The organism is Kitasatospora sp. NPDC056138, assembly GCF_042264695.1.
Lineage (GTDB): Bacteria > Actinomycetota > Actinomycetes > Streptomycetales > Streptomycetaceae > Kitasatospora.
Genome location: NZ_JBHJVK010000026.1, coordinates 1 through 57,361, shown reverse-complemented (window position 1 = coordinate 57,361; position 57,361 = coordinate 1). Strand labels below are relative to the sequence as shown.

The following is a 57,361-nucleotide window of genomic DNA, read 5'->3' as shown; positions in this document are numbered from 1 at the left end:
CCTCCAGACCGCGGCCCTGACCACCATCAGCGACCTGTTCGGCACCATCGCTCCCACCGTCGACCACCTCACCGCATAGGGCCGCAGGGCCGCATCGACGGCTCCGGTCGGATCGGCGCGCAACCTCGGGCAGCCGGCCTTGTGTGCCGGCGGATCATCGTCACACCGAGCCGCCCGATACCGGATCGCCCTCGTACCGGGCCGTACCCGGACGGTCCGCCGGTGCGTCCGTGTGGGGCGCCTGCCGGCCGAAGGACGGGGACGGATGCCCGGCGTCCCGCGCCCGGGGGATCCGCAGCAGCAACCCCGTCCGCACCAGCCGGCCCCGTACACCCGGGCCGGCCGGCTCGCCGGGCGCCGGTACCGCTGCCGATCCCCCGGCGCCGTCCCCACCGTGGAACGGGCGGAAGCCCGGCGCTCAACCGGCCCGGCCGACCGTGCACCGGTTCCCGTCGGGGGGCATCGCCGACACGCACACGAGTGCGAACCACGCTTCCCCGCAACCGAGTTCATCGATCAGGCACCAACCGGTCGAAGGCGGGCTAGCCTTGACCACGGAAAGCTCCGCAGCGACCTGCGGGTCCGTTTCGGTGGAGTGGCACAGCCCGATCGGGCCCCACGAAGCCGGGCCACGGCCCTGATCAGGAGAAGTCCTCACGCTGCCGTCCGATCGGAGGATCCAGCACTTGAATGCCTGGCACACGAGCGAGGTCCTGCTCCACCCGGCGGATCACGAACTGATCGGCAGAGCAGTCGACTTCATCCGCAGCAACGGCATCGAGTCGGTCCTCGCGGAGCTGCTGCCCGAGCTCACGCAGCAGGAGCGGCGGTCCCTGCGATCGCACTGCTCGCTGGCCCACGTGGCCGTCCTGGTGTTCCCGCCCTCGCTCGCCGAGCTCCGCGACCACCTCCGCACGCTCGGCCTGACGGCCGGCGAGCCGGTGCCGAGCACCGTGGTCCGCGACCGCCTGACCCGTCGTCACGGTCTGCCCGACGGCGCCCTGGACGTCGCCATCCTGCGCGCGCCGGTGACCGGGGCGGACGGCGACCGACCCGAGATCGAGGTGTTCGCCCTGGTCGTACCGCCGGGTTCGGAGCTCGGGGAGATCGCCGCCCGCGAGCGCGGCGGGCGCCATGAGTCCCACCTGGCGCTGGAGGTCGACACCCCGGACAGCGTGGTCCTGACCGGTCTGCGCTCCATGCTGACCGGCCGGGGCGGCATGACCGCCGACGGCGGGGGCCACAACCCCCACGACGACGGGACCGTCCTGTACTTCCGCAACACCGGCGGCAACCCGCCTGCCACGGACGGCACATCGGACCGCCACTGGCTCCGGCGCCTGGAACTCCACGCGGCAGGCCACCACCCCGCCGTACTCGCCGAGCACGGCGCACACCGGCCGCAGAACCAGTCGCAGGACTGGCCGCAGGTCCTGCCGAAGGACCAGCCGCAGGACCCGGCCAGGCACCTGCTGGAACTGATGACAGGGGCCTGGACCACCCAGGCGATCGCGGTGGCAGCGGAGTTGGAGCTGGCCGAGCACCTGCCGGCACCGGGGTGTGAACCCGTCGCCGTTCCCTCGGTCGAGGTACTGGCGGAGCGCACCGGGACGGATCCGCAGAGCCTGCGGCGCCTCCTGCGCTACCTGGAATCACTGGGCCTCCTCACCCGGGCCGAGGACTCCTTCGCGCTGACCGAACCGGGCCTGCTGCTGCGGCGCGACGTCCACCACTCGCTCCGCCCGCTGGCCCTGCTCTACGGAGGGCCGTTCTACCGGTCCTTCGGCGAGCTGGGCCACTCCGTGCGCACCGGGCAGGAGGCGTTCCGGCACCTCTTCGGGAAGGGCCACTTCGACCACTTCGCCGACCACCCCGAACTGGCGGAGCTCTTCGACCGTGCGATGGCCGCCGGCGCACCGATGTTCGAGCCGGTGGCCGAGTGCGCCGACTTCTCGACGGCCGAGCTGGTGGTGGACGTCGGCGGCGGCAACGGCGAACTGCTCGGCCGCATCCTGCGCCGGGTCCCGCACCTGCGCGGTGTGCTGTTCGAGCGCGCCCACGTGGTGGACGCCGCCCGCCGCAGGCTGGCCGAGGCCGGGTGCGCCGACCGGTGCGAGTTCGTGGTCGGGGACTTCACCCGCACCGTCCCCGGGGGCGGGGACGTCTACCTGCTCTCCCGGGTCCTGCACGACTGGGACGACGAACAGAGCCTGGCGATCCTGCGGCAGTGCGCGCGGGCCATGCCCGACCACGCCGGACTGCTGATCGTGGAACGCTTGTTGCCGGAGGACGGCGCTCCGTCGCTGGCCGTGGCCTGGGACCTCCACATGCTCTGCAACGTCGGGGGCAGGGAGCGGACCGCCGGGCACTACCGCAGGCTGCTGGCCGAGGCCGGTTTCGAACTGCTCACAATCTCTGACCTGCCGCTGGACGGCAACCTGCTCCGGGCCCGCAAGAGGACGTCCGACAGTGGACTCCCCCAGCAGTCCGGCTCGCCGTGTCGCGGCACCGACTCGGCTCCGTGATCTCGTGGCGGTCGGGTCCGTGTCAGCGGCATCGATCATCCGTGCCAGAACGACGGCGGTGCCCCTCGGACCTGATCACTCTCGCGAACTCCAACCACACCGTCCACACCGTCCGGACCCGCGCCCTGCACACCTGACTGCGCGGGCGCAACGCCAACGCCAACGCCCGCCACCCCGACGTCCTCACCGCTCAACGCAGGGAGCGCGCCCGAATCCGCAGCGAGAGACCTCCGCTGGGGCGGACGAGTGCCCCTCCCGGTGTTCTGACCAGCGGCGAAGGCGAGGGCGGCCCCAGGCGATCGAGCGATAGGGTCACCCGCGTGCGGTCCTGGCGGACGGACCGCCAGACGGTGTGGGAGGCCGGGTGACCAGATGGCGGCGGTTCGAGCGGCAAGAGGCCACGCTCGAATACTGGGAGGTCCGTCAGGAGGGGATCCGCTGCTTCCTCAGATGGGGCTCCGACCGAACACCGGGCAGAGCAAGCACATCGATGCTCGACGACGAGGAGCAAGCACGGCGCCACGCAGCCCGCAAGATCAACGACCGCCTTCGCAAGGGCTTCGTCGAGGTCGCCCCTCCCTGCGATCCGGCGGAAGCCGAACTCGAGGCGCCGGTCCTGGACGTCATCACCAGGGCCACCGGCCCCCATGCCCCCGCACACCAGTACCTGCCGGTCGACGGCTTCGACCAGGTCCACCGCCGCGCCCATGCGCCCGACCACCCGATGGGCTTCTACGAGTACTACGTGCTGCGCGACAACGGGCGCAGCACGGTCCGCTTCGCGGTTCGAGCGAGGACGCACCAGGCCGACACCGTTGCTCCCTTCCTGGAGTTCCTCTGCTCCAGGCGTGACCTGGCCTTCGACGGCAGGTCCCACCACAAGGTGCCTCTGCCAAGCCCGGTGGGGTCCTTCGACTTCGCACTGTTCTGCTCGCCGGCGTTGGGGCGAGCTTGCGCCGCCCACCCTGCAGCGGCGGCTCGGGTGGCAACGGCCTTCCCCGTCTTCAACTGCGAGATCGGGGACGAGGACCCGGAGGTGCTGGTCGACGCCCGCATCCACGGTCACGGCGCGCTGCCCTACAGCGACTGGGGCCGGCCGCCGCAGCCCGTGGTGGACCTGCGCTTCGACGTCCAGCCGTCGCCCTACCGGCGAACGCAGCCATTCAGGGTCCACCGATCGGCCGACCTCCAGAAGCTCATGGACATGCTGCCGCAGGCGTCACCGCAGAGCTGGTTGGAGGTGCGCTCGTTCCGAGGCGAAACCACACGCCTCGCCCCCGGCACCGTCCCGCCCTTCGCCGACATGCTGTCCTTCTTGACCGACTGAGGCACACGGCCCGGTCTCCGGCTGCCCCAGCCCTACGCCTGCCGAAGGCCGACCCGAGCCGGTGTACCTTCCCGGTCATAGCTCCGGTCCGCGGGACGCGTGCGGCGGCCGGCGGGTCGTTCCCGGGGCTCTTGCCGCCAGCGGCGATCGCGTCGCAGCTGCCGATGACGGCGAGGCGGATCTTCGCGCGCTTGGAGACTCCGGCCTTCGGCGGCGAGGGTGGTGTCGGCCGGGCCACTCGGGCGGCTGGTGGTTGGTCACGCGGCCAGGCTGGCAGCCGACGGCACTGCGCCGTGGAGTCGTTGCGGACTCGTTACGGGCCTTGGAGGGGCCTGTGCGGCGTTCTCGTTGCCGGGATGGAGTTGGGGCGGCGGGGTCCGAGCAAGCTGCTGACAACCCTTCAAATGGGATCGCCTGACGCCTGCTATCGTCCGCAATGTCCCACGCCCCAGACCCGGGGTGAGTCCAGACCGGGAGCTCTCCGTGCACAGTGACCCTCGCAACCGCCCCCTTGCCGAGCGCGCCTTCCGCCTGATCGTCACGGGTGGCGGCACTGGCGGCCACACCTACCCGGCGCTCACCGCGGTACGCACCCTGCAGGGCAGACTCGCAGCCGCAGGCAGGACGTTGGACGTGCTGTGGGTCGGGACAGCGACCGGCCTGGAGGCCAAGGTCACGACCGCCGAGCAGATCCCGTTCACCACGGTGGCCACGGGCAAGATCCGGCGCTCCAGCAACCCGCTCAAGCTCGCCTCGCCGGCCAACATCAAGGACATGGGGCGCGTGCCGCTCGGCATCGCCCAGGCCCGTTCAGTCGTTGCGGACTTCCACCCCGACGTGGTGCTCGCCACCGGAGGCTACGTCGCCGTACCCGTGGGACTGGCCGCCCGGATGTGCCGTCGCCCGCTCGTCGTTCACGAGCAGACGGTGCGCCTCGGCCTGGCCAACCGGGGTCTTGCCCGTGCCGCGACGTGCTTCGCGGTGTCGTCGGAGTCCACGCTGCAGTTCCTGCCGGAGTCAGCCCGCGGGTCGGCGGTCGTCACCGGCAATCCCGTGCGCCCCCAGGTGCTTGCCGGCCAGGCGGACAAGGCCGTCGCAGCCCTCGGCCTGTGGTCGTTCGACCGCACCCGCCCCACCGTGTACATCACGGGCGGCGCCCAGGGATCGGCCCAGATCAACGGGTTGGTGCGCGACATCCTGCCGTGGCTGCTGTCCTACGCCAACGTGATCCACCAGTGCGGGCCGGCTCATGAGGAGAGTCTGCGGCAGGCGGCTGCGGCCCTTCCCGGCGACCTGGCCAGCCGCTACCTGGTCACCGGATTCGTCGGTCCGGAACTGCCTGATGTTCTCGCCCTGGCGGACGTGGTGATCTCCCGCAGCGGTGCCGGCACGATCGCCGAGCTGACCGCCCTCGGCAAGGCGGCGGTCTTCATCCCGCTCGCGAGCTCCGCCGGCAACGAGCAGGCCCACAATGCCGGCCATCTGCAGGAGTTGGGCGCGGCAGTCGCGTTGCTCGGCGAGGTGTCCCCGGCCGGCCTGCAGGAGGCCGTGGCGCCCCTGCTCGCAGACCCGGGCCGTCGCGCCGACATGGCGCAGCGGGCCCGGTCGCAGGGACGGCCTGATGCTGCCGAGCGGCTGGTGGACGTTCTCCTGTCCGTCGCCGGCCGTTGAGGTTCCGGAACGTGTTGAAGCCCGAGGCCGCCTTGGCCTCGGGCTTCAACGGGTGTACGGCTCAGGCGTGATCGGCGGAGATCGTCCTGGTCCGGTCACCGCGGTTGCCGTGGGCTCACCTTGCCGCCGAGTCCGTGGCAGCTCTGCCTCCGGAGTTCCGCAGCCCGATTGTTCTCTACCGTGCTCGGGATCTTGCCGCTAGCGTTCCTGAGACCGACCGACGACTGCCGGAGGTGCGGGTACTGCAGGGGCTGCTTGCCCTGCCTCCGGGCGGATGAGAGGCACGCGAATGGCGCTGGACATCGTGTTCGCTACCGTTGCGGACGCCGAGACGATCGCAACGATCCTCGGTGAAGTCGAGGAGTACTACGGCGGTGCGAGTACGCCGCCGCCGCTCGACGATGTGACGGCCGCACTGTTCGGGCCCGCGCCAGCGGCGGTTGTCTTTCTCGCGAGGGACGGGCAGCAGGTGGCCGGGCTCGCCGCCGTCAGCCGCCTGTGGCCAGCCGCCGGTGCCGACGTTTCGCTGTATCTGAAGGAGCTCTACGTCCGGGCGCCGTACCGGCGTCGCGGTCTCGCCCGGATGCTCATGGCCGCCGTCCACGAGCATGCGCGGGAGCTCGGCTGTTCGAGGGTGGAATGGACGGCGGACCGCGACAATCCATCGGCCTTGGAGCTGTACGAGGCTCTTGGGATCGCGCCGCACGAGGGGAAGGTCTTCTATCGGTCGGGGGTCTGATCCGCCAGGGGCTGCGCCCCAGGATGCACGAAGCCGCCCCGCCGGCCGGAGCCGAGCGGGGCCAGTAGCCGTGCGGCCTGGGCGGACTCCAGTGCAGGGTCACACGTCGGCAACTTCACCGGCCCCACCCTGCGCCGTCCCCCCTGACCATCACCGTCCCCGGGGGGACCATGCGCACCCGCACCACCCTGCGCCTTGTCGGAACACGACGGTCGGTGCGGGCCGTGAACACGATTCGGCCCCGCACACGGGGGAGGTGCGGGACCGAATCGCTTGCTCGACGAGTCAGTCGTCAGGCGTGCTGGTCCAGTCGCCGTGGACGACGTCGTGGTGCTGGTTGCCGTCGTGGGGTGGCAGGTCGCAGATGACGGCGATGGACTCGCCGTTGAGGGTGATGGCGCCGGCGGCGGTGCAGCCGGTCATGCGGCGCATCATCTCGCAGGCGTCGCTGCTGCCGTCCTCAACGCGCGGTGACTGGTGGCACCTTCAGCAGGCGGCCAGGTGTCGGCGGCCGTACAGGGCCACCAGGCCAGCAGTGAGAACTGTGCACCGGTGAAGGTGCCGCGCCCCTCACCCGTGCACTCGTAAAGGTATTGCAAATGCATCACGTCGAGATAGCTTCCGGGCATCGAGGTAACTCCTCGGAGCGGCTTCACGGGTTGTGAGCCGGTGATGATCGATCACAGTCCGCCCGATTCGCTACCAGTCTTGAGGTGCACATGTCGTTCCGCCTTCGCGTCCCCGCTCCCCGCTCGCTCGCGGTGAGCCTCACAGCCTGCACCTTCCTGCTCGGATCCGCGATATCACCCGCGCACGCCGACACCTCCGACGGCGGAACGTACACCATCCGCAACATGAACAGTGGCAAGTGTCTTGAGGTCGCCGACTGGAGTCAGTCCTGGGGCGCCCAGGTCCGTCAGTGGGACTGCACGGGCGGAGCCAACCAGAAGTGGGTGAAGGTGTACGACACGTCCGGCGGCATGTACTACCGGAACGTCAACAGCGGTGCGTGCCTGGAGATCGCCGGTGCGCACAGCGACTACAACGGCGCCCCGGCGGACCAGTGGCAGTGCAACTACGGCTCCAACCAGCAGTGGTTGGACGCGAGCTCTGGCATTATCCCCTCCATGATCGGCTACAAGAAGTGCCTTGAAATCGGCGGCTGGAGCATGGACAACGGCGCTCCCGCTGACATCTGGGACTGTGGCAACAACCAGGCCAACCAGAGGTGGACGCTGCAGCGGGCCTAAGCTCGTCGTTTTAACACTCCGGCCGTAGATGTGACCTTGCTGTCGGGAGGCGACCACGGCCCTTGGTCGACACATACCGGCGACGGCCATCACCGAACTCGGCTCAGGTGGCATCTGCCGACGGCCGGTGCTCCCGCCACGCTCCGCCATCGCCGGCACGGTCAACACGGCTCTTGACCCTCACGTAGCGGAAGGCCCTACGGTCCCGAGTCATGAAGATCGTTGTTCACGACACGGCGTCCGCCATGACCGACCTCCTGCAACGCCCGGTGGAGGAACGGCCCGACGCCCTACGGGAGATCTACAGCCCGCTCCAGAGCGTGATGTCCAAGGTGATGGGGGATGTGGATCCGGTCCGGATGCACCAGCAGTTGGGCAGTGGTTTCCGGATCGACCGTGAGGATCCACGGTACCTGCCAGCCGTGCGTCAGATGCAGGACATCGGGGTGTGGAACCGGATCGAGGACTCCCTCGCCGCCGCGTGGGAGCGCATCAGCCGCGCGGTGCCCGGCGTGAAACACGCCGAGACCGTGCACGTCGTGGTGGTGCTCGGCAACCCCGACGATCACCACCTGACGGTCCGCAGTGCCGGCTATTTCGGTTCGGGCGGGTTCCCGGGCGCGATCCAGCTGACGATCTGGCCCACCGACACCAGCCTGACGAAGATCGACCACGCCGCCGCACACGAGCTCCATCACAACGTGCGCTACGCGAACGTGGTCTGGAACCCGATGGCCGTGACCGTCGGCGAGCAGGTCGTCGCCGAGGGACTGGCCGAGGCGTTCGTGCGGGAGCTGGCCGGCGAGCAGGCCATGGGCCCCTGGACGAAGGCGCTGACCGGCGCCGAACTGGACAACGCCTACGAGAAGATCACTGTCGGGATCGACGTGGCCGGGATGCAGAATCTGCCCGCCTACGTCTTCGGCGACGCCACCGCGCAGCGCATGGGGCAGCAGCCCGTGGGGCTGCCGGACTTCGCCGGGTACGCGGCCGGACTGCGGATCGTGGATGCCCACCTGGCGGCCTCCGGTCTGACCGCTGCCCAGAGCGTCGCCCTGTCGGCGCGCGAGATCCTCGTCAACGCGGGCGTGCCGACCGGCGCGTGACCGTCCCGTGGCAAACCGCGTCCGGAGGGGTGCGAACATCTTCGACCCGGATATCCGGAAGCCGGCTCTCGCTGCGGCGGGCATCATCCCGGCTCGGAGCGACGAGGCACGGGCAGAGAAGGGCGTGAGCGGTTGGGTGCCGTCTCGGGAGTGGGGCTTCCATGTCCTGAGGCACACCTGTGCAAGCGTGCAGTTGCACGCTGGAGAGTCGGTCGTGTCGCTGGCTCAATGGATGGAGCACGCCTCGCCGGTCATCGCTCTGAAGACCTACGCGCACTTCATGCCGGAGGCTGGGCAGCGGGGGCGGGTGGCCATCGACTCGTGGCTCAACGGCGATTTGCAATGGATCTCCCCACACACTCCCCCGGGTGCCAACGGGCTTGAGATACGGTCAAGAGGTCCAGGCCTTTCGGTCTGGACCTCTTGACTTCTTCGCCCCGCCATCCACCTGCCGGCGAGCAGCGCCAAGGATCGTCGATGTCGGAATACGGCCGGCTCAGGCGGTCACCCGGGCGGCGAGCCACTCCCGGTACCAGGCGATGGTGTCGTCGATGGTCTGCTCCAGCGGGATCGGGGCGAGGCCGAGGGTGCGCTGGATGTCGGCGCTGTCCATCACCTGGGACTCGGTGTACTGGTAGAACATCTCCTCGAACTCGCCCATGAAGACCTCGTCGAACGGGCCGAAGGGCCGGGCCTCGTCCAGGACGACCACCGAGAGCGGGGCACCGACCCGCTCGGCGATCATCGTGTGGACCTCCCGGGTGGTGCGGGCGGGCGCGGTGGGGAGGTGCCAGACCCGGCCGTCCGCCTCCGGGCGCTCGCCGAGCGTGGCGAGACCGGCGGCCACGTCGCGGACGTCGGTGTAGCTGTGCGGCAGGTCCAGGTCGCCCAGACCCAGCACCTCGCCACCGGTCAGTGCCCCGGGAAAGACCGCACCGCCCAGGGTGGAGTTGACCACGCCGGGGCCGACGAAGTCCGCCGAGCGCCCCAGGACCACCCTGACGCGGCCCGCGTGGTGCGCGTCGAGGTAGACCGCGTCCAGTTCCGCCCGCATCCGGCCCTTGCGACTGACGGCGTTCCAGGCGGTCCGCTCCGTCATCGGAACCCCGCCGGTCGGACCGTACGGGTAGAGGGTGTCGAGGACGACCAACCGGGCGCCGGTGGCCTCGACGGCCCCCAGGACGGCACGCTGGATCCTCGGCATCACCTCGACCTGCAGGTGGTAGGCGACGTTGACGCAGTGGTACACCACCGCAGCACCTTCGACGGCGGCGAGCGCCCCCTGGACGGTGCTCACGTCGGCCGCCCGGCGCTCCACCCCGCCGAACGCGGGCCCGTCGCCCGACCGGTCCACCAGGCGCACCGCGTGGCCGCGCCGCGCCAGCTCCCCGGCCAGGGTGCTTCCGGCCGGCCCGGCGCCCAGCACGACGTGCAGCTGCTGCTCGTGTCCGTTCATGTCCTTCTCCCGATCTTTCGTCCCGCACGGCCGTCCGGCCTGCGAGTGATGCCTGCTCGCTTGTGTTAGAGACTATAACTATCGCGATATGCCATCGCAAGAGGGAGATGGAGAAGCGAGCTGACTGGCCATCGGGCGGGGCGAGCGGCACGAAGGGCGGGACACTGCGGACGCCGCTCCCCCGACCAGCCCCCGCTCGCAGCACCGGGGCCAGACCCGCAGCAAGAGATCAGGCAGGCCACGCTGCGCCGGCTCGCCGACAAGCCCCGCCGCCGCGAGCACCCGCACTCCGGGGACGTACAGGGTGCGCGCACGGGGCGCAGCGGCTACCTCGTCACGCCCGAACACACCCGCAGCGCCCGGGAGTTCCTCGGCCCCGGCCCGCTGCCCGCGCCCGCGTAGGCCGTGGTGGTCGACACCGGCCCCGAGCGGGCGCGGGCCACCGCCCCCGCGTACGCGGCGGTCTACCTGCCCCTGCCGAACTACCTGACCTTGCCGAAATACCTGGGCAACCTACGCGAACTTGGCTTCTCCGACTCCGACTTCGAGAATCGGGTTCACCAGCGGCTCCTCGGGGCATTTCCAGCTGTGCCGATGCGATTCTGCTTGCGCGGAACCTGATTCCCGTTCACTCCTCCGGGTGACTATTCGTGTCCATTTGATCCGATCCATCCGGCTCGCCATATTCTTCCGCTGACGAGCTTCCCACCGGTGTCCACACCGCATGTCCTCGGAGGAGTCGAATCACATGCTGGACGAAATCGTCCGTGCCGCAATCCACCCCGCAATCGGGATCGCCCGGATCGGAAACTCGCCCGAAGAATATTTCTTCGCGCCGGAGGTACCCGATCCCGAGCCACGGGATCCCGGCTTCTACAAGGACTCCGCCGGCGCGGTCAAGCGAGAGGTGGCACGCTTCCGGGTCTACGGCTACAACGCGCAGGGCAAGGTGGTCGCCGAGCTGACGGCGGAGAACGCCGACCTCCGGTGGAACGCCCACCTGGCGAACAAGAAGTCCGCCTGGTACCAGTTCCAGCTCGCGCTGGACATTCCCGACTCCGCCCTCGCCAAGCCCTCCGAACTGCGGAACAAGGACATCGTCGGTGACCGCCGCAAGGAATTGATCATCGATGCCGGGGAGATCTCCATCTCCGGGCGGAACGTCTCCGGTCCTGATTTCCATTTCCGCCGTGGCACCTTCATGGGGAAGGAGGTCTATCTCGGCGAGTTGCGCACCGACGAGGCCGGGAATCTGCTGGTCTTCGGCGGATTCGGCCAGTCGGCCTCCTACGACGGCAGGCCGGCGACCACCTTCGCCAACAACGAGGGCTGGCACGACGACGTCGCCGACGGACCGGTCACGGCGAGCGTCACCGTCGGTGGCCGCGAGCTTCCGGTCGACCCGGCCTGGGTGGTGGTCGGCCCGCCGAACTACGCACCCGCGCTGAAGGGCATCCGCACCCTGTACGACCTGCTGTACGACGTGTTCGTCGGCAACGGTTCGCTGCCGTTCCCGGAGAAGGTCTCCTTCGCCCGGCACATCGCACCGGTCCTGCAGCGCTTCTGTGACCACCAATGGGTCAACCAGGGCTTCGCCGGGTACTACGGGTTCAACGGCCTCGGCCACTTCGCGACCCCGGAGATGCTCGGCCGGCTCAGCAGCACCGCCGGCACCCGCCGGGCACTGCGCCGTCAGGTCTTCAACGCCCTGCGCGACTTCGGACGGGACGGCGGCTCGCCCGTGCCGTCGCCCTGGCTGTACGGCGACGGCATGGCCATCCCGCCCCGCACCCCGCTCCAGCACATGGCGCTCTCCCCGACCCAGTACCGGATGTTCCAGTACTGGGCCGACGGGGACTTCACGGACGACTGGGCCGAGTCCCGCGCCGTCCCGGTGCCCCGGGACCTCGACGCCGTGCCGCTCGGCGGACGGCCGGACGCGCTGGACCGCGCCGCACTGGACTTCTGCCTGGCCGACGCCTTCCACCCGGGCTGCGAGGTCACCTGGCCGATCCGCCACCCGTCGATGTACCAGGCGCCGTTCCGGATCCGCCACCGCCCGTCCGACCAGCCCGAGCCGTCGTACGGGCCCCAGCTCACCCCCGAGACGGCGCTGTCCGTCAACGGCCCGCTGTACGCCCAGGGCCCTGGCGACCTCAGCCGCTGGATGGCGGTGCCCTGGCAGACCGACACCGCCAGCTGCCGCTCCGGCTACGAACTCGCGCTCAGCCCGCGCTACGACCCCTACCTGCCGAGTTTCTGGCCCGCCCGGGTGCCCAACCACGTGCTCACCGAGGACGACTACCGCGTGGTCGTGGACGAGAGCCGGCCGCTGGCGGAGCGCACCGAGGCCTTCGAGCGGCGCGCCGTCTGGCTGCGCGGGCTCCGGGGGCAGAACACCGAACAGCTCAACCAGATGATCGACGACTGGTTCCGGCTCGGCATCGTCGAAGTACGCGACGGTGCCAAGGACTTCCCCGACCGGATCCAGGTGGAGTCGGAGCCGTCGATCGACCTGAGGGGCGTGCCGCTCACGCAGAACCTGGTGACCCTGCACGTGCCACAGGCCGCCGCCGCCGACCCCGCGGTCGCCGCCGCGGCCGTCGACCAGGCCATCGCCGTCAGCGGCTACACCGCCGAAGAGGTGACGGCCGGCTTCATCGACAAGGTCTCGCCGTTCCGCGACAACGTCTGATGGCCGCGCGACCGGCCGGCCGCCGTACCGACGAGGGCGGGAGCTTCGACGTACTCGTGGTGGGCGGCGGGCCGGCCGGGGCGGCGGCCGCGCTGGCCCTGGCCCGTGCCGGTCGCTCCGTCCTGCTCGCCGACGCCGGCACCGGTCCGCCGAAGACCGGCGAGTCACTGCCTTCGGCGGCCCGCGTCCTGCTGCACGACCTCGGCGCCGGCGACCGGCCGCTGAGCGACGGGCATCTGCCCTGCTACGCCAACCTGTCGGCCTGGGGCTCGCCCGCGCTGGACCGGATCGACTTCATCCGTGATCCCAACGGTCCCGGCTGGCACCTGGACCGGCGCAGGTTCGACCGGGCGCTGCGCGCGGAGGCCCGCGCGGCCGGGGCCGAGGTGGCCGAGCGCACCTCCGTCCGCCGGGTGGCCCGCCGCCCGGACGGCGGCTGGACGGTCGCCCTGCGGGGCGCGCCACCGGTGCGGGGCCGGGTACCGGAGCCGGTGGCGGGGCCGGGCCCGGAGGTGGGGCCGCCGGCGGAGCGGGTGGTGCGGTGCGCCTGGCTGGTGGACGCCAGCGGACGCGGCCGGGCGGTGGCCGCCCCACACCGGGCCGGCCACCGGCGGACCGACCGGCTGGTCGCCAGCTGCCTGGAACTGGCACCCGCCGCCACCGGCCGGCCGGGCGAGCAGTCGTCACTGGTCGAGGCCGCCGAGGACGGCTGGTGGTACACCACCCTGCTGCCCGGGGGCCGACGCCTGGTGGCCTACTTCACCGACGCCGACCTCGCTCCGCCGACGCCGCGCGACGCCGCCGATCTCGCCCGGCTGCTGGCCCGGACCAGCCACGTCGCACCCCGGGCCGCAGCCCATCCGCTGCCCGCACAGGCCCGGCCCCGCCGGGCCCCGGCGCACTCGGCGCACCTCGACTCACCCGTCGGCGAGGGCTGGATCGCCGTCGGGGACGCCGCCACCGCGTTCGACCCGATCTCCTCGCAGGGCGTCCTCACGGCCCTCCACACCGGCATGGCGGGCGCCCGCGCCCTCCACCGGCACCTGGCCGGCGACGACGACGCCCTGTCCTCCTACCGCACCGACGTGACGGCACTGCTCGCGGCGTACCGGCGCAACCACCTCGCGGTGTACGCGCTGGAGCAGCGCTGGTACGACCACCCCTTCTGGCAGCGCCGCCACCCCACCCTCACCACCGAGCAGTGAAAGGCACCGCAATGACTCCCCGTCACGACCACGAGCACGAGGACCCGTCGGTCCACTCCTTCATCCTGGCCGGCCGCGAAACGGTGTTCGGCTACCACCTGGCGATGTTCGGCATGGCCGAGCACCGCTACCAGGTCCTGCTGGAGTACGCCCTGCCCACCGACATCGTCGACATCTACCTCAAGGACCAGGCCGATCACCCGGCCAGCTGGCACGCCGTCCGCAACACCACGGACATGGTGCTCCCGCCGATCGGGGACGGCTCCGTCACCTCCTACCCCGCCCGGCTCGACCGGGTCACCCAGACCGGCAACGGCGAGGACCGGGTCTGGGAGCCGATCTCGGGGGGCTTCACCGCGCGCATCGCACGGGTGCTGAACTTCCGCCGGTTCAGCGAGGAGAACTTCCCCGAGCACCTCACCTACCTGCTCTACGGCCGGGGCGAGGAGGCCCACATCGCGCACCGGCTGGTCAAGCGCCCGCACTACGAGCAGATCGTCTCGCTGCGCGGGGTACCGGCCGGCGTCACCCAGGACGATCTCGGCAAGGCCCTTGAGCTGACCATCCCGGCGGTCCCCGACGGCGGGCACGGCGGCCAGCCGTGGACCACCCGGCCGCTGCCCGATCCGAGCTACGCGGCCGTGCTCGACCGCGGCGCGGACGGCAGGCTGCCGATCACCCTCAGCATGGGCGACGAACGCTGGTGGAACATCACCACACTCAACGCCTGACCCACCCCGGACGGCCGGGGGCGACGCCCGCCCCCGGCCGTCCGGCCGCGTCCGGCACCCGGCACCCGGCACCCGGCACCCGGGGACGTTCGACGCCACCTGCGACCAGCCGGAGCTCCCCGTGCGCGTGCTGCCGACCAGGAGCGGAGCGGCACCGGCCGGCCCGGTGTCCCGCAGCCCGGCGGCCCGGCCCTCGCCGGCGCGGATCACCGTACGACGACGGCCCCGCAGGTGCCGGGCCGGACCACGCGGTGTCCGCTCCCCGTACTCAGGCCCGCGTACTCAGGCCCGCGCGGTACTCAGGCCTGCGCGACCGCGCACTGAGGGTGTCCCCAGCTCTGGCCGACCTTCGTGATCGTGTCGCCCTTGGCGTACGGACGGGTGCACGGGCAGGTTCCGGGGAACCGTGCCGGCAGCGTCCGCGAGCCGCCCGAGGAACTCCGCTTCCGCGCGGGAGCGGCCGAGGGGCGGGCGCCCCGCGACGGGGAGGCCCGGACCGGGTCCGGTACGGGCAGATCGGCCGCGGTTCCGCCGGCGGCCTGCTGGGTGCGGGCGGCGTCGCTGGCAGCCTTGTCGGCGATCGCGTTCAGCGGGTCGCCGTCCACCTGGTGGGCTGGGACGTACACGAAGGTGACGTCCCGCCCCTCCAGGAGGGCGTCGATGCGCTGGATCAGCTCGCGGTTGGCCACCGGCTTGCCGCCGGCCGTCTTCCAGCCGTTGCGCTTCCACCCCTTCAGCCACTTCGTCACCGCGTCGCGCGTGTAGGTGCTGTCGAGGCGGACCTCCAGCGCGGTGGTGCGGTCCGTCGAGGCCAGCAGCTGCTCCAGCGCGGTCAGCTCGCCGACGTTGTTGGTGCTGTGCCCGAGCGGACCGGCCTGCCAGCGCTGCGGGGCCCCGGTGCTGTCCGCGACCACGAAGGCCCAGGCCGCCGGCCCGGGATTCCCTTTTGCTGCTCCGTCACACGCCGCGACGATTCTCTCGACCATGCCCTCGATGATGCCAGGCCGGCACCCGTGCCGGGTGCGGCAGGTCGTCCGCTCACGGAAGGACGGAGTGGCCGGCACCACCGTGTCACCGCCGGGTGGCCGGTCGGCCGGGCGTACAAGGACGGGGCGGGCGGCACCGCCGTGTCACCGCCGTGTCACCGCCGGTCGGCCGGGCGTACTCCGGCGGCGAGCGCCGCAACGCGATTCCCCACAGCACCCCGCCGCTGCCGGGTGGACTCCTCCGTACCGGAAGCAGGCCGTACCTGCGCCGCGCCGGGTGCCTCCGGGCAGCGGGAGTGGACCGGGCAGGCCGTGGCGGGCCGGACTGCGTCGGCATTTCCCAAGATCGAACCGGTCTAAGCTGGTGGGCTGTCGTGTCCGCCGTGGAGGGGGAGCTTGGTGGCCAATGCGGGGCTGACGCATCAACTCCGGTTGTTGTATGCGCAGATGGGGGATCCGTGGCTGCTGGTCGGGGAGTTCCGGTCGAGTGTGCTTCTGGTGCCGCGGACTTCGGAGGGTCTGCTGTGGACCGGTGACGAGGGCGGGCTGCGGTGGATCTTCGCGTTCAGCAGTGAGGCCGAGCTGACGGCTTTCGCGAGGGCGCGGCAGTTCGGGGGCGACCGGCTGGACTACCTGACGGTGTACGGCTCGCGGTTGCTGGACGTGGCGGTGCCGGCCCTGGGCGTCCCGGGCGGAGTGGCGGTTGACGTGGCGGGGAAGCAGCCGATGCTGTTCCCGCCGATGCGCGGGATCGTGCCGGACGCGGTCGCGCTGGATGCGGGCGCGGGCGCGGGAGCGGGCGCGCCGAACGGGAGCAGAGGCTGATGGCCGAGTGGTACAAGGTCGATCCGGAGGCGTTGAAGCAGACGGCGGCCGGGATCAACGACGCGATCGGTGAGTTGAAGTCGATCGGGATCGTCGAGGGTGCCGAGGTCGGCCGTGGTTTCACCAATCTCGAGCTGACGGGCATGCAGATCGGCCATCCGGAGCTGAAGAGCGTCTTCGACGAGTTCTGCGAGCGCTGGTCGTGGGGTGTCCGCGGGCTGGTGCAGACCGGTACCGACATCGCCGAGAAGCTGCACCTGTCGGCGGGGCTCTACCACGACCAGGAGCAGTACGTGTCGGGCGTGGTGAAGGACGTGGTCAACGCGGCGATGGGCAATCCGAACCTGACGCGGGAGCAGGTGGAGGGCCAGTCCTGGGGGAAGACGGTCTCGGACAACCCGTTCACCCAGGTCCGGGACGCCGACTACTCGGCCAAGTCCTACCAGGATGCGGCCGTCCACACGGCGGCCACCTGGAAGAACGAGGAGGCCGACCTGCTGGCCAACCCGCACCTTGAGGTCGCGGCCTCGCTGACCGGAAACCTGGACGGCCTGATGACCGAGCAGGCCAAGGCCAAGGCGGCGGCGAAGAACCTCGACCAGCAGTACGCGCAGCTGACCGACGAGGGGGGCTGATGGGCGTCCTCGACTCGATCAAGAGCGGCTTCGGCGAGTTCGTCGACGTGCACGCGCACATCGTGGGTGACGGCCTGGACCTGGTCGGCCTGCACGACGCGGCGCACGCGGTGGACAAGTACGGCGACCGGATCGCGGACGATCTCGGTGCGGCGGTCGGTGAGTTGAACCTCGGGGAGAGCGACGACCCGAAGGAGCTGGTGCACGGTGACGCCAAGGCGGTCGGGGAGAGTGCTCAGCACCTGCAGAAGTTCGCCCAGGCTTTCGAGGAGACCGGTGCGGGGCTGACCCGGCTGGACTCCGAGCACTGGCAGGGCGAGGCGGCGGAGGCGTTCCGCAAGAAGTTCTCCCCGCAGCCCGCGGCGTGGATGGTCACCGGTGACGCGTGCGCGGCCGCCGGGAAGGCCCTGGAGACGTACCAGAGCACGATCACCTGGGCGCAGGACCAGGCGCAGCAGGCGATCGATGCCTTCAAGGCGGCGAAGAAGGCGTCCGAGGACGCTCGTGACGCCTACAACCGGCAGGTCAACCAGTACAACAGCGCGCTCGACGACTACAAGCGGGCGGCCTCGGCCGGACAGAGCGCCACCCCGCCCACCGCGCTGGGGGAGTTCCACGATCCGGGCGAGGCGGGCCTCAGGCAGGCCCAGGAGCTGCTGCGGTCCGCGCGTCAGCAGCGCGACAGTGCGGCCCGGACGGCCGCGCAGGCGATCACGGCCGCGACCAGCAGGGCACCGAAGGAGCCCGGTCTGCTAAACCAAATCGGCCTGGACATCGCCGACTTCACCACGGGTGCGACGGTCGGCGTGGTCCACTTCGAGGGCGGCATCGTCAAGGGCGCCACCGACCTGGTGAAGTTCGGGCGCGGCCTGAACCCGCAGGACCCGTACAACCTGACGCATCCCGCGCTCTACCTCGACCACGTGAACTCGGTGGCCGCGGGCCTGGTCCACACCGCCAACCACCCGACCGAGCTGGTGTCGGCGATCGTCGGCTCGGGCTGGGGCAAGGACCCGGCCGAGGCCGGCGGCACGACGGTGTTCAACCTGCTCTCCGGCCTCGCCACCGGCGGCAGCAGCGAAGCCGGTGTCGCGGGCGCGCGGGTGGCCATGGACGCGGCGGCGGCCGCGGGCGAACGCGGCGGAGTCCGGGCGGTGGAGAACGCCGGCCAGAACGCCGCCGAACGCGCCGCGGCCGACAGCGCCGAGCGGGCCACCGCCGACGCCGCCGAACGGGCCGGCACCGCGGCGCCGAACCACCCCGCCGCGCCCGCTTTCGACGTGAGTGCCTTCCCCGAGCACGTGCGGCCCACCGAACCCGCCGCCGTCCACCCGGCCGCCCCCGAGCCGGCTCCCGTCCACGCACCGGAGCCCGCCCCCGTCCACGGCCCGGCCACCGAGCCGACCGCCGTCCACTCCCCTGCCCCGGAGGCAGCCCCGGCCCACGCCCCCGAGCCGGCCCACGCCCCCGAGCCGGCCCCGCCCCACGAGCCGGCTCCGGAGCACGCCCCCGAGCACACGCCCGAGCACAGCCCCGAGCCGGAGCACGCCCCCGAGCACACACCTGAGCACGAGCCGGCCCCCGAGCACGAGCCTGCCTCAGGCCACGAGCCGGCGACCGGGCACGACCCTTCCCCGGGCCACGAGACCGCCCCTGCGCACGCCCCCGAACCCGCGCACGACATACCGGACTGGCTCAGGAACCGGGAATCGCCCGATGTCGTGGCACAGCGCAGCCAGGCCCTGGAGGACATGAAGGCCGCCCAGGCCGAAATATCCAAGGGCACCCGCAGGATGATGGACGACTACGACATCGAGGACTTCGGCAAATCGTGGAACGACGACGTCAGCAGACTTCCCGAGTCGCAGAAGGACGCCGTAAGGGCATACACGGAGGGCAGTGGGCAGTTCAACGATCCTCTCCGCGACCAGGGAAACCCGACGGGGGAACCGGCGCGCCGGATCGCCGAACTCGACAAGGCGATCGCGGTCCATCCCGTCCCGGAGGACGTCGTGGTCAGCCGGGGCATCGACCTCGACTTCATCGACAAGCCCCCGAAGGAGATGGAAGGGGAGACCTTCACCGAGAAGGGCTACATGTCCACCTCGCCCGGTGACGATGTGCCTGCCGCGTTCCGGGGCAAGCAGGCGATGCTGCACCTCAGGGTCCCCGAAGGGACGCCGGGGCTCTGGGTCGAGGACGCGGGCCGATTCGGCGCCAGCGAGCGAGAGCTGCTCCTCGGCCGAGGACTGCAGTGGCGTGTCGACAAGGTGGTCGAGCTGAACGGCAAGTTCCACGTCTACGGCGTGATCCTGTGATGACGAAGAAGGATGACCGGTGAACACGAGCGACTGGACCAGCGATCGTCTCAACGAGCCGCTGATGATCAGGGCGGTCGGCGAGGGGCCTCCTCGGTACGCGAGCACCACCGAGAAGCCGGTCGAGTTCTTCTCGGTGGTCGACGACTACGGCGACGTGACCGGTTATCTCTGGATCTGTGACGCCGACGACGCTGCCGACTTCGAACGGCGACTCGTGAACCGCGGCCTGAACTCCGACATTTTCTGGGCCGGGAAGTTGCGCGGCACCAAGGCCAGGGGCCTCTCCCCGGCGCAGGCCGTCCAGGAGCTCGCCGCGGAGCCGGGCCGCCCGTTCGACGGGCACATCGTCCTCGAGTCCAAGACCGTGGCGGCCACCGTGGCGGCGGTCCGGGAACTGGCCGCCGAGGGCTGGAAGCCCCCGAAGCAGCCGGTGCCACCGCTCGGCTACCGCCCCGACCCGCCGATCACCGACGAGCAGCGCGAGGCGGCCACGGCCGGAACAGGATGGCTGTACAAGGTCGACGAGGGCTACGACCCGTCGACTCGGGTCCCGTCGCGCGCGGTCGAGGGCGCCTGGCAGGTCGTCAATCCGCGGGCCGCCCTCGTGCGCTTCTGGCACAACCCGGCCTACGGCTCGGCCCCCGCGACCGCGACCGCGACCGGCGAGGCGCACCCCCTGCCGCCGCTGCGGGCGGGCCGCCGCCCGGCCGGCCGGGCGCTGCTGGACTGGCTGGAGGACCCACAGGCACCCCGGCTCTGCCGGGTCGCGGGTTCCTCCGGCAGCGGCCGCACCCACCTGCTCTCCTGGCTGGCCGCCGCCTGCCCGGCGGACAACCCCCGGACCGGCCGCCGGGTCCACGCCTCGCTCTGCGCCGATGGTCTGACGGTCCGTAGTGCCACCTGGCTGCTGGCCACCCGGCTCGGGGTCATCGCCAGGACTCCCACCGACCTGATGGAGGCCCTGCAGGACGGCATACCCCGGGTGCTGGTGATCACCGACCTGGACCGGGCCGGCGGTGACCTGCTGCCCGGCATGCCGGAGCGGATCGCAGTGGAGCTGCTGACCCCGCTGCTCCAAGTCCCCTGGCTGCGGCTGCTCGTGGAGACGGCCGAGGGCACGCCGGCCGCTGCCGCCCTGCACGCCGCCGCACCCGGAGCGGCCGTCCTGGACCTGGACGATCCCCGCTGGACCGACCGGGAGCGCTTCACCACCTGGTGCACGGGTCTGGGCGGTTACCCGGTGGCGGCCGCGCAGGTCTATCCGAGTCCGGGCCTGGCCCAGCTCGCCGCCCGCACCTCGGCCGGGGCCGGCCTCGACCCACAGGCCCCGCCCGCCGACCGGGCGTCCGCGCTGGCCGGCGCCTGGTGGACCGCGCTGCCCGACGAACTGCGTCCCGCCGTACGCACGTTGGCCACCGCCGGAGAGCCGGTCACCCTCGCGACGTGGGCCGCCCTCCCGGACACCGGCGGCGCCGAGGCCGTCCACCGGGCGGCCGGATACCTGCCCCCGCCGGCCGACGGCCGGACCTGGCGGCTGCGGCCCGACCAGCTCGCACCGCAGGTCGCCGCCGGAGCTCCGCCGGTCGATCACGCCGCCCTGGTGGGGCGGATCACCGCCGGGCTCCCGCGGACCGACCAGGGACGACCGGACCCGGCCGGCACCGCACCGGACTGGCTGGGGCTGCTGTTGCGGCACGCCGTACGGGCGGGCGCGGCCGAACAGTTCCTGACCGATCCCGAGTTCCTCGTCCACGCGGACGCGCCCGCCGTGACCGCCGCCCTCGACCACGCCGAGGCCGCCGCCGGCCAGCAGGGCGAGCTCGCCGAGGCCTGGCACCTCGCCGGGCCGGTGATCGCCGGCACCGCCGAGCCGGCGGCACGCGCCGCCGCCCTGCACGCCTGGCTGGCAGGGCGCGACCAGGAGAGCGCCGACCGGCTCGCCGCGAGGTCGGGCCAGGACTGGCGGGCGCGATGGTCGTACCCGGCGGAGGACGAGCGGGTGCACCGGGCGGCTCCGGGCGCGGGCCCGTTCGCCGGTCTGCTCGCCGTGGCCCTCGGGCGCGCCGTCGGGTTCATCGAGATCGAGACCGGCCAGAACTCCCGGAAGACCGGCCCGTTCCGGCCCCGCGACCGCTGGATGGCCGACCTGGCCTGCGGCGACGACGGCGGGGTGTACGTACTGGACCGCAAGGGCGTCGTCACCTCCGTGCCCCTCGGCGGCGATCCCGGTCCGCCCACGGACGCGGCCGAGGGGGTGCCCAAGGACGTCGACAACGGGGTCTCCGCCATGGCCACCCTCGGCGGGGACGAGGGCCGGCTGCTGGCCGTCGGGGACGGCGGCGGCGGGGTGCTCTACGCCCAGGTCGACGTCGGGAGGATCCTGAAGCCCGACCAGCCGCTCCACCAGGGCCGGGTCAACAGTCTCGACCTGACCCGGACGGACGGCGGCGTGCTGGTGGTGAGCGGCGGCGCGGACGGCAGGGTGTGGAGCTGGATGCACGGGCGCCCGCCGATGCAGGACCCGATCGACGCGCGCGACTGCCCGGTCACCGCCGTGGCCGTCGCCGGTACACCCGAGGGTCTGCTGATCGGCTCGGCCTGGGCCGACGGCCTGGTCCGCCTCCGCCGCTGGGGTGCCGCCCCGACCGTGGTCGACCTCCGCCTCGGCCTGCCCGCCGGCAGCCTCGTGATCGACCCGGGCGGCCTGGTCTGCCTCGCCCTCCCCGAGGGCGTCCTCGGCCTGACCCTCGGCTGACCCGCGACCGACCGCCGGACGGCACCCGGCGGTCGTGGGTCGTGGGGCCGGCTGGCCCGGCGGCGGACGCCACGGGTGACCGGCGGTGTCGCGGCAGTCTCCGGGCCGGGCCCACCTGCTCCCACCGGCCGGCCCGGCCGCCGCGACGGTGCGCTACGGGCGGCGCGCTACGGGCGCTGTTCGCCCGGGCAGACCTCGGCGGCGAAGTCGTCCGCGAGCATGGCGATCTGGGCCCGGCCCTCGATCCGGGCCAGCCACTGCTGCGGCAGCAGCCCGTCGCCGAAGTGGGCGCCCAGCAGGTTGCCGCAGATCGCGCCGGTGGAGTCGCTGTCGCCGGAGTGGTTGACGGAGAGCAGGAGAGCGGACTCGATCGGGGTGCGGTCCTTCCAGTACGTGGTGCGGACCAGCGCCGCGTAGACGGCGATGGCCAGCGCCTCCTCCGCGATCCAGCCGCCGCCGAGGCTCTCCACCCGCTCCGGGGTCCCGGGTCCGGCCGCGGCGAGGTCAACCGCCTTGCGCAGGGCGGCGGTTGTCTCCTCGTGCCCGGGGTAGCGGGCCAGCAGCTCCATAGCGAGCCGGACCGCGCCCGCCAGCGACTGGCCGGTCACCAGGTGGCTGATCATGGCGGCGAAGGCCCCGGAGGCGTAGTAGCTGGTCGGGTGACCGTGGGTGATCTGCGCACAGCGGGCCGCGAGTTCGAAGGAGTACTGGGCGCTCCCGTCGGTGAAACCGAACGGCGCGGAGCGCATCACCGAGCCGCATCCCTTCGCATCGGGGTTGACCGGGCCCGGGGTTCCGTCGATCGCGCCGCGCGGGTCCGGGACGTGGTTCTTCGGGATGCCGAACTCACAGGCGCGGCCCGGGGCGCGGCGCGCGTACAGCCAGGGCTCCTTGCGCAGCCAGCCGGTCCGGTGCGGGCTGCTGAGCTCGGGCTGCGGTGCGTCGTGCTGCTGGGTGTCCAGCCACCGCAGGTACGCCTCCTGCACCAGGGCGGTCTCCGCGCCGCCGGTGCCGTCCGCCATGATGCGGGTGTAGCCGCGCAGCCAGCCCTCGGCCGTGAAGAGGGTCATCTGGGTGTCGTCGGTGATCCTTCCGACCACACCGTGGCGGTCCGGAACCAGCCCGGTGACGCCGGTCTCCCCGTACTGGGCCTCGATCGTGACCATGGACTTCATCTCGATCGGATTGCCCAGCGAGTCACCGATCGCCCCACCGAGCAGACAGCCACGCACCCTCGCGCGGTAGGCGGCCAACTCGTCCCACGACACGTACCTCACCCGCAGCCCCCTTCTGTGCTGATCAACAGCCACGCATGCTATCCCCCGGCCGTTCGCGCGCACCCGGAGCGCTCCTGCGGGCGGCCGGGAAGAGGGCGAGCGTCGCCGCCCGGACCCTCTCCGCGCCGAGGACGAGACGCTCTCCGGAGCGGCCGTGGTCGTGCCCGTGGCCGCCGCCCGTGCTCTGCGCAGGGCGTTCACCCGGGGCCAGAGCCAGGGCTGTCGACGGCTCACGGGGTTCCGTCCCGACGGCCGGGGATCCGCTCTCCTGCCCACCGGGTCGTACGCACCGCCGGACGACGCGCCACGCGCCGGTCCGCGGGGCGGCCGACCGCGCAGCCGCGTCGGTGGACGGGGACGTTCCTGGTCACGGTGACTCCTTTCGCCGAGCGGGTCCCGGTCAGGTCCGGAAGAGTGCGACCTTGAGCGCGCCGTTCTGCCCGGCGTCGGCGAAGACGTCGTAGGCGTCCTGCATCTCGTCGAGCCCGAAGCGGTGGGTGACCAGCCCCCCGACGTCCAGGCGGCCTCCGACGAGCATGTCGAGGAGCAGCGGCGTGCTGCCGGTGTCGACGAGTCCGGTGGTGATGGTGACGTTCCTGCTCCAGAGGTCTTCGAGGTGGAGCGTGGCCGGTCTCCCGTGGACGCCCACATTGGCCACCCTTCCACCGGGGCGCACCACCCGGGTGCACAGTTCGAAGGTCTCGGGCACTCCGACGGCCTCGACGGCGACGTCCGCACCGAGGCCGTCGGGGGTGAGGGCGCGGACCGTCCGGTCGTCGGCCTTCGCGGCGTCCACCGTCGCATCGGCGCCGGCCCGCCTGGCCGCTTCGAGCCGGCTCGCGGCCAGGTCGATCGCGATGAGCCGGGCCGGGCTGTAGAGACGGGCCGTGGTGATCGTGGCGAGGCCGATCGGCCCGGCTCCGACGACCACCACCGTGTCGCCGGGCTCGACGCGGCCGTTGCGGACGCCGACCTCGTACGCGGTGGGCAGGATGTCGGCCAGCAGCAGTGCGCTCTCGTCGGTGACCCCGTCGGGGAGCCGGTGCAGCGAGTGGTCGGCGAACGGGGTGCGGACGTACTCGGCCTGGGTCCCGTCGACGAGGTGGCCGAGGATCCAGCCTCCGCCGCCGGTGCACTGGCCGTACACGGCTCGACGGCAGTACGCGCACCGGCCGCAGGCGGAGATGCAGGAGACCAGGACACGGTCCCCGACGGACACCGTCCGCACGCCCCGGCCGGTCTCGACGACGGTGCCGACCGCTTCGTGGCCGAGGATCCGGCCGTCCGTCACCTCGGGGACGTCGCCCTTGAGGATGTGCAGGTCGGTGCCGCAGATGGTGACCGCGTCCACCCGGACCACGGCGTCCTCGCCGTCCCGGATCACCGGCTCGGGCACGTCGCCCCAGGTGCGGCGCCCCGGGCCGTGGTAGCTGAGTGCCTTCATGTCCCGTTCCTCCCGTCGGCCGTCGAGCGGGCGGCGCGGTGCACCGTCCCCCTCGGTTCCAGGGTTCTCCGGGACGGCGAGGTCTGCCATGGGCCGGTCGGCCCCGGCCGTGGACCGGTGGACCCAACGGGCCCCGGTCGGGCGTGTCCGGTGCGGTGGAGAGCGCGACGTGCGGTGCGTAGCGTGCAGAGAGAGCCCCTCGCAGCGGCAGTGGCCACAGCACCCGGTGGAGGAGTCATGACAGCCACCAGCGAACGCCGTCCGATCGTCCTCGGCATCGACGCCATGGACCGGGGGCCGCTGTCGGCGGCCTGGGCAGCCGACGAGGCCGCCCGCCGGGACCTGCCGCTCCGGCTGATCCACGTCATCCCGCCGCGGTTCCGGGACCCGCGCGGCTACGACGAGTCGTTCCACGCGGAACTCTGGCGCACCGGCCGCCGGCTGGTCGAGAAGGCCGCCTTCCTCGCCCGCGGGAGACACCCGGATCTGGAGGTCTCCAGCGACGTCGTGGACGGTCACGCGAGTCACGTGCTGATCGAGGAGTCGAAGCACGCCGAGCTGGTCGTCCTCGGCTCGCGCGGCCTGTCCCGGCTGGAGGAGGTGCTCAGCGCGCACTCGGTCACCGCCCCCGTCAGCTCCCGCGCGGCGTGCCCCGTGGTCGTGGTCCGCGAGCCGGAGCACGTCACCCAGGACCCGCCCTACGTGGTGGTCGGGGTGGACGGCAGCCGGTCGTCCGCCACCGCCGTGGACTGCGCCTTCGACCTCGCCTCGTGGCGCGGCGCCGGACTGCGGGCCCTGTGGGTGTGGCAGCCGCTGCCGTTCCTCCCCGTCGACGAGGACGCCGCGTTCCAGCGACTGCGCGGGGAGCTGTACGAGGCCACCGTCGGGCGGGCCGACCGGTACCCGGAGGTCGAGCTGACCCATGAGGTGGTCCGCGGCCACCCCGTGGAGGAACTGGCGAAGGCCTCCGCCCACGCCCTCGCCGTCGTGGTCGGACGACGCGGACACGGCGGGTTCACCGGCATGTGGCTCGGCTCGGTCCCGCACGGGCTGTTGCACCGCACCCATTGTCCGGCCGTCATCGTGCCCCCCGACATCCGGTGATCGCCGGCCGGTGGTGATCGCCGGCCTGGGTGGTGGGCGGCCTGTGGTGGTGGGCGGCCTGTGGTGATGGGCGGCGGGCCGCGGTGGAGTCGTCACATGTCGAGCTCGGATTCGATGCGGCGGGCGTGGTGGCGGGCCATCGCGAGGTTGGCGCGGTTGCGGTCGAGGACGAGGTAGAGGAAGAGCCCCTGTCCGCCGGGGCGGGTGAGGGGGCGGATGAGGTGGTACTGGCTGGTCAGGGTGGTGAGGGTGTCTTCGAGGACCTGGCGCTGGAGGCCGAGGACGTCGAGGCAGCGCCGGGTGGCGCGGACGAGGTCGGTGCTGCCGGCGGCGGCGAGCGACAGATCCAGGCCGGGCATCGTGGCCAGCGTGCCCAGCGCCATGCCGCTCTCGGCGTCGACGATGGCCGCGCCGAGGGCACCTTCGATGGTCAGGGCGTCCTTGAGGGCGGTTTCGATGCTGGACATGCACTCCTCCGTAACCGTCAGCGCTGCTGGTCGGCCGCCGGGGCAGCAGCACCCGGCGACCGTGTGTGATCTTGAGGGTACGTATGCGATCGGCATCAGTCAGCCGGATGACAGCTACCGACCGGAACCGACCGTTTCACCGTTCGAGATCGACTTGCAATGACCACAACTTGAAGAATTCTTCATGTTCCTAGATGCTATTTCCCGTATTCGGGCCAGCGGTGGCGGCCGGGCCGGGGAGACTTCGGTCCGGAAGGACGGCTTTCAGTCGGGCGTTCGGCCGGCAGCCGCGTGTGCGACTCGCCACGGCCTGCCGGGAGTTCGCACGGGCGGGGCCGCCGGTGGCGCGGGCTGCGGACGGACGGACGGCGGGCAGGCGTACGGCGGGCAGGCGTACGGCGGCCGGGTTGCCGAGCCGGGGCGCACGGCCGCCCACCACGGGATCGGGCTGCCGCACGCGGCCGCCGAAGAGGAGGACGCGAGCTGATGGCCATCCCGCTGTACCAGGCGAAGGCGGAGTTCTTCCGCACGCTGGGCCACCCGGCCAGGATCCGGGTCCTGGAGCTGCTGCAGGACGGTCCGCGCCCGGTACGCGACCTGCTGGCCGCGATGGAGATCGAGCCGTCCAGCCTCTCCCAACAGCTCGCCGTCCTGCGCCGCACCCAGCTGGTCACCGCGACCCGTGAGGGCAACACCGTGGTGTACGCCTTGAGCACGCCCGACGTGGCCGAGCTGCTGCGGGCCGCGCGCCGGATCCTGACCGAGATGATCGCGGACCAGGGCGAGCTGCTCGCTCAACTGCGGGAGCCCGCAGCTTCGGAGCCGGCGGTGTGAGTGCCACCTGCGCGCCGACCGGGGAGCGCCCGTGTGATCGGCTGCGCACGGTGCCGCCGAACCTGCGGATCCCGGCCCCGTAGTCCCCGGCCGGCCGGGGGCCCGCGCTCCTCGGGACCGCCCCCGACGAAGCCCGCGGCCCGACGCCCGCGGCCCGACGCCCCGAGGGCGCGCCCCTCACGGTCGACCCGGCCACCACCCGCACGCCTCCCCCGCCCCGCCCGGGCCACCCTTCCACACGAACCGAGGAACACCGCCCATGAGCAACGCCGCCCGCGACGAGAAGACCAAGCGCAAAGCCATGATCATCCGCGCCTCGATCTACATCTTCGGCCTCCACCTGTTCGCCGGCTTCATCGGCCTGCTGTTCCTCCTCGGCAGCCGGCACCACTGACGGCACCACTGACTCCCGGCGCCGGCCGACCGTCCACCCCGCCGCGCACCCGCCCCCGTAGTGGGCCTCCGGCGGGTGGCGCCCGGTCTCCGGCGTAGGGTGGCCCGGCCGGTCCGAGGCCGTGCGTCACGCCTCCGCGACGGCTTCCAGCGGGCTCAGGGCGGCTGCCCGGCGGGCCGGGACGGCTGCCGCGACCGCGCCGATGGCGAGGGACACCAGGCACACCAGGAGCAGCGTCCCCCAGGGCAGCGCCAGGGAGTACCGCGTCATCGCGCCGTTGGCCAGTGCACCGACCCTCCAGGCCCCGAACAGCCCGCCTACCAGGCCCAGGAGCGTGCCGAAGGCGGCGACGGTCACCGACTCCAGGCGGATCATCCGCCGGATGGCGGCGCGTTCCATGCCGATGGCGCGCAGTACGCCGATCTCGCGGGTGCGTTCCGAGACCGACATGGCCAGGGTGTTCACGATGCCGAGCGAGGAGATCACGGCACCGATGGCGAGCAGCCCGTACATCAGGGTCAGCAGGTCGCCCAGCGGGCCGGCGGCCTCGTGGACGAGCTCCTCCCGGTTCTTCACCTGCAGCAGCGGGCTGTTGCCCACGGCGGTGCGCAGTCGGGCCTCGGTGTTCCTCGAGACCGCGCTGCTGTCGGTGCGGACGAGGATCCGCTGGACGGAGCCGGGCTTGAAGCTGTTCTGCTGCACCTCGATGCGGGCGCCCAGCGCGTCGTGGGCGACGGGGTTGTCCTGGTAGACGCCGACGACGGTGTACTGCCTGACGTCCTGGCTGCGGCCCAGGCCGGCGTCGAGCCGGCTGCCCGTACTCACGCCCTGTTCCCGGGCGGTGGTGCTGGAGACGGCGATCCGGCCCGGTCCGAGGTCCTTCAGGGAGCCGCTGACCAGGTCGAGCTTCATGACGGCCGCCACGGTGTCGGGGTCGACCCCGGAGATCTCCCGGACCTTGCCGCCGGTGAACAGGACGGAGTCCGTGACGGCGGTCGCCGTCCGTACCCCGGCGGTGTCGGCCACCCGCTGCACGGCGGCCGGGTCGATGCCGGTCGTGGTGGTGCGGGTGCTGATCACGTAGTCGGCGCTGAGGCCGTCCGCGGCCTGGCGGTCGAGGGCCTGCCCGGTGGAGTTGCCGATGACGGCGAGCCCGACGACCAGTGCCGTGCTGATCATCAGGGCGGAGGCGGTGGCCGCGGTGCGCCGCGGGTCACGCAGCGCGTTCTCGGACGCGAGGCGGCCGGTGATCCCGAAGCGGCCGGTCAGTCGTCCGCTCAGCCGGATCACGGGGACGGCGAGCAGCGGTGCCAGCACGATCATGGCGACGACGAGGACGGCGCAGCCGAGCATCGCGCTCTGCAGGTTCTGCACCGAGGCGTCCTTCGCGCCCGTGAGCGACACCAGCAGCCCGGCGCCGAGGACGAGCAGGGCCAGTCCCGCCGCGCCTCGGACCCGGGAGCTGGTGGCGGAGGGCGGCTGCCCCGCCGAGCGCATCGCCTCGACGGGCGCGACCTTGGCCGCCCTGCGGGACGGCAGCCACGCGGCGAGCACGGTGATTCCCACACCCACGCCGAACGCCGCCACGACCGGGCGCGGGCCGATCACCAGGGGGCCGTGGGGCAGTGTGTCCCGGGTGGTGCTCAGGATGTCGGGCAGGACGGAGGCGATGCCGAGGCCGAGCAGGAAACCGGCCGCCGACGCGACGAGCCCGATCAGGACGGCCTCCCAGAGGACGGAGCGGACCACCTGGCGGCGCGAGGCGCCGATCGCCCGCAGCAGCGCGATCTCACGGGTACGCCGGGCGACGAGCACGGTGAAGGTGTTGACGATGAGGAACGACCCGATGAACAGCGAGACTCCGGCGAAGACCATCGGCAGCTTCTGGTAACCCCGGGTCAGCGTGTCGACGTAGGTGGCCTGCTGGGCGGCCTGGGCGGCGCCGCTCACGGCCTCGGCCCGGTCGGCCGGGAGCACCGCGGTGACCCGGTCGGCGAGCTCCGACCGGTCGGTGCCGGGCGTGGCGGACAGATCGATCGCGTTGTAGTGGCCCGGGGACGCGAACAGCCGCTGGGCGGTCGCCTCGTCGAACAGGGCGAGCGTGCCGCCGGCGGTCACCCGGGTGTCCCGGGTAGTGACGATGCCCACGAGCCGCTTCGTCAGGACCGGGCCGTCAGTGGCCAGCGTGACCTGGTCGCCGATGCCGAATCCGCCGGCGGCTGCGGTGCCGCTGTCCACGGCGAGTTCATCGCCGTTCCGGGGGGCGTGGCCCTTGACCAGCGGATAGCGGCCGTCCTTGCCGTCCTTGTCCGGTACGTAGGCGGCGGCCAGGTTCGCCCACGCCTTGCCGGCCCGCAGCGGAGTGCCGTCCGCGGCGTTCAGGACTGCCGAGCCGTCGACCGACGGCCGTACGGCGGCGACACCGGGCACGTCGGCCAGTCTCCGTACGAGCGCGTCGTCGAGCACGGTGGGGTGTTGGTCCGCGGCGGCCCCGGACGGCGAGTCCTTCGGGGTCACGGTGAGCGCGGTGTCCGCGAAGTTCTTCGACGCGGCGGCGCGGGCGGCCGCGGCGGAGGAGTCCGCGAAGACGAGGGTGCCGCAGATGAACGCGACACCCAGGCAGACCGCGAGGACGGTCATGACCAGGCGGCCCTTGTGGGCCAGGACGTTGCGCAGGGCTGTTCTCAGCATGGGTGGCTTTCGGGGAGGTGGGGATACGACGCGGGGACGCGGGCGCGTGCGACACAGGTGCGTGGAGCCCGGGGCGGCGGTCTCGACGGAGACGGGCCCGGCGGAGACCTTCGGGTGGCGGTGCCGGGGCCCTGGGCCGGGGTGAAGGCGGCTCAGCTGGTGCGGGCGCGGGTGTCGAGGGCCTTCATCCGGTCCAGGACCCGCTCCGGGGTCGGGTGGGCCATCTCGTCGACCAGGCGGCCGTCGGAGAGGAAGACCACGCGGTCGGCGTAGCCGGCGGCGGCCGGGTCGTGGGTGACCATGACCACGGTCTGGCCGAGCTCGCGCACCGAGTCGCGAAGGAAGCCGAGGACCTCGGCCCCGGCGCGGGAGTCGAGGTTGCCGGTGGGCTCGTCGCCGAAGACGATCGCGGGGCGGGAGACCAGCGCGCGGGCCACCGCGACGCGCTGCTGCTGCCCGCCGGACAGCTGTCCGGGCCGGTGCCCGAGGCGCTCGGAGAGGCCGACCATGGAGACCACGCGGTCCAGCCACGGCCGGTCGGGGCGGCGTCCGGCGATGGTCAGCGGCAGCGTGATGTTCTCCAGCGCGGTCAGCGTCGGCAGCAGGTTGAACGCCTGGAAGACGAAGCCGATCCGGTCGCGGCGCAGCTCGGTGAGCTGCCGGTCGTCGAGCGTGCCCAGTTCGGTGGTGCCGATGCGCACGGAGCCTGAGCTGGCCGGGTCGAGCCCGGCGGCGCAGTGCATCAGGGTGGACTTGCCGCAGCCGGAGGGGCCCATGATCGCGGTGAACTCACCCTCCCGGAAGGCGATGCTGACCCGGTCCAGGGCGACCACACGGGTGTCACCGCTGCCGTGGACCTTCGACAGGTCGGTGGTGGCGGCCGCGATTCCGGCGGTCGGGTGCAGCGCGAGTGCGGCGAGGGGTTCGGCGGTCACGGCGGGACTCCACTTCGGGTGCGGGAAGGTGCACTTCGAAGGGTGTCCGGGGAACGTATCGGGGCCTGGGCAGCCGTGTATCGGCGTGCGCTCTGGTCTGTGGCAGTTCCGGCAGTTCCGGCAGTTCCGGCAGTTCCGGCTGCTCCGTCGCGGTTCCGTAGCGGCCGGACGGCCGGGCCGGCAGGTGGTCAGGCCGGCAGGTGGTCAGGCCGGCAGGTGGTCAGGCCGGCAGGAGCAGGGTGGCGACGGCGCCACCGTCCGGGGCGTTGTCCAGGCGCAGTTCGGCGCCGAGGAGCCGGGCCTGGCCCAGCGCGATGGTCAGGCCCAGGCCGTGGCCCGATCCGCGCTCGGCCGTGCCCGTGTGGAAGCGGCGCGGACCGTCGAGCAGCAGGTCCGGCGGGAAGCCGGGGCCGTGGTCGCGCACGACGACCGTACGGCCCTCGACGGTGACCTCGACCGGGGTGTGCCCGTGCCGGTGGGCGTTGATGACGAGGTTGCCGACGATCCGTTCGAGGCGGCGCGGGTCGGTCTCCACGGTCGTGCCGGCCACCGCGTGCCGTGCGTCGGCGACGGTGACGTCCGTGTCGAATCCGGTGCGCGCCACGGCCTCGCGGACGACCGCGCCGAGCGGCACGTGGGCCCGGACCGGCTGTTCGGCGCCGGCGTCCAGCCGGGAGATCTCCAGCAGGTCCTCGATCAGGCCGCGCAGGTCCCGCACCCGCGCCCGGAGCAGGTCCTCCGTCTCACCGGGCGGCAGAAGGTCGGCGGCGGCCAGCAGGCCGCCGACGGGGGTGCGCAGTTCGTGGGCCACGTCCGCGGTGAACCGGCGTTCGGTGCGCAGCAGTCGGCCGAGGCTGTCGGCCATGAGGTCGACGGTGGCGGCGATGTCGGCCACCTCGTCGCGGCCCTTGGTGGGCCCGGTCCGGGCGTCGAGGTCCCCGGCGGAGATCCGGCCCGCGGTCTCGGAGACCCGCAGCAGTCGGCGGCTGATCAGCCCGGCCCCGTAGACCGCCAGGGGCACGGCCGCCGCGAGCGAGACCAGTGAGGCCACCGCCACGCTCACGTCCAGCCGGTGCAGCCCGTGGAGCTCCGGGCTCATGTTGACCTGGACGGCCAGCACCCGGCTGCCCGGGCCGCCGACCCGCTGGGCGGCCCAGACGCTCGGCCCCAGATTGCCGTCGACGCGCCCGTCGTAGGCCGTGTGCCGGTCGCCGTCGGCCGGGTACCGCAGCGCGGCGGGCAACGCGGCGGGGTCGAGCTCGGCACCGTCCGCCAGCGTTCCGGTGCGCCGGTAGGTGTCCATGGCCGAGTACACGGTGTTGAACGCCCGCATGTCGGCCTGCTGGCGGATGTCGCGCGCGGTCCACAGGTGGACCAGCACGCCCACCGCCACCGCCACCAGGCACGCGGTGGCCGCGGCCAGCGCGGCGATCTTCCAGCGCAGCGGCACGCGGGCGGAGCGCGGCCGCTGGAACGGGCGCACCGGCCTCAGCGCCTGAGCTTGTAGCCGAAGCCGCGGACCGTCTCGATCCGGTCCCGGCCGAGCTTCCTGCGCAACCGCTGCACACACAGGTCCACGACCCGGCTGTCGCCGTCCCAGCCGTACTCCCAGACGTTGCGCAGCAGGGTGTACCGTTCCAGCACGACGCCCGGGTGAGCGGCGAACTCCAGTAGCAGCTTCAGCTCGGTCGGGGTCAGCGCCACCGGGCTCCCGGAGACGGACACCTCCAGACCGCCGGTGTCGATGCTCAGGTCCCCGAAGACCAGCAGGTCCTTCCCGGACGGGGCCGGCTCCTCGCCCGTGGCGCGCCCGGCTCCCGGGGCGGGCGCGTAGGTCGCCCGTCGCAGCAGCGAGCGGATGCGTGCCACGAGGACGTAGGTGTCCACGGGTTTGACCACGTAGTCGTCCGCCCCGGCCTCCAGACCGGCGACGACATCGAGCCCGTCGCCGCGAGCGGACATCATCAGAATCGGCACCAGGCTGGTCTCCCGGACTCTGCGGCACAGGCCGATCCCGTCCAGACCGGGCAGCATCACGTCCAGGACCAGCAGGTCGAAGCTGTCGTCGCGGAAGAGCTCCAGCCCCGCGAGGCCGTCGGCCGCGGCCGTCATCCGGTAGCCGTAGCGTTCGAGGGCGACGGTGAAGGACCGGCGCATCAGGTCGTCGTCCTCCACCAGCAACACGCGAACGGGGCGTGGATCGGCCGGGGCCGGGGCGGGCGAGGACACGGGGACGACTCCTGTTCGGACGGGGCGGGTTTGGGACGGGCCGGGTGAGGCCTCGGTCCCGAGTGCGCTCACGCACAGCCGACGGCTCGAGAGGAACGATACGGCAGGCAGCGGGTGCGGCGACCACGTCGGACGACGCACCCGCAGCACCCGCTCGGGAGCCTCCCCGATCCGAGAACATGCAGGTCGGAGTGGGTGGAGCGGCTCGGGCAGCGGCCGGATCCAGGGCTGTTCGGCGCGCTGCGGGCCGTTCGTCGCCGTGGGGCGGCGCACCGGTTCGACGGACAACCAAGCGCTCCCTGATACCCGACGGATACAAAACCGCTCCCCTGTCGAGCGGCCGGGCGGGCAGGCGGGCAGGCGGGCTGCCCGGGTGCGCTACTTGCCGCCGAGGTTCCGGAGCTGGGCCCGCGCCTGGTCCAGGGTGGGCTGCGGAACACCGATCAGCACCTGCGGGGAACCGCTCTCCTTGGCCGGGCAGTAGCGCGCGTCCTTGACGGGAACGCTCACGGACAGCACCCCCTCGTTGCGGACCAGGACGAGAAGGGATCCGGTCGTGCAGCTCGCGTTGGGCGCGACCGGCGGCGAGGACAGCCAGGTGACGGGCTGGAACACCGCCCCACCCGCCCGCAGCACCGTCCCGTGCGCCCGGTCGGCGGCGAACGACCCGCCACCCAGGACACCGGTGGTCAGCCTGGTGAACTCGCCGGACGTGTGGTCGGTCCGCGCATCGGCGGCCCCGTACACCACGCAGTCGTGCCCCGACACGTTGGTCAGCTTGACGACACCGGTCCACCGGGGGTCGGCACTCCCGCTCAGGCCGACCATCTCGGCCGCCACATCGCTCTCCTTCTCCGAGCTGCCGCACAGCGGGACCTCCGCACCCCCCGACTTCGCCACCACCCCAACGGACTTGGCACCGGACTTGCCACCGGACTGCCCCACACCCGCAGGCGCTCCCGACGCGGCAGCCGGTGCCCCCGACCCCTGCGCGACGGCCGACGAACCGGACTGCGCACCGGACGCCGCCGGCCCGGCGGCAGTCGCGGCACCGCCCCCGCAGGCCGTGAGCGAGAGAACGGCGGTCGCGGCAACAGCCGCAGCGGCGAACAGACGACCGTGAGCCGACATGATGAACCCCCTGATACTGCCCGGCCCGTCGGACACCCGCGGCCGGAGCTTCAATTGCTGACACATCCCTACACGCCGACCCCACCCGCCAGGTGACGCCTGTTACCGTCCTGCGACGAACGACCTCGTCTGCGGCACCACACCGTCCCCCGCACACCGACGGGCGGCCTGCGCCGCAGAACCCGCAGCGGCCCGACCGCACAGGTCCGGGCTGGCGGCGGCCCAACCGGTCCGTGCACGCACCGACTGCGCGCCGCATGCCTGGGACCCGGTTCCGCCGATCCGACGGGAGGCGGCTGGAACCGACGGCTGACGCCCCCTCTAGACTGGAGCCGCCCCGGGGTCGGCGGCCGCACGGTTGAGACCGGCACGAGGAACCCCGCTCGGGCTGATGGGCCGTCTCCGGATGCGCTCGCCCCGTCCCGTTGAGGAGCAGTCACGTGTCCGCAGACCGACCAGGTGCCGTCGTGCCCCCGAGCTTCCAGGCGCTGTCCGCGGACGACCCCGACGTGGTCGCCGGATACCGCCTGTCCGCCCGTCTCGGCGCCGGCGGCATGGGCCGGGTGTACCTGTCCCACACGCCGGGCGGCCGGCCGGTGGCGCTCAAGGTGGTGCGGCCCGACCTCGCCGAGGACCCCGAGTTCCGGCAGCGGTTCGCCCAGGAGGTGGCCAACGCCCGGCGGATCCACGGGCTGTACACCGCCCAGGTGGTCGACGCGGGTGTGGACGCCGCCGTTCCGTGGCTGGCCACCGCCTACGTACCGGGCCCCTCGCTGCAGCAGGTGGTGCAGCGGTACGGACCACTCCCGGAGCGGACCGTGCTCCTGCTGGTGGCCGGCATCGCCGAGGCGTTGCAGGCCGTCCACGGCAGCGGGGTGGTCCACCGTGACCTCAAGCCCGCCAACGTCCTGATAGCCGCCGACGGCCCGCGGGTCATCGACTTCGGCATCGCCCGTGCCGCCGACGCCAGCGCGCTGACCGCCACCGGTCTGCGCATCGGCTCGCCCGCTTTCATGGCACCCGAACAGGCCCTGGGCATGACCGCGACACCCGCCACCGACGTGTTCGCCCTCGGCGCCCTGGCCGTCTACGTCGCGGGGGGCACACCGCCCTTCGGCGACGGACCGGAGTCGGTCGCGCTGTACCGGGCCGTCCACGAGGAACCGGACCTCACCCGCGTCCCGGGCGGACTGCACGAGCTCCTCCGGCACTGCCTGGCCAAGCAGCCCGAGCACCGTCCGACCACCGCTCAGGTGATCGAGGCCGCCCGGCTCCACCCGGCGGTGGGCGGGGACCTCAGGTTCGCCGACGACTGGCTGCCGCACCAGGTCAGCTCGGAGCTCGCAGAACGGGCCGACCTGCCCCAGGCACCGCCCCCGCCGCCCACCGCCCTGGCAACCCTGCCGGACGTCCCCCGGCCCGGAGCGCCCGCCGTCCCCTCGCCGGTACCACCGCAGGAACCGGAAGCGAGCGAACCGGAAGCACACCGACGCACCCGGTCGGGATCCACCCGGCGACGTTCGCTGCGGAGAACGGCGCTGACGGCCACCGTGGCCCTGCTCATCGGCGCGGCCGGGGCGTTCGCCCTGTTCGACCACCTCGGTCAGGACGACACCTCGGCCGCCGACAGCGACTCGTCCTCGGGCCGGCCGGCCTCGCCCGCGGCATCGGACCCGGATTCGGCAGCGTCCTCGGACCCGGCCGAAGCGGCCCCCGGCTACACCGCCGTCTACACCGGTGCCGAGCTCACCTCACCGGACCACACCTACGAGTTCGACATCAAGACCGGCAAGGTGGCCCCCGAGGGATCCGCGACCTGGTACGTCGGCCGCACCGCCGACGAGTTCTACGTTCCCGACAGCAGTGACGCCTACATCGGCCAGGACGACCAACTCGGAACCGCCGAATGCCTCAAGGGCGTCGACAGCCAACCGGTCACCCGGCTGCAGTTCGGCGTTCTGCAGGCCGGCCACACCTTCTGTGTCCGCGCGCAGGGCAACCAGGACATCGCCATCGTCCAGGTGCTCTCGGCCGCTTCGGGCGACGGACCGGTCAAGATCTCCCTGGACTACTACCGCTACGACGGCTGAACGAGCCGGAAGCGGTCGACCGCGCGCCCGGTCTCAGCGCCCGTGCCCCGGCCGACCGAGGCTCCGACCGGCCCGCTGCCGGGCGGTCCGGGGGCCGGGGGCCGGGGCCGGGGGCCGCAGCTGGAACTGCGCGGCAGCGCCGGAGAGTTACGGTCGCTTCCGCGTCCCGCCGAGCCGTCCCCCGGGGCCGGTCAGCGCAGCCGGTCTGCGCGGCCGGTCAGCAGGACTTGGCGGTGGCCCGGACGCCGAAGTGGACGTAGCGGCTGCCGTCCGCCAGCGCGTAGAACACCACCGGTATCCAGGCGTCCTTGTCGTTGCGGCGGCCGGCGAACACCGTCTTCGACGGGGTGTCCGAGACCGGGGTCAGGTGCCAGACCAGCGGCTCGAAGGTGCCCGCCAGACCTCCGATTCCCTCGTACCTCAGGTCCAGCACACCCTCGCCCGAGGCGGCGGCGGAGATGGTCATGAGGAAGCCCTCACGCCTGTACTCGCCGATGAACGGCTCGGTGTGCACGGCCGGGTGATCCTCGGCCGGCTGGTTCCCGGCCGGTCCGAACCGGGGCATCGTCACCCCGGCGAACGTGGCGCTCAGTTCGCGGCAGAGTGCCTCGTGGACCTTGGGCGCGGCGCCCCCGCCGTTGGTCAGCAGCGCGACGGCGAAGCCCTTCTCCGGGATGGCGCGCAGGTAGGCGAGCTGTCCGAAGGTGCTGCCGTCGTGCCCGAACCCGCGCACGCCGTCCCACTCGAACAGGCCCCAGCCCAGGCCCCAGTGGGCGCCGAGGAACCACTGGTCGGGCATCTCGACCTCGCGGGTCAGCATCGCCTCGACCGCCGCCGCGGAGAGCACCCGGGTGCCGTCCGGCGCCGCGCCGCCGTCGATGAACAGCCGGGCGAACCGCACCACGTCGGCGGCGGTGGCGCTGATCCCGCCGTACGGACCGGCGGAGCGGGGCAGCATGTTCCACAGCGGGGTGGGCTCCGGGTCCTCCCCGGGCTCGCCCATGTGCCCCATCGCGGCGCGGAAGCGCAGCACCTCCTCGGGCAGCGTCATCGTGTGTTCGAGGCCCAGCGGGTCGCAGACCAGCTCCTTGAGCGCCTCGTCCCAGGTCCCGCCGGTCACCACCTCGACGATCCGGCCGAGGACGTTGTAGGCGGTGCTGGAGTACGACATGGTGGCGCCGGGCGGGTTGGTGAGGCCCACGTTCCGCGCGCCGTCGACGTAGCGGGCCAGGCAGTCGTCGCCGCGGCCCGTGTCGTTCACGTGGTCGCCCTCGATGCCGCTGGTGTGGTTGAGCAGCTGCCGCACGGTGATCGTCCGGCCGGCCTGCGGGTCGGCGACGGTGAAGTCCGGCAGGACGTCCACGACGGGCGCGTCCAGATCCAGCTTCCCGGCGTCGACGAGGATCATCACCAGCGCGGCCGTGTAGCCCTTGCTGACCGAACCGATCTGGAACACCGAGTCGGTGGTGACCCCGACGCCCGTCCGGGTGTGCAGGATGCCGCTCGCCAGTTCGTGGATCTCCCCGTCGGCGAGGACGGCCAGGGTCGCCCCGGGGATGCGGTGGGTGGCGATGAGTTCGTCGAGCCGGTCCTGCCAGTGGGCGTGGTCGAAGGCCCCGGCGCCGCCGCCCTTGCCCAGTGCCCGGTTCACGGCCTGCGCCGCCTCCCGGTTGGTCCGGTCCACGAGCTTGGCGACCTCCTGCTCCACCCGCTTCGAGAACTCCTGGTACCCGTGCTTCGACATGAACATCCTCCCCTGGGACAGGTGACGCGATGGTGTGGCCCGCGGTGGTGCCCGGACTCCTACGGGCCACCGCGCAGCATGGAACTCGGGCGCGGCGCCCGAGCCTTGGAGCCGTCCGGCGCCAGGCCCTCGCCGACCGGGCCTGCGGGGTAGCGGTTCTGCAGGGGCGTCGACGCCCGTGCGGGATCGACCGGCCGGACCCTAGTCGGCCTGCCGGGGCCGCCTGCCGACGACGGAGGCCAGCGCGGCCATCGTCATGCGCGGCGGCCGCCTGAGGTCCCGGTCGGGACGGATGACCGGGCCGGCCAGGAGCCGGACCAGGGCGCCGAGCGCGAACCCGTAGGCCACCACCAGCCCGTGCCCGTTGGACTGGGCGAACCACAGGACCAGGCCGACGGCCGGCACGGCGAGCGCGAGCAGCCGCTCCGTCCGGACGGCCCCGTCGGCCTTGGCACGCAGCAGGAGGGCAGCGGCCAGGGTCGCGGCGAGGAAGTAGGTGGCGCCGGAACTCCCGGCGAAGTTGCGGGGATCGGTCTCGGTACGGTCGGACCAGCCGAAGAGGGCGTCGATGTGCTGCGGCAGGAGGATGCCCGCGGCGAACAGGCCCAGCATCAGGGGGCCGCCCCAGAACCACTCCGCCAGGGCGGCCATGACGGCGAGGGTGGCGATGTTCCAGGCCGCCCCGCCGAGGCCGCCGTTCTGCATGAAGACCGAGGTGACGACCCGCCACCAGCCGGACCTGGCGGGGTCGCTGTCGAAGGCGTCCATCGCCCCGGACCAGCACAGCTGGGTCAGCACGCCGCCGAGCGCGACCACCGTCACCCCGATCGCGGCCCACGGGAGACGACGCCGGCCCACCGTGTCCTCGCCGATCAGCGCCAGCCCCGCCTTGAACATCAGCACCATCAGCCCTGCCGTGGTCACGTTGAACAGCACCGCGCCCATCGTCACCACCCCCCTTCGAACACCGTTCGGAACGATCCGAGGGCGACACTAGCGTCGGCCACGACAAGATTCAAACAGTGTTAGAAAAGAGGGTCGGGCCGGACCGTGGATCCGGCCGCGAGCTCCGCAGGGTTCTTGAGCGACCGTCAGGGCGGCGGACCCCCGCCTCCGGACAGTCGGCTCCGGACCGGAGCCGGCTGCCGCAGATCCACGCGACCACCGCGACGAGAACCGCGGCGAGCCCGCCCGGCACCATGCCGGCGAAGCACCGTGCCCGCGGAGCACCGTGCCCGCGGATGTCGAGGCCCCGTCCACGACGGCTCCGCCCGCCAGGGCCCCGGGGCCGGCTTCAGACTCCCGTCCGCCGGGCGGCGGCACGGCGATGGGGCACGGGCCCCGCCGGCCCGGCGGAGGGCGCCACCGACAGGCGCAGCACCTCTGCCGCGGGGCTGTCCGGCGCACAGACGTCGACCTCCACCTGCCCGCCTCCCACGCCTCCGGACGGGAACGCGCCGCCGGACGACCACGGGGGAAGCATCGCGACGCCGTCCGGACCGGTCCGGACGTCGGCCTGCGGACAGGGCCCCGTGGTCAGCGCGAAGACCGCACGGGATGACTCGGCCAGGGTGAACCGCAGGCGGACTCCTGCAACTCCCCGGCCACCCCGAAGTGCCCGGATCCGCACCGACCCCGACCCGTTGTGCGACCCGCCCTGGGACCCGTCGTGCGACCGGTCGACGCCGTCGACGAGCGCGAGGGCGTCGACCTTCGGTTCGGCTCCGGGGCCGGCCGTGACCGTCCCGGCCAGGGGCACCGGACCGTTGCGGCCGATGATCACCACGCCGTCCGTCCGGGTGCCGGCCTCGGCGTCGTCGGCGGCCTTGACCGGGATCACGTACATGAGCGGGCCGCAGTCGTCGCCCGTGGTGTTCAGGTGCGGGTTGCCGATCACCGTGAGCGTCCGGCCCGAGTCCTCGATCCGGCAGCCGTCCAGGAATCCGGCGTGGGAGCTGCCGTAGTGGTACGTCGGCACTCCGGTGAAGACGAAGCCGCCGGGGGCCGTGAACCGCTGCAGCACTCCCCCCGGCTGCACCCGTCGCCCGGCGCAGGCTTCGAGCGCCACGGTCAGGACGGCCGACTGGCCGGGTGCCGCCTCTGGCACGCTGTCCTGACGTACCGTCAGTGCCGACTCGTCCAGTTCCGGGGTCGGGGCGACGACGGCCACGGTCAGCAGGACGGTGTGCTCCTGGAGGTGGTCCCCCGTCTCGTGCCTGACCGTCAGCTCCGCCGTGTAGGGTCCGGGCCGGACGGTCTCGGCGGCCCGGACCCGGAACACCCCGTCCAGCGAGCCGTCATCGATCCGCAGCCGCGCCCCGGGGAAGCTCCGTTCCCACTGCCCGGCCGGGCCACCGCGGCCGGAGAGCGCGGTCAGGCCCTCGGGCAGGGCCAGGACCACCGTGACGTCCTCGCCGCGGGCGGTGACCGGCCCCCGGTTCCGGAGCCTGGTCCCGAGGTCGAAGGGCATCCCCCGCTGCACCACGCCGGGGCCCACCGGTTCGCTGACGAGCTCCGCGGTCCCCGGCCGCTCGGGGGTCCTGGCGGCCGACGGCATCCGGCGCACGCGGTGACCGGCCCAGTCCGCGACGTGGAGGGCTGCGGACGGGTCCAGCGCGAGCCCGGCGGGGTAGTAGAGCCGGGCGGACGCGGCGGGGCCGCCGTCCCCGGTGCTGCCGCTGCGGCCCGTCCCGGCCACGGTGGAGATCCCGCCGTCCGGTGTGACCCGGCGGACGCGGTGGTTGCCCCAGTCCGCGACGTACAGGTTCCCGGAGCCGTCCAGCACCAGTCCGAGCGGCTTGTCGAGCCGCGCCGCGACCGCGGGGCCGCCGTCGCCGCTGTCCCCCTCGGTGCCCGTGCCCGCCACCGGCAGCAGCAGCCCGTCGGGAGTGACCTTCAGGACCCGGTGGTTGTGGGTGTCGGTGAAGTAGAGCGTTCCGGAGCGGCACAGCGCGAGGCCCGAGGGGTAGTACAGCTCGGCGGCGGTGGCCGGTCCGCCCTCGGCGGCCGCCCCGCGCGCGGTGCCTCCGCCGGCCACCGTCGTGATGCGGCCGTCCGGTGCGATCCGCCGGACCCGGTGGTTGCTGTGATCGGCCAGGTAGAGGTGCCCGAAGGCGTCCAGCACCAGCCCGATCGGCTGGTTCAGCACGGCCTCGGCCGCCGGCCCGCCGTCACCGCCGAAGCCCCGGACCCCGGTGCCGGCGAGCGTACTCATCCGGCCGTCCGGCGAGACGGCCCGGATCCGGTGGTTCTGCGTGTCGGCGATCAGCAGGTTCCCCCGATCGTCGAGGAGCATCCCCGACGGGTGGTTCAACAGGGCGTCCACCGCCGGCCCGCCGTCACCGCCGAAGCCCCGGACCCCGGTACCGGCGAGCGTACTCATCCGGCCGTCCGGCGAGACGGCCCGGATCCGGTGGTTGTGCGTGTCGGCGATCAGCAGGTTCCCCCGGTCGTCGAACACGATCCCCGACGGGTGGTTCAACAGGGCGTCCACCGCCGGACCACCGTCACCGCCGAAGCCCCGGACCCCGCTCCCCGCCAACGCGGTGATCGTGCCGGGTACTGCCAACTGCTCGGTCCTGGAGCTGTCGAGAACGGAAGTCACGGTGCGGTCTCCTCCGAGTTCTGGCCGGGACGGCCGGTGCGGGCGGCTCGGGCCGCCGCTACCCGTATGCGGACGTTCGTCGGGGCTTGCGCTCCGACTGGATGTGGAACCGGTACGCCGGCCGGCCGCGGCGGAGATCGACCGGCAGCCGGCCTCGACCGAAGCTAGCGGTGGCCCGTGTCCGGCTTCCTTCGCATGCGACTGACAGGCGAGGGAATCACCTGATCAGGTGAACCGTCGACCCGGCCTACCCCGGCCCGAACCGCGTCGGGGGCCGACCTGAACCAGTCGACGGTCAGTCTGAGGCCTTCCGGCAGCGGCACCGGGGCCACGTCCGGGAAGAGGGCGCGCAGCCTGGTGTTGTCGGCCTGCGAGTTCCTGACGTCGCCGACCCGGGCAGCCGTGTACCGGACCTCGGCGCGCAGCCCGGTTGCCGATTCCAACTCGGCGATCAGGGCGCGCAGTGAGGTGCGGGTGCCGAAGGCGAGGTTCACCGGGTCGGGGTGGACGACCCGGCCCACTGCCGCCGCGCCCAGCACCTGGCAGACCGTCTCGACGTAGGTGAAGTCCCGGCTCTGGTTCCCGTCGCCGTGGACGACCAGCGGCTGCCCGGTGAGCAGTGCGCCGATCCAGGTCGGGACGACCGCGGCGTACGCGTGCCCGGCGGGCTGCCGGGGGCCGTACACGTTGAAGAACCGGAACGGGAGCACGGGCAGCCCGTAGCAGTGGTGGTAGGCGGTCAGGTACGCCTCCGAGGCGAGCTTGCCGACGGCGTACGGGCTCCTGGGGGCGGCCCGCAGCTCCTCGTGCTTGGGCAGGTGCGGGTTCAGTCCGTAGACCGAGGACGAGGACGCCGCGATCACCTGGGGGCCACCCGCCCGGCGCGCGGCCTCCAGGACCTGCAAGGTGCCGGTGGCGTTGGCGTGGTGGCTGGCCAGTGGATCCCGGACGGAACGCGGCACGGACGGCAGGGCGGCGAGGTGGACGACGCTGTCGACGCCGCGGAACACCCGGTCGAGCAGGCCCGGGTCAAGGACGCTGCCTTCGAAGAACTCCACCGCGGCGCCCTCCAGGTTCGCCCGGCTGCCGGTGGAGAGGTCGTCGACCACCCGGATGTGGGAGATCTCGGACCTGCTGGCAAGCGCGTGGGCGAGGTTGCCGCCGATGAATCCGGCGCCTCCCGTGATCGCGATCCGCACGACGGGTCCTCCTGGTCACAGGGCTTCGGTGCGGTCGCCGCCGACGCGGTGTCGGCAGTCCAGCACGTAGGCGGAGTGGGTTTCGATGGCGTCGTAGTCGAACTCGTCGTGGTCGGCGAGCAGCACGACCGCGTCGGCGGCCCGCAGTTCGTCGGGCGTGGCGCAGACCCGCCGCGCGTCGAGGAGCTCCTGGCTCCCGGTGTGCAGCGCGTCGATCACGTGCGGGTCCGCCACCCGGACCTCCGCGCCCAGCCGGCCCAGCAGTTGGATGATCCGGGCGGCCGGAGTCTCCCTGGCGTCACCGGTGTTGGCCTTGTACGCGAGGCCCAGCAGCAGGATCCGGGCACCGTTGACGGCCCGTTCGCGCCGGTTGAGCGCCTCGATCAGCCGGCTGACCACGTAGTCGGGCATGTGGCTGTTGATGTCGTTGGCGAGCTCCACGAAGCGGAACCGCTGCCCGAGGGTCCGCTCCACCCGCCAGGACAGGTACGAGGGGTCGATCGGCAGGCAGTGCCCACCGACCCCCGGGCCGGGCACGAACCGCAGATAGCCGTACGGCTTGGTGGCGGCGGCCTCGATCGCCGCCCAGACGTCGATGCCCAGGTCGTGGGCGAACATGGCGAGTTCGTTCACCAGTGCGATGTTGACGTGCCGGAAGGTGTTCTCCAGCAGCTTGCTGAGCTCGGCCGTCCGGCAGTCGGCGACCGGGACGACGGTGTCCACCAAAGTCGCGTAGAAGGCCCGGACGCGCTCCAGCGAGGCCCGGTCGATCCCGGAGACGATCTTGGGGGTGTTCACCAGGTTCCAGTGCCGGTTGCCCGGGTCTATGCGCTCGGGGCTGTAACCGAGGTGGAAGTCACGGCCCGCGACCAGTCCTGACGCGGCCTCCAGGATCGGCTGGACCACCTCGTCCGTGGTGCCGGGGTAGGTGGTCGACTCCAGGACCACGGTCGCCCCGCGGCGCAGGCGGCCGCCGATGGTCCGGGCGGCCTCCCGGACGTGGGAGAGGTCCGGTGTGCCGTCCCGCAGCGGCGTGGGGACGGTGATCACCGCGATGTCGAAGCCGGCGCAGCCGGTCAGGTCGAGGCCGGCCCGGTAGGCGCCGGACGCCAGCAGCGGGTGCAGCCGCTCCGAGGCCACGTCCGCCACGTAGGACCGGCCGAGGACGAGCCGTTTGACCCGGTGCTCGTCCACGTCGTAGCCGAGGACCCGGTGGCCCGCCTCGGCCGCCCGGACGGCCAGTGGGAGGCCGACGTAGCCCTGGCCCGCCACCACCACGCGCGCGTTCCTCATTCCGCCCCCGAACTCCGTTGTGCTCACCATGGTTTGAGGTCCAGTCGCCGGGCCAGGTCGGACTGGATGAGACCCTTCGGGTCGTATCTCTCGACGATCCCGCGCCACCGGTCGATCTCCGGATACATCCGCTCCAGCTGGTTCTTCGTCACACAGGAGTCCTTGGCCAGGTAGACCCGTCCGCCCAGGTCGATCACGATCTCGGTGAAGGACCGGAGCACGCCGAGCACGCCCGGCCCGTCGGGGATCTGGGTGCTCAGCGTGCAGCCCTCCCGGGGGAAGGAGAGCAGGCCCGGGGGGCGCTGGCCGCCGAGCCGCTTGGCGACGGTGAAGTAGCTGTGCAGGCCGGCCCCGGCGAGCATGCCGCCGAGCGTGCGCACGGCCTCGTCGAAGACCTCGGCGGCCACGGTGAACTGGTACTCGTGGAAGCCCCGGCGGCCGAACAGGTTGCTGCGGAACTCGAAGCGGTCGCCCCAGTAGTTGAGGTCGATCACGTGCATCGTCCGGTCCAGCCGTCGGTGCGCGAGGTGGCGCAGCCGGTCGAGGCTGCCGAGCACCACCGGGGTGGCGAGGTTGACCCGCAGCGCGCCCCGGCGGCGCGGATCCCGGTCGCGGGGCCGGTCCACCGCAACGTGCTCCGCGCGGTAGTGCAGCCCGCACGCCTGCTGGCAGGGGTGCCGAAGCCAACCGAACTGGTAGCCGCAGTCGGTCTGTTCGAGCAACCGCCCGAGGCCGGCGGTGCGGGTGAAGGGGACGGCCCGCACCCGTACCGTGTCCGAGACGGCGGGCACCAGCCGCAGCCGGGCCGAGGTGATCAGGCCGGTCAGCCCGATCCCGCCGACGGTCGCGGCGAACAGGTCGGGGTGGCTGTCGGGCGAGGCCGTGACCAGGCTGCCGTCCACCGTGAGCAGGGTGAGGCCGAGGACGTGATTGCCGAAACTGCCGCGGCGGGCGTGGTTCTTGCCGTGGATGTCGTTGCCGATCGCACCGCCGACGGTCGCCCAGCGGGTGCCGCCGTAGACCGGCACGGCCCAGCCGCTGCCGCTGACCGCGAGGTGCAGCGCCAGCAGCGAGGTCCCGCTGGCGCACTCGATGACGCCGGCGCTCCGGTCGAAGTCGAGGATGCCGTGCAGTTCCCCGGAGGTGATGGTGGTGCCGTTCGAGACGTAGGCGCAGTCGCCGAAGCTGCGGCCGGCGCCGCGGAAGATGACCGGGCCGGCCAGCTGGTCGAGGGCGGCCGTCATCGCCCGGTTGTAGGGCACCAGCCGGGTGCGGGTGGGCAGCAGGTGGGACCAGCTCGCGATCGGGACCTGGATGTCAGCCACGGCCGCCTCCCTGACGGACCGCCAGAGAGGTGGAGGCCGGCGCGGGCTGCGTGAAGAAGTCCCGGACGGCGTCGGCTATCCGGTCGATCTGGCGCTCCCCCAGCGTCGGGTGGCTGGGCAGCCTGAGCAGCCGGGAGTCGGCCCGGCGGGCGTTGGCGCAGTCGGCGGTGGCGGCGGCGAACTGCGGCAGCCGCGAGCAGTCGCGGAAGTCGCCGGCGGTGGCCGTCACCCCGCGTCCGGCCAGGAAGGCGGCGAGGCCGGGCGGATCGGGGACGTGGATCCCGAAGTACGCGGCGTTGGAGAGCCCGTGGCGGTCCTCCGCCAGCCAGCCGATCTCCGGAACGCCGGTGAGGCGCTCCCTGATCCGCTGCCGCACTTCCCGCCTGGCCCGGACGTTCGCGTCGAGCCGCCCGAGCTGGGCGGCGAGCATGGGCCGCATGAAGTCGCGGTAGGGCGACCGGCCGTCGGGGTCGAAGCGGTAGGCGGGGTCGTTGCGCGCGGGCTCCAGGATCCGGCTCAGACCCCCGTGGCCGCGCCGGGCCAGCGCCCGTGACAGGCGCAGCACGGGCTGGACGGACCAGTCGGCCACCGGTGTCTGGGTGACGGCCGAGCCTGCGGCACGGGACCAGACCGAGACGAAGGCCTCGACGGGTGAGGGGTGGTGGCCGGGCAGCGGGCCGGCCGCCGCGAGCTCCTCGGGTACGGCCAGCATGCCGCCGCCGAAGGTGTTGACGATCTTCTGGATGCCGAAGCTGAACAGTGCGCCGTCCGAGTCCGCACCGACCTGCGCGCCGTCCGCCGCGCGGGTGCCGACCGCGTGCGCGCAGTCCTCGAACAGCAGCAGCCCGAACCGGCGGCACACCGCGCGGATGCCGGCCAGGTCGGCGGGGTGACCGAACATGTGCGTGACCACGACCAGGCGGGTCCGTTCGGTGACCAGGGGAGCTATCCGCTGCGGATCGAGGCAGAGGGTGTCCGGCTCGATGTCGGCGAACACCGGCACCAGGCCCCACTGCCGGAGCACGGCGGCGACCACGTAGAAGTTGAACCCGGCCAGGACGACCTCGTCACCGGGTGCCACCCGGCCGCGGCACAGCGCGAGGAAGGCCCACAGGGCGTGGCGGCCGGTGGGCATCGGCAGCAGGCGCCGGCCGGTGAGCCGGCCCGCCCAGACCGATTCCAGCGACAGCTGCCGGTGGGCCCGCCCGCGTCCGGGCGCGGCCAGCAGGGGCAGGTAGTCGGTGGTCCGCAGACAGGAACTGTGGCAGGGAATCACTCGGTGCATGGCCGGCCTCCCCCGGTCGGACGTCAGTTGTCCCAGTGGTAGCCGTCGAGGAAGGCGAACGCCTTCGCCTCCCGGGCCACCCGCGCGATCAGGTGCGGCGGCCACTGCTGCGCGTGGCGGCTGCGGTGCGGCGTCGGGTAGAGCAGTCCGACGGCCTGGTCGAGGTGCTCGCGGTCGGCCTGGAGTCCGACGAACTCGCACAGCTCGGCGGTGAGTTCACGGGGCCGCGCGAGGAACTCCTCGTGCCGCACGTGCAGCACCCCCGCGCCGCCGCGGCGTTCGGCGATCGAGGCGACCTCGCGGCAGATCGCGAAGTACGCCGCCGTGGTCGACTCCAGGTCCGACATCCGCCGCAGCGCCCAGGTGGTGATGTTGTCGTAGGGGTTGCGGGTGACGTGCACCAGCCTGACCGGTACGCCCCAGCGCCGCTCGAAGGCGTCCAGCGCGGCCGGGTTGCGGGCCAGGCGCAGCGCGGTCAGCCGGCCCTCCTGGTCGCCGATCACCCGCAGGTTCCGGGTCCGCCCCTGCCAGGAGCCGGGCATCGCGTAGCTGTAGCCGGTCAGCCGGCGGCCGCCGCGGGTGAAGCGGCGGACATTGCCGGTGATCATGCCGGTGAGCATCGCCGGCGAGTAGCCGCGCTCGATGTAGCGCATCGCGTCGAGCCGGTGGGCCACCAGCGCGTCGGGGTGGGCGTCCAGGACCGAGCCCACGGCGCTGTGGCCGCTGCGCGGATGGCCGATGAACAGGCAGCAGGCGGCGAGGTCGGCGCGCTCGTACCGGCGCGCCCGGGCGTGCACCGCCAGCGAGTCCCAGCGGGTCGCCCAGGACTCGCGCAGTTGCAGCCATGCACCGTTGTCGAGCGCGGAGGGACGGATCCGCAGGCTCATCCGCACGCCCCTCCCCCGGCCGTGGCGGCCGAGGGGTGCCTCCGCCGTCCGGCGCGTGCTTCGCACACCGCGTTCCTCCCGTCGGTCCGCTCTCCCCGGGCCCGGGGGTGCCGCCGCCCGCTCATGCGGCACCGCCGCGCACGTCCCGGTGCCACAGCGGCGCGCAGCTCCACCGCGCGGCGCCCTCCACGAAGGCCCCGCTCGCCAGGGACACCAGCGGCGTCCATCCGGCGCTCAGCACGGCCAGCCACAGGAACACGAACCAGTGGTGGACGTACGGGTAGTACCCGGCGGACCGCAGCGTGCGGCCGACCCGCCACAGTCCCAGGCCCAGCACCGCACTGCCGACGGCGATCCACCGGCCCGCCGGCTGGGACAGCAGCCGGGCCGTCAGGCCCGCGGCCACTGCCGCCAGTAGCAGCAGCCGCAGCAGCATCCACCACCGCTCGGCGGTCCGCGAGCCGCGCCAGCTGGCCGAGTTGATCGACTGCACGGCGGCCCGCGGCAGCTTCTCCGTGTACGAGAAGTGCGCCCCGACCGCGAGCGGCAGCGCGAGCAGGAGCGCGTTGCCCCCCACCGTCGTCGGCACGGACACCGCGGGGAACAGCGCCGGCGCCGCGACCAGCACGGCCGCCGCGTCCCGGTGACCGCCGTGGCGCCCCCGTAGCGGCCAGCCCCGGCGCCCGGTGGTCACCTTGGCCACGTAGCCGAAGACCACGGCCAGGCAGAGGGTCCAGCCCAGGCAGCGCACCAGCGGTGCCGCCCCGCCCTGGCCGGCGAACCGGCCGGCCAGGACCGGGGCGAGCAGCAGGGTCGCGGCCAGCAACGGCACCCCGAACAGCAGCGCCGGCGTCCGGGGCCGCCAGTCGGTCCTGGCGATGTTGCCGCGGGTGCGCTCCGGCTGCGGCCGGGTGTGCAGCTCCCACCACCGCGCGCACAGGCGCACCGCGAGCCCCGGCCCGGTGCGCAGCGCCGGCGGCTCAGCCCTCGCGCCGGAAGGCGGCGTCGACGTACTTGACTTCGTCGGACCGGGCATCCCGCACCACCTCCAGCACATCGCACAGGACGAAGCCGAGACGGTCCGCCTCGGCGGTGAAGTCGGCGAACCGGTAGCCGCCCGTGAAGCGCCGGGCGACCGACACCTCGGCGATCAGCAGCCCGGTGTCCCGCAGGAACTCCCCCGCCCCCGCGAGCACTTCCAGTTCGAAGCCCTCGGTGTCGAGCTTCAGCAGGTACGGCGGCCGCAGCCGGCCGGCCGTCCGCAGCGCGTCGAGCGTGGTCACCGGTACCGCGCGGGCCTCCAGCGGGTCCCCGGTCGCGGTGAGCGCGGTGCGTTCGAGGAAGGAGCTGCGGCCCGCCCGGCGCGGCTCCAGGCGCAGTTCCCGGACCTCCTCCCGGCGCCCGGCCGCGCACAGGTGGTACTCGCCCCGCACGCCGCGCAGGATCTCGCGCAGCCGTGGCTCGCACTCCGCCCGGGGCTCGACCAGGACGTGGTAGGCGTCCGGGAACGCCTCGTACAGCACCGGCGTGCCCTGGGACACCCCGACGTCGACCACGGTCCGCGGGCGGCCGGCCAGCGCGCGCAGGCGCTGCGCCGGCCAGCCGGGCCCCGTCGCGGGGCTTGGCCGTGTCATGGCGTCTCCATCCGGTAGGTGGTGATCAGGGGCTTGTGGTCGGACGGGGAGAGCCCGTCGACGAAGAAGTCCACCGCCTCGGTGGTCATCGGCGCGATCGGTCCCCGGTGCAGCATCCAGTCGGCGACGCTGGGGATCCCGCCGGTGGTCGGCACCGAGGGGATGGTGGGCCGCGGCGTGCGCCCGAGGGCCGAGAAGGAGTCGTCGAGTCCGGCCTCGCGCAGCACCCGCAGCGGATGGAAGAAGTCGTTGAGGTCGCCGGTGAAGACCACCGCCTCCCGCGCCGGGGCGATCCGGGCGAGCGCCGCCGCGGTCGCCCTGGCCTGGGCCGGGCGGGGGCTGACGCCGGTGCGCAGCTCACCCGGGTGGCCGGGCCAGGTGTAGTGGGCGGTGGCGACCACCAGGGTCGTCGCCGGCTCGTCGCACCGGCGCAGGCGGACCCAGTACAGCCCCCGCTCCGCCTCCGGCTGTCCGATGTCCTCGCGCCCGTGCGCCACCGGCTCGAACAGGCCGCGGTGCCAGTAGATGTTGCTCTCCCGGCTCCAGCCGGGGAAAGCGTCCGCCACCCGGTCGTGGCCGTCGAGCGACGTGTCGATCGCCGTACGGACCTCGGGCGTCAGCTCCTGGACGGCCAGGACGTCCGGCCGGTGGCCGCGCAGGAACGCGTCGAGCGGGCGTGCCCGGTCCGGCCAGCGCCGGGTCCGCCAGAGGTTCAGCGAGCAGACCACGAACCTCGGCTGCGCGGTGCTCACCGTGCCGCCCGCCGGGTCGCGTGCCCGGCCGCTCGTCTGGCCGCTCGTCTGGCCGTGACGACCTCCTCGACCAGCTCCGCCCACCGGCCCGCGGCCGTCTCGGGGGCGAGCAGCTCCTCGGCCAGCCGCCGCCCGGCCCGGCCCATGGCGGCCCGCTCCTCGGCGGAGAGCTTCGCGAAGCGCCGGACGGCTCCGGCGACACCGTGCGGCTCACGCGGGTCGAAGAGGAACCCGTTCTCCCCCTCGCGCACCAGGCGGTGGTTGTCGCTGACCGCGCTCGCCAGGACGGGCAGGCCGCAGGCCAGCGCCTCGCACACCACGTTGGGCAGGCTCTCGTACCGGGAGGGCAGGCAGAGCACGTCGGCCCGCTGGTAGAGCGGGACGACGTCGGTGACCGGAGGGTGCACCCGGAAGACCTCCTCCAGCCCGGACCGGCGCAGGACGTCGAGCAGTTCCAGGTACGGGCGCGAGCGCCGGGAGGGCGTCTGCCCGCGGAAGAAGTTGTTGCCGTACCAGTCGACGGTGACGTCGAGCGCCGGGTCGGTGGTGCGCAGCAGCCGCAGCGCGGCGGCCAGCGCGAGGAAGTTCTTCTCCGGGCGGAAGCGGCCGACCGCCAGCACCCGCAGCGTGCCGTGCGGGGGCGGCGGGCTGTCGGCCGGCCGGAAGTGCTCCAGGTCGACGCTGTTGGTGATCTGCCGCAGCCGGGGTCCCAGCCACGGCGCCGCACCGCGGACGTACTCCTCCAGGTGCACGGAGTTCGCCACCACCGCGTCGGCCAGGCGGTGGAACTGGAAGCGCGTCAGATCCCGCACGTTGCGCCCGCCCTCCTTCCCGGTGCGCTCGGAGACGATCAGTGCGAACCGCCGCGCGGGCAGACCGGTCAGCTCCGCCAGCAGGCCGGGCCGCCGCAGGAAGGCGATCACCACGTCCGGTTCGGCGGCCCGCACGATCCGCCGCAGCGCACCGAGCCGCCGCCAGGGCGCCATCACCGGGACCTCCGTCACCGGGACGCCCGCGCGCTCGAACTGGCCCCGGAAGTGGTCGCGGTGGTTGTAGTCGACCAGGTGGTAGGCCACCAGCGACACCTGGTGGCCCAGCCCTCCGAGCTGCACGGCCAGGTTGTAGAGCTGACGCTGCGCGCCACCGGTGGTGAGCGCCTCGATCAGGAACAGGACGCGGCGCCCGCCCGTGCCGCTCACGCGGGACGTCCCCAGGTCACCCGGCCGAGCACGGTGAAGCTCAGCACCCCGTCCCGGGCGTACGGCCGCAGCAGCCTGCGGAAGCCCTCGCGGAACGCGCGGGCGCGTTCGAGGCCGAGATCCTCCACCCGGAACGCCTCCCTGGAGTGGAACGAGGTGATGTAGTCCTCGATCGGCTGACGGACCGTCAGTCTGGGTGTGGTCCGCTCGCCCTGCCGCTGGAACAGCCCCCGCCGCTCCAGCTCGGCGGTGACGTCCCGGCGCGGGCGGGAGGTCGCCCAGCCGGCCAGGAACCGCTCCTCGGCGGCCCGCCACGGCACCTCGCGGGTGCTTCTGGGCACCGCCAGCACACCGGCGTCGGTGAGCAGGCGGCGGCAGTGCGGCAGGACGGTCTCGCAGCGCATCCAGTGCAGACTGCGCCCGGCCGTGATCAGGCCGTACCGCTCGTCGGTGTCGAACTCCTCGGCCGTGGCGCAGATCCACCGGATGGCGGGGTGATCGCCGCCCGGCAGCCGGCGCCCTTCGGCGATCATCTCCGGTGCGGCGTCCAGCGCGTCGACCCGCCGGACGTGCGGGGCGAGCCGGCGGGCCAGCGTGCCGGGGCCGCAGCCCAGGTCCAGCACGATCCGCGGCTGCGAACCGAGCAGGCCGAGCAGGATCTCGTCGACCTCGGGAGGGTACGGCGCGCGCCGGCTGTACGCCCGGGCGACCCCCGCGCTGCGGTAGCGCCCGGCCAGTGCCGCACGGTCCGGGTCGGCACCGCCCGGCGGCCTGGCCCGCCCGTCACCTGGCCCCATCGTCACTCGCTCCTCTCGTCCGGGGTGCCCCGAGCCCCCGCTGCCAGGACAGGTACCGCGCGGTGGCCGCCGCCGCCTCGCCCAGGCGCGACGGGAGCCGGCCGGGCTCGGCCGGGGCGAAGACCCTCGGCAGCAGGTTCGGGGCCGCCCCGGCGGTGAGCAGGCCGCGCACCGCGGCGAAGCCCAGCCGGTACCCGCTGGCCGGCACCTGGCGCGCGGCGTACGGCCCGACGTCGGCCGTGCCGCCGTTGGGGTAGGCGAAGTACCGGCACGGCCCGCACCTCGCCTCGATCTGCCGCCTGCTGTCGACGAGTTGGCGGCGCACCTCGGCCGGGCTCTCGCGCTCGTGCAGGATCGCGTGGTCGTGGCCGTGCGAGCCGATCTCGGCTCCCGCCCGGGCCAGCGCGCGCACCCCGGCCCAGTCCAGCACCGCGTCGGCCGCGAACCGTCTCTCGACCTCCGGCCAGTCGCCGGCCGGCAGCAGGCCCCTGAGCTCCCCGACCAGGCGGCGCACCACCCGCAGGTCGGCCGCCTTCAGCACGGGCAGCAGGTCGGCCACGGCCCGTTGCCGCGACGTGCGGTCGCCGAGCCGGTACGTCCGGGCCGCGCTCGGCAGCCGCACCTCGCCCGGCGGCGCCGTGTGCAGTGCCGCACGCAGCACGTGGGTGGGGAACCGCTCCCCGGTGGTGATGTGACGGGTGCTCACGAACACCGCGAACGGGATCCGCCGCTCGCGCAGCAGCGGCTCGGCGACGTCGAGGACGTTGCGGTACCCGTCGTCGAAGGTGATCACCGCCTTGGGGGCGCCCAGCGGCCGGCCGCCCAGCAGGTGGTCGGCGAGCACGCCGAGCGGGACGAGTTCGTGGCTGCGGGCGAGCTGGTCGAGCTGCTCGCGGAACGTCTCGGCGGGCACCTGGACGGTCTGCACGTCCGGGTCGACGGCGTCCGCGGACACCCCGTGGTAGCAGAGGACGGCGGCGGTGTCGGGCGGGGGCGGGAGGATGTCGGTCACAGTCCGGTGTCACCCAGGCTCTCGGAGACGTACAGGCTCGGGGGGTCGGGCAGCAGGCCGGCCGGGGCGCGCAGCCGTCCGGTCGGCGGCGGCGCCGCCCCCTGCCACGCCCCGAGCCGGCGCAGCCGCCGGGAGACGCGCGGCTCCAGCGGCGGGACGTGCACCAGGGCGCAGCCGGCGCGCCCGGCCTCGGCGACCGCGCCCAGGCACAGGGTGTCGATGGCGGCGGTGTCCGAGAAGTCGGCCCACAGGTCGCGCAGCCGCAGCACGGGCACCCGGTCGGTCTCCACGCGCTGTGCGACGGCGAAGCCGCACAGCGCGCCGTCCCGCAGGGCGGCCAGCAGGATCTTGCGGTGGTGGGCGCCGGCGAAGCAGTACCAGCGGACGGTGGCGGCGGACCGGAGCGCCGCCCCGGCGAACTGACGGCCGGTCCGCTCCCACAGGGCGTCGAAGCGCTCGTCGGTGTCGGGCAGCACGACGGCCTCGCAGCCGGGCGGTGTGCGGCGTTCGCCCCGGCTGCCGGGCCGCGGGGTGATGCCGAGCCGGGCGGCGTAGGCGCGTTCGGCCGGCCCGGTGCGGCCGAGCGGGCCGGCCGGCAGCAGGCTCACGGTCGAGTCGCCGCCGGACAGCGGCGAGAAGCCCAGCCGGTCCATGATCAGCCGCGCCCGGGCGTTCGGGGTGGAGTACACGGCCACGCCGCCCCGGGCGGCCGTGGCGTGCGCGAACAGCAGCGCGAGGCTCTCGCCCCGGAACTCCTCCCGCACCCGCCAGGTCGTGGCGTTCCAGACGTCCACCGGCCTGCCGTCCAGTTGCAGCTCGGACGGCACGTTTCCGAGGAAGCCCACGACCGCGCCGGACCGGTGCAGCAGCCAGCCGCGCGGCTGTGTGCCGGTGAAGGCGGGGTTGCGGTGCCACCACAGGGCGAGCCGGTCCCGCCAGAACGCCGGGCCGCGCCGTTCGCCGGGGAAGCCGCCGAGGAAGTCGACCAGGGCCTGCTCGTCGTCCGCCGTCACGACGCGGACCGGGCTCATCGGCTCGCCTCCGCGGCCGGCGGCACGTACCGCAGCTTCTTGCCCCGGGTGGTCGGCAGCCCGGCGCTGCCGACCAGCACCTTGACCGGCACCTTGTGCCGGGGCAGCCGGGCCCGGCAGTGGCGCTTCACCTCGGCGGCCCCGTGGCGCGGATCCGCCGGGGCGTCGACCCGGACCCGGGCGCAGACCACCGCGCCCATCAGGGCGTTGGGCTCACCGTGGACGCGGACGTCCCGGACCCACTCCAGTTCCTGGATCACCGCCTCGACCTCCTGCGGGAACACCTTGTCGCCGCCGACACTGATCACCTCCGACGCCCGGCCGAGGATCCGCAGGTACTCGCCGTCGCACTCCACCAGGTCGCCGGTGACGAACCAGCCGTCCGCGGTGAACGGGCTCGGCGCGTTGAGGTAGCCGAGCATCGCGGCCGGGGTCCTGAGCTGCAACACGCCGTCCACCACCCGGTGTTCGACGTCGAGCTTCAGCCACAGCGACTCGCGGGCCCGGGAGTGCGACGGGAACGCCCCGACCTCGATCAGCCCGTAGGTCTGCTTGATCCGGGTACCGGGCAGGGCGGCGTTGAGGCGGTCCAGGGTGGCCTGTGGCATGGCCTCGGAGCCGTAGGTGATCAGGCTCAGGGAGCCGAGGTCGTGGCGTTCGTGGGCACGGCTGAGCAGCATCAGCTGCAGGAAGGTGGGCGAGGTCGGCAGCACCTCGATGCGGTGGCGCGCGACGGCCGCGCACACCGTGTCCGGCCGGCGGTCCGGCAGCGCGTACAGCGTGCCTCCGGTGGCCAGCGTGTGGAAGAGCGTGTTCAGGCCGCCCAGGTGTTCGAAGACCAGCATGGCGGGCATTCGCAGCGGCGGCCGCGGCTGCCTGAAGCGGGCGAGCAGGGCGTCGGCATCGTGCAGCACCGCCTTCGGGCGCCCGGACGAGCCGGAGGTGAGCAGGAGCAGGCCGGGCCGGCCGCGCCCGCGCAGTCGCGCGATCAGCGGGTGCACCGGGGGCCGGGGCGCGGTGCCCGAGGGCCCGGACGGCCCGGACGGCCCTGAGGACCCCGCCGAGATGGTCCAGCGGTCGGCCGCGTCGATGCCGACGCTGCCCCAGACCGGGGCGACGGCAGCGATCTCGGCGGCCGTCGCCGCCGGCCCGTCACGGTTGACCGGGGCGACGATCGCATCCCGCTCCAGCAGCGCGAGCAGCAGGGCCGTGGTGTTCGGCGTGTAGTCCGACTCCACCGTCACGACCGCGCCCGCGGGAAGCGAAAGGCGGTCGAAGCGGGAGTGCCACTCGGCGATGGCGCCGATCAGCCGGCGGTACGAGTAACCTCGGCCGCGCCAGCTCATGAAGTCGTTCTCCCGACTTCCCGGCCGACCGCCGATCAGAAATCCTGTGTCCATCGATTCTCCGACGATCGGGGTTCAGACACCGCCGTAGTAGAGCGTCTGGCCGGTCATCATTCCGGCGCGTTCGCTGAGGAAGAAGTCCACCGCGTGGGTGATTTCCGCCAGTTCTCCGAACCGGGGAAAGGCGAGCCGGTCCAGGACGCGCTCCGCGAGGTTCTGCGGTGGAATGCCGCGGACCAGATCCGTGTCGATCGGCGGGGGACCTATCGTGTTCACGGTGACGCCGTAGGCCGCGTATTCCTTGGCCAGTACCGACGTCATCGCCTCGACCGCCGCCTTGGACGCCACATATGCGCTCTCCCCCTCCAGCTTGAGCGGGACGGCGATGGTGGAGAAGTTGACGATACGTCCGTTACGTTGACGGCGCATCAGTTTCGCCGCTTCGCGGGAGAAGAGGAACGTACCGACCACATTGGTGCGCAGCACCCGTTCGAGAGTGGCCACGGGCGTGGTCATCGCCAGGTTCATGGACGCGATGCCGGCGTTGTTCACCAGGGCGTCCAGCCGGCCGTGCCGGGCGCGGACCGTACGGAACAGCCGGGCGACCGCGGGCTCGTCGGCCACGTCCAGGCAGGCGTGGGTGTAGCGCTCGTCGTCCAGGTCACTGGGCTGCCGGCTGCAGCCGTAGGTGTGCCAGCCGCGCCGGGCGAAGGTCTCGGCCAGGTGCCGGCCGATTCCCTTGCGCGAACCCGTGATGACGATGACCCGGTCACGGTCACTCACCCGCCTCACTCCCGGAGAGCTCCGAACCGAGCACCGCCGCCGCGTAGTTCGCCAGCGAAGCGACCGACCGGAACGGGCTGTTCCGCTGCGAGAGCGCCCTGTCGTCGACGAGCGAGACCGAAACCGAGAACTCGTCCTGGAGCCTGAGTTCGGTCTCGGCCAGCAACTCCACCAGTCCCAGCGAGTCGAGCCGGCCCTCCGCGCCGAACAGGGCGAGTTCCGGAGCCTTTTCCAGGGTCGCGCCGGGCGGCAGCCCTTCGTTCACGACATCGATGGCTTCGTAGATGAGACGGAGAATGACCGTTTCGCGCGTCATGTGCCGGAAGAACCCTTCTCACGGACAACGCTATGAGACGAAGTGGGTCGGCAAAACAACAAGAACAGTCGGAGACAGTGGGTGTACGCTACGCTGTTGAATGCGGCCCGTCAATGCCACCGTCACCGTCCGACCGACCGTCAATGGTTCTCGAGAGGGCATCACATGACGACCTCGAACCGCATCCGCACACCGGCCGACAGCCGTCCCCCGGCCTCCGTCGAGGCCCCCCGCGTGCTCTCGCACCTCGACGCCCTGGAAGCCGAGTCGGTGCACGTCTTCCGCGAGGTGGCGGGCGAGTTCGAGCGCCCGGTGATCCTGTTCTCCGGCG

At 72.9% G+C, this 57,361-nt stretch carries 48 protein-coding genes and 2 pseudogenes (1 of these 50 cut by a window edge); 21 read left to right on the top strand and 29 right to left on the bottom strand.

Features of this window, described 5'->3' with window-relative positions:
- The 6 genes and pseudogenes from ACFC1R_RS18220 to ACFC1R_RS18195 form a co-directional block, all read left to right on the top strand.
- Nucleotides 1-79 carry the end of an isochorismatase family protein gene (locus tag ACFC1R_RS18220; protein ID WP_375939660.1) on the top strand. It extends 524 nt beyond the left edge of the window, so only the last 79 of its 603 coding nucleotides appear in the window; the start codon falls outside the window, past its left edge; its stop codon occupies nucleotides 77-79.
- 607 nt (nucleotides 80-686) lie between these two features.
- Entirely contained in the window at nucleotides 687-2,525 is a 1,839-nt protein-coding gene (locus tag ACFC1R_RS18215; protein WP_375939658.1) for a methyltransferase, read from the top strand.
- A 62-nt stretch (nucleotides 2,526-2,587) separates the two neighbouring features.
- Nucleotides 2,588-2,792, top strand: a pseudogene (locus ACFC1R_RS18210) (IS630 family transposase); the annotation flags it as partial.
- Nucleotides 2,793-2,877: 85 nt separating this feature from the next.
- Entirely contained in the window at nucleotides 2,878-3,852 is a 975-nt protein-coding gene (locus tag ACFC1R_RS18205; RefSeq protein ID WP_375939656.1) for a WGR domain-containing protein, read from the top strand.
- Between the two features lie 483 nt (nucleotides 3,853-4,335).
- Nucleotides 4,336-5,523, top strand: a complete 1,188-nt coding sequence (locus ACFC1R_RS18200) for a glycosyltransferase (protein ID WP_375939654.1) — start codon at nucleotides 4,336-4,338, stop codon at nucleotides 5,521-5,523.
- Nucleotides 5,524-5,812: 289 nt separating this feature from the next.
- Complete coding sequence (locus tag ACFC1R_RS18195) at nucleotides 5,813-6,262, top strand: GNAT family N-acetyltransferase (protein ID WP_375939652.1); 450 nt, start codon at nucleotides 5,813-5,815, stop codon at nucleotides 6,260-6,262.
- Nucleotides 6,263-6,547: 285 nt separating this feature from the next.
- Here the strand turns inward: ACFC1R_RS18195 and ACFC1R_RS18190 are convergent, their stop codons facing one another.
- Nucleotides 6,548-6,685: a hypothetical protein gene (locus ACFC1R_RS18190; protein ID WP_375939650.1), complete on the bottom strand. Its 138-nt coding sequence runs from the start codon at nucleotides 6,683-6,685 to the stop codon at nucleotides 6,548-6,550.
- Nucleotides 6,686-6,981: 296 nt separating this feature from the next.
- Here ACFC1R_RS18190 and ACFC1R_RS18185 point away from each other — a divergent pair, with 296 nt between their 5' ends.
- The gene (locus ACFC1R_RS18185) at nucleotides 6,982-7,512 is read left to right on the top strand and encodes an RICIN domain-containing protein (RefSeq protein ID WP_375939648.1); all 531 of its coding nucleotides are present in this window, start codon (nucleotides 6,982-6,984) and stop codon (nucleotides 7,510-7,512) included.
- A gap of 212 nt (nucleotides 7,513-7,724) precedes the next feature.
- Entirely contained in the window at nucleotides 7,725-8,618 is an 894-nt protein-coding gene (locus tag ACFC1R_RS18180) for a DUF2268 domain-containing protein (protein ID WP_375939646.1), read from the top strand.
- A 496-nt stretch (nucleotides 8,619-9,114) separates the two neighbouring features.
- Here the strand turns inward: ACFC1R_RS18180 and ACFC1R_RS18175 are convergent, their stop codons facing one another.
- On the bottom strand, nucleotides 9,115-10,074 hold the full coding sequence (locus tag ACFC1R_RS18175) for an NAD-dependent epimerase/dehydratase family protein (protein ID WP_375939644.1): 960 nt from the start codon (nucleotides 10,072-10,074) through the stop codon (nucleotides 9,115-9,117).
- A 405-nt stretch (nucleotides 10,075-10,479) separates the two neighbouring features.
- Here ACFC1R_RS18175 and ACFC1R_RS18170 point away from each other — a divergent pair, with 405 nt between their 5' ends.
- From ACFC1R_RS18170 to ACFC1R_RS18155, 4 genes are all read left to right on the top strand, one after another.
- A complete protein-coding gene (locus tag ACFC1R_RS18170) occupies nucleotides 10,480-10,695 on the top strand; it encodes a hypothetical protein (protein WP_375939642.1) in 216 nt (71 codons plus the stop codon).
- A 127-nt stretch (nucleotides 10,696-10,822) separates the two neighbouring features.
- Nucleotides 10,823-12,769, top strand: coding sequence for a LodA/GoxA family CTQ-dependent oxidase (locus ACFC1R_RS18165; RefSeq protein ID WP_375939640.1), 1,947 nt, complete (start codon nucleotides 10,823-10,825; stop codon nucleotides 12,767-12,769).
- Nucleotides 12,769-13,974 (top strand): FAD-dependent oxidoreductase, encoded by a 1,206-nt coding sequence (locus ACFC1R_RS18160; protein WP_375939638.1) that lies wholly within the window; start codon nucleotides 12,769-12,771, stop codon nucleotides 13,972-13,974. The genes ACFC1R_RS18165 and ACFC1R_RS18160 overlap by 1 nt, the downstream gene beginning before the upstream one ends.
- An 11-nt stretch (nucleotides 13,975-13,985) precedes the next feature.
- A complete protein-coding gene (locus ACFC1R_RS18155; protein ID WP_375939636.1) occupies nucleotides 13,986-14,705 on the top strand; it encodes a hypothetical protein in 720 nt (239 codons plus the stop codon).
- 299 nt (nucleotides 14,706-15,004) lie between these two features.
- On the opposite strand, the gene ACFC1R_RS18150 is transcribed toward ACFC1R_RS18155, so the two are convergent.
- The gene (locus ACFC1R_RS18150) at nucleotides 15,005-15,691 is read right to left on the bottom strand and encodes a ribonuclease H (RefSeq protein ID WP_375939634.1); all 687 of its coding nucleotides are present in this window, start codon (nucleotides 15,689-15,691) and stop codon (nucleotides 15,005-15,007) included.
- A 447-nt stretch (nucleotides 15,692-16,138) separates the two neighbouring features.
- On the opposite strand from ACFC1R_RS18150, the gene ACFC1R_RS18145 reads away from it, so the two are divergent.
- From ACFC1R_RS18145 to ACFC1R_RS18130, 4 genes are read left to right on the top strand one after another with little or no spacing between them, the layout of a single operon-like run.
- A complete protein-coding gene (locus tag ACFC1R_RS18145; RefSeq protein WP_375939632.1) occupies nucleotides 16,139-16,516 on the top strand; it encodes an SseB family protein in 378 nt (125 codons plus the stop codon).
- Complete coding sequence (locus ACFC1R_RS18140) at nucleotides 16,516-17,151, top strand: hypothetical protein (RefSeq protein ID WP_375939630.1); 636 nt, start codon at nucleotides 16,516-16,518, stop codon at nucleotides 17,149-17,151. Before ACFC1R_RS18145 ends, ACFC1R_RS18140 begins: the two co-directional genes overlap by 1 nt.
- A complete protein-coding gene (locus ACFC1R_RS18135; RefSeq protein ID WP_375939628.1) occupies nucleotides 17,151-19,469 on the top strand; it encodes a putative T7SS-secreted protein in 2,319 nt (772 codons plus the stop codon). Before ACFC1R_RS18140 ends, ACFC1R_RS18135 begins: the two co-directional genes overlap by 1 nt.
- 19 nt (nucleotides 19,470-19,488) lie before the next feature.
- On the top strand, nucleotides 19,489-22,227 hold the full coding sequence (locus ACFC1R_RS18130; RefSeq protein ID WP_375939626.1) for a hypothetical protein: 2,739 nt from the start codon (nucleotides 19,489-19,491) through the stop codon (nucleotides 22,225-22,227).
- Nucleotides 22,228-22,394: 167 nt separating this feature from the next.
- Here ACFC1R_RS18130 and ACFC1R_RS18125 read toward each other — a convergent pair whose 3' ends face one another.
- Nucleotides 22,395-23,504 (bottom strand): ADP-ribosylglycohydrolase family protein, encoded by a 1,110-nt coding sequence (locus ACFC1R_RS18125; RefSeq protein ID WP_375939624.1) that lies wholly within the window; start codon nucleotides 23,502-23,504, stop codon nucleotides 22,395-22,397.
- A 400-nt stretch (nucleotides 23,505-23,904) separates the two neighbouring features.
- A complete protein-coding gene (locus tag ACFC1R_RS18120) occupies nucleotides 23,905-24,948 on the bottom strand; it encodes a zinc-dependent alcohol dehydrogenase family protein (RefSeq protein ID WP_375939622.1) in 1,044 nt (347 codons plus the stop codon).
- 237 nt (nucleotides 24,949-25,185) lie between these two features.
- Here ACFC1R_RS18120 and ACFC1R_RS18115 point away from each other — a divergent pair, with 237 nt between their 5' ends.
- Entirely contained in the window at nucleotides 25,186-26,052 is an 867-nt protein-coding gene (locus ACFC1R_RS18115) for a universal stress protein (protein ID WP_375939620.1), read from the top strand.
- 92 nt (nucleotides 26,053-26,144) lie between these two features.
- Here the strand turns inward: ACFC1R_RS18115 and ACFC1R_RS18110 are convergent, their stop codons facing one another.
- Nucleotides 26,145-26,519, bottom strand: coding sequence for a hypothetical protein (locus ACFC1R_RS18110; protein ID WP_375939618.1), 375 nt, complete (start codon nucleotides 26,517-26,519; stop codon nucleotides 26,145-26,147).
- Between the two features lie 486 nt (nucleotides 26,520-27,005).
- On the opposite strand from ACFC1R_RS18110, the gene ACFC1R_RS18105 reads away from it, so the two are divergent.
- Together ACFC1R_RS18105 and ACFC1R_RS18100 are read left to right on the top strand one after the other, a co-directional pair.
- Entirely contained in the window at nucleotides 27,006-27,353 is a 348-nt protein-coding gene (locus ACFC1R_RS18105) for an ArsR/SmtB family transcription factor (RefSeq protein ID WP_375939616.1), read from the top strand.
- A gap of 259 nt (nucleotides 27,354-27,612) precedes the next feature.
- Nucleotides 27,613-27,747, top strand: coding sequence for a DUF6126 family protein (locus ACFC1R_RS18100; protein ID WP_375939614.1), 135 nt, complete (start codon nucleotides 27,613-27,615; stop codon nucleotides 27,745-27,747).
- Nucleotides 27,748-27,873: 126 nt separating this feature from the next.
- Here the strand turns inward: ACFC1R_RS18100 and ACFC1R_RS18095 are convergent, their stop codons facing one another.
- The 5 genes from ACFC1R_RS18095 to ACFC1R_RS18075 form a co-directional block, all read right to left on the bottom strand.
- The gene (locus tag ACFC1R_RS18095; protein ID WP_375939612.1) at nucleotides 27,874-30,438 is read right to left on the bottom strand and encodes an ABC transporter permease; all 2,565 of its coding nucleotides are present in this window, start codon (nucleotides 30,436-30,438) and stop codon (nucleotides 27,874-27,876) included.
- A gap of 152 nt (nucleotides 30,439-30,590) precedes the next feature.
- Nucleotides 30,591-31,343 carry an ABC transporter ATP-binding protein gene (locus ACFC1R_RS18090; RefSeq protein WP_375939732.1) on the bottom strand — a complete coding sequence of 251 codons (753 nt, stop codon included), beginning with the start codon at nucleotides 31,341-31,343 and terminating at the stop codon, nucleotides 30,591-30,593.
- A gap of 250 nt (nucleotides 31,344-31,593) precedes the next feature.
- Nucleotides 31,594-32,856 (bottom strand): ATP-binding protein, encoded by a 1,263-nt coding sequence (locus ACFC1R_RS18085; protein WP_375939610.1) that lies wholly within the window; start codon nucleotides 32,854-32,856, stop codon nucleotides 31,594-31,596.
- A 5-nt stretch (nucleotides 32,857-32,861) separates the two neighbouring features.
- Nucleotides 32,862-33,602, bottom strand: coding sequence for a two-component system response regulator CseB (gene cseB, locus ACFC1R_RS18080; protein ID WP_375939608.1), 741 nt, complete (start codon nucleotides 33,600-33,602; stop codon nucleotides 32,862-32,864).
- Nucleotides 33,603-33,980: 378 nt separating this feature from the next.
- Nucleotides 33,981-34,547 carry a hypothetical protein gene (locus tag ACFC1R_RS18075; RefSeq protein ID WP_375939606.1) on the bottom strand — a complete coding sequence of 189 codons (567 nt, stop codon included), beginning with the start codon at nucleotides 34,545-34,547 and terminating at the stop codon, nucleotides 33,981-33,983.
- Between the two features lie 626 nt (nucleotides 34,548-35,173).
- Here ACFC1R_RS18075 and ACFC1R_RS18070 point away from each other — a divergent pair.
- The gene (locus ACFC1R_RS18070; protein WP_375939605.1) at nucleotides 35,174-36,823 is read left to right on the top strand and encodes a serine/threonine-protein kinase; all 1,650 of its coding nucleotides are present in this window, start codon (nucleotides 35,174-35,176) and stop codon (nucleotides 36,821-36,823) included.
- A gap of 217 nt (nucleotides 36,824-37,040) precedes the next feature.
- On the opposite strand, the gene ACFC1R_RS18065 is transcribed toward ACFC1R_RS18070, so the two are convergent.
- The 18 genes from ACFC1R_RS18065 to ACFC1R_RS17980 form a co-directional block, all read right to left on the bottom strand.
- Entirely contained in the window at nucleotides 37,041-38,567 is a 1,527-nt protein-coding gene (locus ACFC1R_RS18065) for a serine hydrolase domain-containing protein (protein WP_375939603.1), read from the bottom strand.
- Nucleotides 38,568-38,768: 201 nt separating this feature from the next.
- The gene (locus ACFC1R_RS18060; protein ID WP_375939730.1) at nucleotides 38,769-39,512 is read right to left on the bottom strand and encodes a hypothetical protein; all 744 of its coding nucleotides are present in this window, start codon (nucleotides 39,510-39,512) and stop codon (nucleotides 38,769-38,771) included.
- Nucleotides 39,513-39,861: 349 nt separating this feature from the next.
- Nucleotides 39,862-42,171: a hypothetical protein gene (locus ACFC1R_RS18055; protein ID WP_375939601.1), complete on the bottom strand. Its 2,310-nt coding sequence runs from the start codon at nucleotides 42,169-42,171 to the stop codon at nucleotides 39,862-39,864.
- Nucleotides 42,172-42,335: 164 nt separating this feature from the next.
- A complete protein-coding gene (locus ACFC1R_RS18050) occupies nucleotides 42,336-43,370 on the bottom strand; it encodes an NAD-dependent epimerase/dehydratase family protein (protein WP_375939599.1) in 1,035 nt (344 codons plus the stop codon).
- A gap of 15 nt (nucleotides 43,371-43,385) precedes the next feature.
- Entirely contained in the window at nucleotides 43,386-44,663 is a 1,278-nt protein-coding gene (locus ACFC1R_RS18045) for a nucleotide sugar dehydrogenase (protein ID WP_375939597.1), read from the bottom strand.
- Between the two features lie 23 nt (nucleotides 44,664-44,686).
- The gene (locus tag ACFC1R_RS18040) at nucleotides 44,687-45,988 is read right to left on the bottom strand and encodes an FAD-binding protein (protein ID WP_375939595.1); all 1,302 of its coding nucleotides are present in this window, start codon (nucleotides 45,986-45,988) and stop codon (nucleotides 44,687-44,689) included.
- Nucleotides 45,981-47,273, bottom strand: a complete 1,293-nt coding sequence (locus ACFC1R_RS18035; RefSeq protein WP_375939593.1) for a DegT/DnrJ/EryC1/StrS family aminotransferase — start codon at nucleotides 47,271-47,273, stop codon at nucleotides 45,981-45,983. Before ACFC1R_RS18035 ends, ACFC1R_RS18040 begins: the two co-directional genes overlap by 8 nt.
- Before the next feature lie 23 nt (nucleotides 47,274-47,296).
- Nucleotides 47,297-48,160, bottom strand: a complete 864-nt coding sequence (locus ACFC1R_RS18030) for a hypothetical protein (protein ID WP_375939591.1) — start codon at nucleotides 48,158-48,160, stop codon at nucleotides 47,297-47,299.
- 121 nt (nucleotides 48,161-48,281) lie between these two features.
- A complete protein-coding gene (locus tag ACFC1R_RS18025) occupies nucleotides 48,282-49,106 on the bottom strand; it encodes a hypothetical protein (protein WP_375939589.1) in 825 nt (274 codons plus the stop codon).
- Between the two features lie 34 nt (nucleotides 49,107-49,140).
- On the bottom strand, nucleotides 49,141-49,794 hold the full coding sequence (locus ACFC1R_RS18020; protein ID WP_375939587.1) for an FkbM family methyltransferase: 654 nt from the start codon (nucleotides 49,792-49,794) through the stop codon (nucleotides 49,141-49,143).
- A complete protein-coding gene (locus ACFC1R_RS18015; protein WP_375939585.1) occupies nucleotides 49,791-50,546 on the bottom strand; it encodes an endonuclease/exonuclease/phosphatase family protein in 756 nt (251 codons plus the stop codon). Before ACFC1R_RS18015 ends, ACFC1R_RS18020 begins: the two co-directional genes overlap by 4 nt.
- A complete protein-coding gene (locus ACFC1R_RS18010) occupies nucleotides 50,543-51,745 on the bottom strand; it encodes a glycosyltransferase family 4 protein (protein ID WP_375939583.1) in 1,203 nt (400 codons plus the stop codon). The genes ACFC1R_RS18015 and ACFC1R_RS18010 overlap by 4 nt, the downstream gene beginning before the upstream one ends.
- Complete coding sequence (locus ACFC1R_RS18005; protein ID WP_375939581.1) at nucleotides 51,742-52,542, bottom strand: class I SAM-dependent methyltransferase; 801 nt, start codon at nucleotides 52,540-52,542, stop codon at nucleotides 51,742-51,744. The genes ACFC1R_RS18010 and ACFC1R_RS18005 overlap by 4 nt, the downstream gene beginning before the upstream one ends.
- Entirely contained in the window at nucleotides 52,529-53,554 is a 1,026-nt protein-coding gene (locus ACFC1R_RS18000) for a polysaccharide deacetylase family protein (RefSeq protein ID WP_375939579.1), read from the bottom strand. The genes ACFC1R_RS18005 and ACFC1R_RS18000 overlap by 14 nt, the downstream gene beginning before the upstream one ends.
- Complete coding sequence (locus ACFC1R_RS17995) at nucleotides 53,551-54,585, bottom strand: hypothetical protein (protein ID WP_375939578.1); 1,035 nt, start codon at nucleotides 54,583-54,585, stop codon at nucleotides 53,551-53,553. The genes ACFC1R_RS18000 and ACFC1R_RS17995 overlap by 4 nt, the downstream gene beginning before the upstream one ends.
- On the bottom strand, nucleotides 54,582-55,985 hold the full coding sequence (locus tag ACFC1R_RS17990) for a fatty acid--CoA ligase family protein (protein WP_375939576.1): 1,404 nt from the start codon (nucleotides 55,983-55,985) through the stop codon (nucleotides 54,582-54,584). The genes ACFC1R_RS17995 and ACFC1R_RS17990 overlap by 4 nt, the downstream gene beginning before the upstream one ends.
- 21 nt (nucleotides 55,986-56,006) lie before the next feature.
- Entirely contained in the window at nucleotides 56,007-56,714 is a 708-nt protein-coding gene (locus ACFC1R_RS17985) for an SDR family NAD(P)-dependent oxidoreductase (RefSeq protein WP_375939575.1), read from the bottom strand.
- Nucleotides 56,707-57,030: a hypothetical protein gene (locus tag ACFC1R_RS17980; RefSeq protein ID WP_375939573.1), complete on the bottom strand. Its 324-nt coding sequence runs from the start codon at nucleotides 57,028-57,030 to the stop codon at nucleotides 56,707-56,709. The genes ACFC1R_RS17985 and ACFC1R_RS17980 overlap by 8 nt, the downstream gene beginning before the upstream one ends.
- Before the next feature lie 165 nt (nucleotides 57,031-57,195).
- On the opposite strand from ACFC1R_RS17980, the pseudogene ACFC1R_RS17975 reads away from it, so the two are divergent.
- A pseudogene (locus tag ACFC1R_RS17975) lies at nucleotides 57,196-57,361 on the top strand (sulfate adenylyltransferase small subunit); the annotation flags it as partial.

Excerpts from the sequence above, each read along its gene's own strand:
- ACFC1R_RS18195 (WP_375939652.1), top strand. The coding sequence starts at position 5,813 with ATGGCGCTGGACATCGTGTTCGCTACCGTTGCGGACGCCGAGACGATC.
- ACFC1R_RS18190 (WP_375939650.1), bottom strand. The coding sequence starts at position 6,685 with ATGACCGGCTGCACCGCCGCCGGCGCCATCACCCTCAACGGCGAGTCC.
- ACFC1R_RS18185 (WP_375939648.1), top strand. The coding sequence starts at position 6,982 with ATGTCGTTCCGCCTTCGCGTCCCCGCTCCCCGCTCGCTCGCGGTGAGC.
- ACFC1R_RS18180 (WP_375939646.1), top strand. The coding sequence starts at position 7,725 with ATGAAGATCGTTGTTCACGACACGGCGTCCGCCATGACCGACCTCCTG.
- ACFC1R_RS18175 (WP_375939644.1), bottom strand. The coding sequence starts at position 10,074 with ATGAACGGACACGAGCAGCAGCTGCACGTCGTGCTGGGCGCCGGGCCG.
- ACFC1R_RS18165 (WP_375939640.1), top strand. The coding sequence starts at position 10,823 with ATGCTGGACGAAATCGTCCGTGCCGCAATCCACCCCGCAATCGGGATC.
- ACFC1R_RS18160 (WP_375939638.1), top strand. The coding sequence starts at position 12,769 with ATGGCCGCGCGACCGGCCGGCCGCCGTACCGACGAGGGCGGGAGCTTC.
- ACFC1R_RS18155 (WP_375939636.1), top strand. The coding sequence starts at position 13,986 with ATGACTCCCCGTCACGACCACGAGCACGAGGACCCGTCGGTCCACTCC.
- ACFC1R_RS18150 (WP_375939634.1), bottom strand. The coding sequence starts at position 15,691 with ATGGTCGAGAGAATCGTCGCGGCGTGTGACGGAGCAGCAAAAGGGAAT.
- ACFC1R_RS18145 (WP_375939632.1), top strand. The coding sequence starts at position 16,139 with ATGGGGGATCCGTGGCTGCTGGTCGGGGAGTTCCGGTCGAGTGTGCTT.
- ACFC1R_RS18140 (WP_375939630.1), top strand. The coding sequence starts at position 16,516 with ATGGCCGAGTGGTACAAGGTCGATCCGGAGGCGTTGAAGCAGACGGCG.
- ACFC1R_RS18135 (WP_375939628.1), top strand. The coding sequence starts at position 17,151 with ATGGGCGTCCTCGACTCGATCAAGAGCGGCTTCGGCGAGTTCGTCGAC.
- ACFC1R_RS18120 (WP_375939622.1), bottom strand. The coding sequence starts at position 24,948 with ATGAAGGCACTCAGCTACCACGGCCCGGGGCGCCGCACCTGGGGCGAC.
- ACFC1R_RS18115 (WP_375939620.1), top strand. The coding sequence starts at position 25,186 with ATGACAGCCACCAGCGAACGCCGTCCGATCGTCCTCGGCATCGACGCC.
- ACFC1R_RS18110 (WP_375939618.1), bottom strand. The coding sequence starts at position 26,519 with ATGTCCAGCATCGAAACCGCCCTCAAGGACGCCCTGACCATCGAAGGT.
- ACFC1R_RS18105 (WP_375939616.1), top strand. The coding sequence starts at position 27,006 with ATGGCCATCCCGCTGTACCAGGCGAAGGCGGAGTTCTTCCGCACGCTG.
- ACFC1R_RS18100 (WP_375939614.1), top strand. The coding sequence starts at position 27,613 with ATGAGCAACGCCGCCCGCGACGAGAAGACCAAGCGCAAAGCCATGATC.
- ACFC1R_RS18095 (WP_375939612.1), bottom strand. The coding sequence starts at position 30,438 with ATGCTGAGAACAGCCCTGCGCAACGTCCTGGCCCACAAGGGCCGCCTG.
- ACFC1R_RS18065 (WP_375939603.1), bottom strand. The coding sequence starts at position 38,567 with ATGTCGAAGCACGGGTACCAGGAGTTCTCGAAGCGGGTGGAGCAGGAG.
- ACFC1R_RS18060 (WP_375939730.1), bottom strand. The coding sequence starts at position 39,512 with ATGGGCGCGGTGCTGTTCAACGTGACCACGGCAGGGCTGATGGTGCTG.
- ACFC1R_RS18045 (WP_375939597.1), bottom strand. The coding sequence starts at position 44,663 with ATGAGGAACGCGCGCGTGGTGGTGGCGGGCCAGGGCTACGTCGGCCTC.
- ACFC1R_RS18035 (WP_375939593.1), bottom strand. The coding sequence starts at position 47,273 with ATGCACCGAGTGATTCCCTGCCACAGTTCCTGTCTGCGGACCACCGAC.
- ACFC1R_RS18030 (WP_375939591.1), bottom strand. The coding sequence starts at position 48,160 with ATGAGCCTGCGGATCCGTCCCTCCGCGCTCGACAACGGTGCATGGCTG.
- ACFC1R_RS18020 (WP_375939587.1), bottom strand. The coding sequence starts at position 49,794 with ATGACACGGCCAAGCCCCGCGACGGGGCCCGGCTGGCCGGCGCAGCGC.
- ACFC1R_RS18005 (WP_375939581.1), bottom strand. The coding sequence starts at position 52,542 with ATGGGGCCAGGTGACGGGCGGGCCAGGCCGCCGGGCGGTGCCGACCCG.
- ACFC1R_RS17995 (WP_375939578.1), bottom strand. The coding sequence starts at position 54,585 with ATGAGCCCGGTCCGCGTCGTGACGGCGGACGACGAGCAGGCCCTGGTC.
- ACFC1R_RS17990 (WP_375939576.1), bottom strand. The coding sequence starts at position 55,985 with ATGGACACAGGATTTCTGATCGGCGGTCGGCCGGGAAGTCGGGAGAAC.
- ACFC1R_RS17980 (WP_375939573.1), bottom strand. The coding sequence starts at position 57,030 with ATGACGCGCGAAACGGTCATTCTCCGTCTCATCTACGAAGCCATCGAT.